At 41.6% G+C, this 57,671-nt stretch carries 47 protein-coding genes (1 of these 47 running past the window's edge); 25 read left to right on the top strand and 22 right to left on the bottom strand.

Annotated features, from left to right (window positions below):
- A protein-coding gene (locus FXV91_RS10245) for a hypothetical protein (protein ID WP_229390489.1) crosses the window boundary here: on the bottom strand, positions 1-160 show its 5' portion. The gene continues 23 nt to the left of window position 1, outside the view; 160 of the gene's 183 nt are visible here — the first part of the coding sequence; its start codon is at positions 158-160; its stop codon lies off the left edge, out of view.
- A 1,179-nt stretch (positions 161-1,339) separates the two neighbouring features.
- Here FXV91_RS10245 and FXV91_RS10240 point away from each other — a divergent pair.
- From FXV91_RS10240 to FXV91_RS10225, 4 genes are all read left to right on the top strand, one after another.
- A complete protein-coding gene (locus FXV91_RS10240) occupies positions 1,340-2,011 on the top strand; it encodes a hypothetical protein (RefSeq protein WP_229390488.1) in 672 nt (223 codons plus the stop codon).
- 164 nt (positions 2,012-2,175) lie between these two features.
- Positions 2,176-3,012 (top strand): hypothetical protein, encoded by an 837-nt coding sequence (locus FXV91_RS10235; RefSeq protein WP_229390487.1) that lies wholly within the window; start codon positions 2,176-2,178, stop codon positions 3,010-3,012.
- Positions 3,013-3,453: 441 nt separating this feature from the next.
- On the top strand, positions 3,454-4,341 hold the full coding sequence (locus FXV91_RS10230) for a hypothetical protein (RefSeq protein WP_229390486.1): 888 nt from the start codon (positions 3,454-3,456) through the stop codon (positions 4,339-4,341).
- A gap of 408 nt (positions 4,342-4,749) precedes the next feature.
- Entirely contained in the window at positions 4,750-5,349 is a 600-nt protein-coding gene (locus tag FXV91_RS10225; protein WP_229390485.1) for a hypothetical protein, read from the top strand.
- 896 nt (positions 5,350-6,245) lie between these two features.
- On the opposite strand, the gene FXV91_RS10220 is transcribed toward FXV91_RS10225, so the two are convergent.
- Positions 6,246-6,899, bottom strand: a complete 654-nt coding sequence (locus tag FXV91_RS10220; protein ID WP_229390484.1) for a hypothetical protein — start codon at positions 6,897-6,899, stop codon at positions 6,246-6,248.
- 487 nt (positions 6,900-7,386) lie between these two features.
- Here FXV91_RS10220 and FXV91_RS10215 point away from each other — a divergent pair, with 487 nt between their 5' ends.
- Positions 7,387-8,199, top strand: a complete 813-nt coding sequence (locus tag FXV91_RS10215) for a sulfite exporter TauE/SafE family protein (protein ID WP_229390483.1) — start codon at positions 7,387-7,389, stop codon at positions 8,197-8,199.
- An 81-nt stretch (positions 8,200-8,280) separates the two neighbouring features.
- Here the strand turns inward: FXV91_RS10215 and FXV91_RS10210 are convergent, their stop codons facing one another.
- Both FXV91_RS10210 and eno read right to left on the bottom strand, forming a co-directional pair.
- Positions 8,281-9,450, bottom strand: a complete 1,170-nt coding sequence (locus FXV91_RS10210; protein WP_229390482.1) for an ABC transporter permease — start codon at positions 9,448-9,450, stop codon at positions 8,281-8,283.
- Positions 9,451-10,812: 1,362 nt separating this feature from the next.
- Positions 10,813-12,099 (bottom strand): phosphopyruvate hydratase, encoded by a 1,287-nt coding sequence (gene eno / locus FXV91_RS10205; protein WP_229390493.1) that lies wholly within the window; start codon positions 12,097-12,099, stop codon positions 10,813-10,815.
- A 652-nt stretch (positions 12,100-12,751) separates the two neighbouring features.
- On the opposite strand from eno, the gene FXV91_RS10200 reads away from it, so the two are divergent.
- A complete protein-coding gene (locus FXV91_RS10200) occupies positions 12,752-13,141 on the top strand; it encodes a transcriptional regulator (protein WP_229390481.1) in 390 nt (129 codons plus the stop codon).
- A gap of 313 nt (positions 13,142-13,454) precedes the next feature.
- Here the strand turns inward: FXV91_RS10200 and FXV91_RS10195 are convergent, their stop codons facing one another.
- The 6 genes from FXV91_RS10195 to FXV91_RS10170 form a co-directional block, all read right to left on the bottom strand.
- The gene (locus FXV91_RS10195) at positions 13,455-13,907 is read right to left on the bottom strand and encodes a PPC domain-containing DNA-binding protein (RefSeq protein ID WP_229390480.1); all 453 of its coding nucleotides are present in this window, start codon (positions 13,905-13,907) and stop codon (positions 13,455-13,457) included.
- Positions 13,908-13,916: 9 nt separating this feature from the next.
- Positions 13,917-14,600: an ABC transporter ATP-binding protein gene (locus FXV91_RS10190; RefSeq protein ID WP_229390492.1), complete on the bottom strand. Its 684-nt coding sequence runs from the start codon at positions 14,598-14,600 to the stop codon at positions 13,917-13,919.
- 213 nt (positions 14,601-14,813) lie between these two features.
- Positions 14,814-15,731, bottom strand: a complete 918-nt coding sequence (locus FXV91_RS10185; protein ID WP_229390479.1) for an EamA family transporter — start codon at positions 15,729-15,731, stop codon at positions 14,814-14,816.
- A gap of 1,304 nt (positions 15,732-17,035) precedes the next feature.
- The gene (locus tag FXV91_RS10180; RefSeq protein WP_229390478.1) at positions 17,036-18,001 is read right to left on the bottom strand and encodes a DMT family transporter; all 966 of its coding nucleotides are present in this window, start codon (positions 17,999-18,001) and stop codon (positions 17,036-17,038) included.
- A gap of 158 nt (positions 18,002-18,159) precedes the next feature.
- Positions 18,160-19,830, bottom strand: coding sequence for an adenosylcobalamin-dependent ribonucleoside-diphosphate reductase (locus tag FXV91_RS10175; RefSeq protein WP_229390477.1), 1,671 nt, complete (start codon positions 19,828-19,830; stop codon positions 18,160-18,162).
- Positions 19,831-20,300: 470 nt separating this feature from the next.
- Entirely contained in the window at positions 20,301-20,768 is a 468-nt protein-coding gene (locus FXV91_RS10170; protein WP_229390476.1) for a peptidylprolyl isomerase, read from the bottom strand.
- Positions 20,769-21,648: 880 nt separating this feature from the next.
- On the opposite strand from FXV91_RS10170, the gene FXV91_RS10165 reads away from it, so the two are divergent.
- The 10 genes from FXV91_RS10165 (at position 21,649) to FXV91_RS10125 (ending at position 31,149) form a co-directional block, all read left to right on the top strand.
- Positions 21,649-22,218: a hypothetical protein gene (locus tag FXV91_RS10165; RefSeq protein ID WP_229390475.1), complete on the top strand. Its 570-nt coding sequence runs from the start codon at positions 21,649-21,651 to the stop codon at positions 22,216-22,218.
- Positions 22,219-22,878: 660 nt separating this feature from the next.
- Entirely contained in the window at positions 22,879-23,094 is a 216-nt protein-coding gene (locus FXV91_RS10160) for a M48 family metallopeptidase (RefSeq protein ID WP_255680143.1), read from the top strand.
- A gap of 487 nt (positions 23,095-23,581) precedes the next feature.
- Positions 23,582-24,388 (top strand): indole-3-glycerol-phosphate synthase, encoded by an 807-nt coding sequence (locus FXV91_RS10155; RefSeq protein WP_229390473.1) that lies wholly within the window; start codon positions 23,582-23,584, stop codon positions 24,386-24,388.
- A gap of 250 nt (positions 24,389-24,638) precedes the next feature.
- A complete protein-coding gene (gene trpB, locus FXV91_RS10150; RefSeq protein ID WP_229390472.1) occupies positions 24,639-25,850 on the top strand; it encodes a tryptophan synthase subunit beta in 1,212 nt (403 codons plus the stop codon).
- Between the two features lie 13 nt (positions 25,851-25,863).
- Entirely contained in the window at positions 25,864-26,691 is an 828-nt protein-coding gene (gene trpA, locus FXV91_RS10145; protein ID WP_229390491.1) for a tryptophan synthase subunit alpha, read from the top strand.
- A gap of 29 nt (positions 26,692-26,720) precedes the next feature.
- Positions 26,721-27,833, top strand: coding sequence for an anthranilate phosphoribosyltransferase (gene trpD / locus FXV91_RS10140; protein WP_229390471.1), 1,113 nt, complete (start codon positions 26,721-26,723; stop codon positions 27,831-27,833).
- Positions 27,830-28,534 (top strand): phosphoribosylanthranilate isomerase, encoded by a 705-nt coding sequence (locus FXV91_RS10135; RefSeq protein WP_229390470.1) that lies wholly within the window; start codon positions 27,830-27,832, stop codon positions 28,532-28,534. Before trpD ends, FXV91_RS10135 begins: the two co-directional genes overlap by 4 nt.
- Positions 28,521-30,296: an anthranilate synthase component I gene (gene trpE, locus FXV91_RS10130; protein ID WP_229390469.1), complete on the top strand. Its 1,776-nt coding sequence runs from the start codon at positions 28,521-28,523 to the stop codon at positions 30,294-30,296. The genes FXV91_RS10135 and trpE overlap by 14 nt, the downstream gene beginning before the upstream one ends.
- A 131-nt stretch (positions 30,297-30,427) precedes the next feature.
- Complete coding sequence (locus FXV91_RS19765; RefSeq protein ID WP_255680139.1) at positions 30,428-30,550, top strand: hypothetical protein; 123 nt, start codon at positions 30,428-30,430, stop codon at positions 30,548-30,550.
- Positions 30,547-31,149 carry an aminodeoxychorismate/anthranilate synthase component II gene (locus tag FXV91_RS10125; RefSeq protein ID WP_229390468.1) on the top strand — a complete coding sequence of 201 codons (603 nt, stop codon included), beginning with the start codon at positions 30,547-30,549 and terminating at the stop codon, positions 31,147-31,149. The genes FXV91_RS19765 and FXV91_RS10125 overlap by 4 nt, the downstream gene beginning before the upstream one ends.
- A 120-nt stretch (positions 31,150-31,269) precedes the next feature.
- Here the strand turns inward: FXV91_RS10125 and FXV91_RS10120 are convergent, their stop codons facing one another.
- A complete protein-coding gene (locus FXV91_RS10120) occupies positions 31,270-32,019 on the bottom strand; it encodes a hypothetical protein (protein ID WP_229390467.1) in 750 nt (249 codons plus the stop codon).
- A 1,042-nt stretch (positions 32,020-33,061) separates the two neighbouring features.
- Here FXV91_RS10120 and FXV91_RS10115 point away from each other — a divergent pair.
- The 8 genes from FXV91_RS10115 to FXV91_RS10080 all read left to right on the top strand — a co-directional run bounded on the left by FXV91_RS10115 (position 33,062) and on the right by FXV91_RS10080 (position 40,628).
- A complete protein-coding gene (locus FXV91_RS10115; protein ID WP_229390466.1) occupies positions 33,062-33,271 on the top strand; it encodes a hypothetical protein in 210 nt (69 codons plus the stop codon).
- A gap of 176 nt (positions 33,272-33,447) precedes the next feature.
- Positions 33,448-34,758: an amino acid permease gene (locus FXV91_RS10110; RefSeq protein WP_229390465.1), complete on the top strand. Its 1,311-nt coding sequence runs from the start codon at positions 33,448-33,450 to the stop codon at positions 34,756-34,758.
- Between the two features lie 250 nt (positions 34,759-35,008).
- Entirely contained in the window at positions 35,009-35,395 is a 387-nt protein-coding gene (locus FXV91_RS10105) for an SET domain-containing protein (protein ID WP_229390464.1), read from the top strand.
- A 410-nt stretch (positions 35,396-35,805) separates the two neighbouring features.
- On the top strand, positions 35,806-36,624 hold the full coding sequence (locus FXV91_RS10100; RefSeq protein ID WP_229390463.1) for a hypothetical protein: 819 nt from the start codon (positions 35,806-35,808) through the stop codon (positions 36,622-36,624).
- A 681-nt stretch (positions 36,625-37,305) separates the two neighbouring features.
- Entirely contained in the window at positions 37,306-37,602 is a 297-nt protein-coding gene (locus tag FXV91_RS10095; protein WP_229390462.1) for a hypothetical protein, read from the top strand.
- A 336-nt stretch (positions 37,603-37,938) separates the two neighbouring features.
- Positions 37,939-38,766, top strand: coding sequence for a hypothetical protein (locus FXV91_RS10090; protein WP_229390461.1), 828 nt, complete (start codon positions 37,939-37,941; stop codon positions 38,764-38,766).
- Between the two features lie 14 nt (positions 38,767-38,780).
- A complete protein-coding gene (locus FXV91_RS10085) occupies positions 38,781-39,461 on the top strand; it encodes a DNA polymerase domain-containing protein (protein WP_229390460.1) in 681 nt (226 codons plus the stop codon).
- Between the two features lie 15 nt (positions 39,462-39,476).
- Positions 39,477-40,628: a hypothetical protein gene (locus tag FXV91_RS10080; RefSeq protein ID WP_229390459.1), complete on the top strand. Its 1,152-nt coding sequence runs from the start codon at positions 39,477-39,479 to the stop codon at positions 40,626-40,628.
- A 277-nt stretch (positions 40,629-40,905) separates the two neighbouring features.
- Here FXV91_RS10080 and FXV91_RS10075 read toward each other — a convergent pair whose 3' ends face one another.
- From FXV91_RS10075 to FXV91_RS10050, 6 genes are all read right to left on the bottom strand, one after another.
- Positions 40,906-42,570 carry a hypothetical protein gene (locus tag FXV91_RS10075; protein ID WP_229390458.1) on the bottom strand — a complete coding sequence of 555 codons (1,665 nt, stop codon included), beginning with the start codon at positions 42,568-42,570 and terminating at the stop codon, positions 40,906-40,908.
- A gap of 841 nt (positions 42,571-43,411) precedes the next feature.
- Complete coding sequence (locus FXV91_RS10070) at positions 43,412-43,972, bottom strand: hypothetical protein (protein WP_229390457.1); 561 nt, start codon at positions 43,970-43,972, stop codon at positions 43,412-43,414.
- 20 nt (positions 43,973-43,992) lie between these two features.
- The gene (locus tag FXV91_RS10065) at positions 43,993-45,222 is read right to left on the bottom strand and encodes a hypothetical protein (protein WP_229390456.1); all 1,230 of its coding nucleotides are present in this window, start codon (positions 45,220-45,222) and stop codon (positions 43,993-43,995) included.
- 650 nt (positions 45,223-45,872) lie between these two features.
- Complete coding sequence (locus FXV91_RS10060; RefSeq protein ID WP_048041448.1) at positions 45,873-46,133, bottom strand: hypothetical protein; 261 nt, start codon at positions 46,131-46,133, stop codon at positions 45,873-45,875.
- 721 nt (positions 46,134-46,854) lie between these two features.
- Complete coding sequence (locus tag FXV91_RS10055; protein WP_229390455.1) at positions 46,855-49,212, bottom strand: right-handed parallel beta-helix repeat-containing protein; 2,358 nt, start codon at positions 49,210-49,212, stop codon at positions 46,855-46,857.
- Between the two features lie 1,180 nt (positions 49,213-50,392).
- Positions 50,393-50,857, bottom strand: coding sequence for a pyridoxamine 5'-phosphate oxidase family protein (locus FXV91_RS10050; RefSeq protein ID WP_229390454.1), 465 nt, complete (start codon positions 50,855-50,857; stop codon positions 50,393-50,395).
- A 506-nt stretch (positions 50,858-51,363) separates the two neighbouring features.
- Between FXV91_RS10050 and FXV91_RS10045 the strand changes: the two genes are divergently transcribed.
- Entirely contained in the window at positions 51,364-53,076 is a 1,713-nt protein-coding gene (locus tag FXV91_RS10045) for a thiamine pyrophosphate-binding protein (RefSeq protein WP_229390453.1), read from the top strand.
- A gap of 42 nt (positions 53,077-53,118) precedes the next feature.
- On the opposite strand, the gene FXV91_RS10040 is transcribed toward FXV91_RS10045, so the two are convergent.
- The 5 genes from FXV91_RS10040 to FXV91_RS10020 all read right to left on the bottom strand — a co-directional run.
- Positions 53,119-53,256, bottom strand: coding sequence for a hypothetical protein (locus FXV91_RS10040; protein WP_229390452.1), 138 nt, complete (start codon positions 53,254-53,256; stop codon positions 53,119-53,121).
- Positions 53,257-53,711: 455 nt separating this feature from the next.
- Positions 53,712-55,334: a VWA domain-containing protein gene (locus FXV91_RS10035; protein WP_229390451.1), complete on the bottom strand. Its 1,623-nt coding sequence runs from the start codon at positions 55,332-55,334 to the stop codon at positions 53,712-53,714.
- A 73-nt stretch (positions 55,335-55,407) separates the two neighbouring features.
- The gene (locus tag FXV91_RS10030) at positions 55,408-55,593 is read right to left on the bottom strand and encodes a hypothetical protein (RefSeq protein WP_229390450.1); all 186 of its coding nucleotides are present in this window, start codon (positions 55,591-55,593) and stop codon (positions 55,408-55,410) included.
- A gap of 58 nt (positions 55,594-55,651) precedes the next feature.
- Entirely contained in the window at positions 55,652-57,295 is a 1,644-nt protein-coding gene (locus FXV91_RS10025; protein WP_229390449.1) for an AAA family ATPase, read from the bottom strand.
- Positions 57,296-57,486: 191 nt separating this feature from the next.
- Positions 57,487-57,671, bottom strand: a 185-nt coding sequence (locus tag FXV91_RS10020; RefSeq protein ID WP_229390448.1) for a hypothetical protein, incomplete at its 5' end; no start/stop codon positions are given.

Raw genomic sequence — 57,671 nt, 5'->3', positions numbered from 1 at the left:
CATATGTTCTAATCTCCCTCATGTTTGCTACAGGACAGCCGGGCATATACATCTCTTTTCTTCGCTGCCCGAATTGCGATTCGGGATCACAGGAAATCAGAGATTTCCTGGGAGTTACATGCACTGTAAGTGCAACAGCCCGCGATCCTTTTCGCTCCAATTCATTTCGTTCAAGAGGACTAATTTACGGGTTAGAGCAGTGAGATTCACTTAGGAAAACTAATTTATGGACACTGTTCCCGAATTATGTTCAAAAAGGTCAATTTATAAGTTATAGTAGTGAGTTTCGCTCAAGTAGACAAAAATTACAAAAACCTGAAAAATATTTCCTTTCACGCTCTTTTTATTTCAGTCGAATACCCCGCTAGCTTGCTGCGGGGATGGAAAACTTCCCAGGTAACCGTTAATAATAATATGATTCATCAATTCCATTTTTTGGTGTTAACTTCTGCTCAGACTAAATGTTTAAGGCTATTGTTTCCTTTAACGGAATTTGGAGGGGGGCGCGAACATACTCCGTTGCTTTTAGCGGGGTGCACCAGCACAAATTTGTTTTTTCAATAGAGTTGTCAGACAAGTTGGGGGTTCATAGAATTCAGGTTGGAAAGCTGTTTTCAGGTTCCTGTCACATTCAATTCATCCAGGGCGGTTAGAGCAAACATACATTAATGTGACCATTTGATCCTGTCTGCAGTAATGGAAGATTTGTAAAGAGAAGGCAGAATCGAAAATTAGCGCAGTTGAAACTTCATATTGAAAGACAAGTATGAAAGGGATAGTTGCTCACGAGCCAACGTTAGGAACGGACAGGAAGAAGGGATGAAACCTATCCTTCTAGAGTAATCGTTTCGATTCTCGTGTGTGTGTGAAATGAGGCTTTGATTCACTCGTAAGCAACCGGTATCTTACTACCGTATTATTCTATTTATAAATTTCGGTAGTGACTTATTTGTTCATTTTTGATATACCTTATGATATATAAGAAGGTCAAACATTTTTTTTCCTTCAATAGGATAAATGAGTTAATAGAATAAGTGGGAGAATTCTTCAGATTACTTTTCCTATCGTTTTCATAACAAAGCTAATATCCTCACATATCCATACTTACTTAAGAGACAATCTGGGGGCATGAAAGATTCTACCGCTTGATGAAAATGAGGCGTTAGAGATAGGGTTATCTCTGGTAGATGAAAAGGACGAAGCCGGTATAATTGAGATCCTTAACTATCTATCAGAACTTGCAGCAAAATATGCAAGGGAAGGGCTGGAAAGTGATACTAAAAGATTAATCGAATATATAAAAGAGGTAGGAATAGCGTCAGCTCTTTCTGGATGCGAAATGGTTGTTACAAATACCATTCTTCTTTTTGCCCCTATTGCAAAAGAGGCTTGCAGGCGTGGTATGGAAAACATTGTTGTTAATATAGCGCTTGTTCTTGGCGAAATTGGAAAGGCGGCAGCAGGGCAGAAAATGGAGGTTCCAGCAAAGATTGCAGCATCCTGTCTGGGAGAGATGGGAAATACTGCAGCCTTTACGAGAACCCGAAAAGAGATAATAGCAGTCATTTACGCTCTTGGGGAGATTGGAAAAAGCGTAACAAAACAAAGTCTGGGGGATGCCGCAAATAGTACGGCAGCTTTACTCGGGGAAACAGGAAAAGTTGCAGCAGGCCAGAACTTTGAAGATGCGGCATTAAATGCCGAACTTCTATTACAGGAAATAGGCTCCGGGGCAATTGAGAAGAACCTGAAAGAAACTGCTGATACCAGTGTCCGTTTACTCGGGGATATTGGGAAAGCCGCCGACAGGCAGGGACTTGAAAGGGCGCTACTTCAGGCAGTTTATTCCCTTGAAACCATTAAGTTTGATGCAGAGGATCGCTATCTCGTGAGTGCATCCATTATAGCCGAAGTGGCTCTCATGCGTTTTGAGAGCCTGGATATCGAGAATCTGGAATCAAAACTAAACAAAAATTTTAGAGGAAAGAGAAAGTTTCCTGATATTGATTGAGGGGTTTTTCGAGTCCTGGAGAAGAACAGTCCGGGCAAGAATTCGTGTGAGTGTCTGAACTGCACAGCACCTGCTTCTGTAAAGAAGAGGTCTGAATACCGGCAAGGTTATTTCATATCGAGATTCCCTTCCCGGATCTAAGAAATTTTACTGGGGTGTTTCGAATGTCTATTTTAAATGAAGCCAGGGCAACAGACCTTGGCTTAAGCTCTGTCAAGGATAATGATGAACTGGGTGTATTGAGGTCCATAGATTTTTTAACAGAGCAGGGGACGAAATATATAAATCAAGGGCTTGAGCCCGACGCAAAAAGGGCTATAACCAGCATAAGAGACATTGGAAATGCCGCTGCCCTTCAAAAAATGGAACTCGGAGTTTTAATTTCCCTGATCTCTCTGGGAAGGATGGCTGAGGCTGCCAGAGAACAGAAAATGTCTAACACCGGTTTAAGTATTATTTACTCTCTCTGCGCAGTTGGAAAGTCTGCAGTTGGACAGGAAATGGAGGCAGCGGTGAGGATCGCAGTTGCATACCTCGGGGAGATCGCAAATTCTGCATCCCTTCATAACATGAAAAGAGAATCTCTCGTATCTTCTCTTGCGATAGGAGCTATAGGAAAAGAAACATCCAGGCAGCAGATCGTCAGGGTCCCGGAGAACGGAGGACTTTTTTCTCCCGGATCAAGCATTCTTCTATCTGTCTCTCAGGACATGGACGAGCCACTTTTTTCTGAAGAGTTCCAGAGTACGCTGACCCACCTTATGGAACACAGGGGAGAAATCCATTCTCACCAGCAAGTGCCTGTTTCTTCGGAACATCAGTTTCAAGAAACTGACTTCAGAAACTTTGAAAATATCATTATAAAGGCTGCTGATGCGCTTGGAACAATAATGCTTGAACCTAAAGAAAAATTTCTGGTAAGTTATATGCTTCTGACAAAACTTTCTCTTGAAACATTTAGTAGTTCCGAGTACATTCATGAAGCCGAATCTTTTGAATGAGTAAACCTGAGTTGAGTAAGTAAATCTGACTTAAATAAGTAAATTTACTTGAATGGGTCTTACTTAAAAGGCAAGTTTCCAACCCTTAATTTCAATTTACCCACTCTTTTAGCCATAAGCCTTTTTTCCTGGAACTTTGAAAGAAGTTTTTATTCTCCATGAAAGGTTGCTTTTCAGGTTTACCGACAGCCTCAAACCTAAGAAGTTTCATAATGGAGTACCTCTATTACAAAATAGCAACACTAATATCCCTTAATTTCATAGAGTAAGCCAGGCAGTATTACTCCGTATAATAGTTATATCCCGTTCAGTAGTTTTATGCTGTGAAACATTTTTAAACTGACATAATCGCATAAAAATTACGCTCAATTATTGTGTAAATATGCAGGAAAACAGGCTTGAAACTTGAATTATTATATACTGGTAAAAGGGGCAAAAAGAATGATCACATTAAATGAGGCAGAGGCAGTCGACATAGGTTTGTCCTCAGTTGAGGAAAGAAATGAGAGCAAAGTTTTCCAGGCGCTGGATTCCCTTACAGGGATCGCAGAAGGTTTCTTCTCTGAAAATGAAGAGGCAGATGCAGCAAGAGTTGTCCTTTCTATTTCGGATATTGCACAGGCAGCTGCGCAGGAAGGAATGGAACTTGTTACGATCAACTCAGCTCTTGCCTTCGGGAAACTGGCAAAATTAGCAGCAAAAAAAGGGTACGGATCCGTTCTGAACAGGACAATGATAGCAACTGGGAAGCTCGGAAGAACAGCAGCTTCAAGTTCGCTTGAAGCAGGCTCAAAAGTAGCTGCTACTACCATGATGGAAATCTGGAACCTTCCCTACCCTGAGAAAAAAGATCAGGAAGAAATTGTTGCCTTTTCCCTGCTCTTAAGAGATATCGGGTCTGCTGCCGCGATGCAGGGTATGGAAGAAGCTTTGCTTAACGCAATAACCTGCCTTGGAGAGGTCGGAAAAAAGGTAGCCTCAGAAAGCCTTGAGGCTGAAACTATCAGCACTCTTCTGCTGCTTGAGGAAATAGGCAAGCTTGCTGCAGAAAAATACTTCGACGAGGCGTTGAGTTCAGTAGCCCTTTCTATTGAAGATGCAGGAAAGCTTTCTTTGAAAAACAAACTTCGTGAAGCTGTACTCCAGAGCCAGTGGGCGCTTGAGACTCTAAAAGTACAGGCTGAAGAAAAAGCCCTGACCAATTCTCCTATTGTTACGGAAATGGCTCTTGACAGCTTTAAATTCCCGGGAGTCACGGAAACCGGTGAAAAAACCGAGAAACTTCAGGAGATAAAGGAGCTGCAGAAAAAGGTTTATTCAAGCCTGTGATCAGCAAGAGCCCCTTAAATGTCGCTTTTTAATTTATTTTAATTTATTTTAATTTATTTTAATTTATTAGATTTTACTAGATTTTACTAGATTTTACTAGATTTTACTAGATTTTACTAGATTTTATTCTGTTTTATTCGGTTTGATTCTATTTTATTTTTGATCTATTTTATCTCTTTATGGTATATATTACAAATCAAATCTTCCCTGGATCTTATTTATTATAAATAGATCATTATCTTTTAAGCAGATTAAATAGATTCTTTTCTATTTATACGAATTTTCTTCCAATTCAAACTTTTTCAGTCCGGCTTTTGAGATTAATAAAGAGATATCAGTAAAATACGAAAAAGTAATAACCTGAGGGCTCATAAATTGCAATAACGGCTGTGAAACTGGAGGCTAAATTTGCTTTTAACAGAAGAAATCCTTCTGCTTGAGCCCGGGCTTAAGGCAGTTAAGGCTCGAGAAGAGGCTCGGCTTCTCAGGATAATAGATGAACTGGGTGAGCTTGGAATAAAGTTTTTTTCCGGTCAGCTCCCGCGGGATGTAACAGGCGGGGCAATTGAGTGTATAAAATCCCTGGGGCTGGCTGCAGCTGACGAAGACATGAAATCCGGTGTCCTTAACGCGGCAGCTTCCCTCGGGTTGGTCGGGCAAGAAGCGGCAAGAAATGGAGCTACCGAAGCGGTAATGGAGACTGCTCTTGCTCTTAAGGCTCTGGGGGAAAAAACAGCTGATATGGAAACTCTTTTTTCTCTCAGGCTGATAGCTATCTCCCTGAAAGAAGTCGGGAAAGAGGCTATAAAACAGGGAATGGAAAAAGAAGCTATTATAAGCCAGTTATGCTTAAAGGAACTCCATATCTTTTGCAGGGGCTCGGAAGATGAATTTGAAGCCTTCAATGAAGACTTCTTTTCTTTAATCAGGGATATCGGAAGGTGCGCTGCAGATGCGGGCCTTGAGAAAGCCGCAATAAACGCAGCAGCCCTGATGGAAGATTTCTAATTACTAAAAAGATACTGCCAAAACACTGTAAAGAGCCCTTTATCTATTTTTGGATTACAACTAAACCCGGAGAACTCTCATTTTTTAATTCCTGCACAATTCATTCTTCTTTATATTCCGGTATTAAAAATAGTTTATTCTGGCAGGCGAAAGGTAAGGAGTTGAACCCTTTCGCCTGCCATGAAGGTTGTGTTGTTGGTATTCACACGGGTAAACATGCCAGAAATCCGCATGAATTTATGTTCATATAATATATATTATAAAGGAAATGTATTAACTCTTTTCCTTTAATGCCAATGTTAGGCTTTTTATAATTATTCCAGTACCTTTTCAGCTAAACGAGCATATAATGTACATAACAAATCCGTGACCACATAAAATCATTAATATAAAACATTAAGCAATTCTCTCACTTTTAAATTAATTAATAATCTGTTATTAACCGGTGAATATTGATCCAGGTATTTAAAAGACAAAACGCGAAAAAGAGCATTTTTAAGTTAACATCTGGTTCTGTTTTTATAGCATCTCCACAGATTTTTATATCACTTTTACTTACTGACTTTTATCTTTTGTCACCTTTGTTTTTCTTTTCTATCTTTAAAGCTGCTCTTCCTAGTCGAACGTGAAAAAACAGTTATGAAGAGCGAATAAGGAATACTGATAAAATATATTGTAATTTAGTCCTCCTGAATAAAGTTTACCACCATAACCCATAAATTAGTCCTCTTGAGCGAAACGGAGTGGAGCGAAAAGGACCGCGTACTCCCGAGTCGCAATTCGGGCGAGTCGCAATTCGGGCGAGACGCAATTCGGGCGAGGCAGAATTTAAAAAGAGAAGTCTGAGAAACAGGGGTTAAAACCCTGCGAGATGGCTTCTCTTTAACCGTTATATTTTAGTTTTTAGTTTCATCTTTTTCCACGCAGATGAGCTCTTCAGCATATGGTAGTTTCTCTTCCATCCATGTGCAGAAATCCTTCCACTCATCGAGCTTGTGGTGGCGGCGCTGGAAATAAATATTTCTAAGCTCGGCGTAGTTCGTTATGACTGTCCTTTTCTGCATGTAAGCGCTCGGGAGGTCCTGGACAAGTTCCCTGAAGACTGTTTTTCGGTATACATTGTCCTCTTCACTGTCCCCTTCACGGGATTTGTAGGCTTTGATAAGGTCGTTGAGGTGCCGGATCTGGGCGTTCCTGTATTCCGACATAGTATCAAAGGAAAAGTCGTGCGGAGCCAGATCCCTGCTGGTCAGCTTATGCATTGTTGAGGTTGAATTCTTTTCCGTAAATTTGTAAGTATCAAATTCTTTCCACCAGTATAGGGGAGCCGTGAGGTCAAAGCAGACTGTAATGAACCTGAGAAACTTGCCATGCTCGTTTCCTGCAAGGGTCAGACGCTTTGCCAGGTTAAGGTCCTTTTCTCCAAGTATGCAGTTCCCTGCCTGATCAGGCTCGCTGCTGTCCATAAGGTGCCATGAATTCATGGGATTCCTCATGCCTTTAATTGCGTAGTATATATTGTATGTGCCGTGTAACTCGATTTTGATCATGAAAGCGCCTCTTTAGCCCGGTTATGTAAATAAATTATAAACCCGGTCTGGTAAATACTTTCTAGTGATAGATACTGTAAACATGCTCTGGCTAATACTTATAACTCATTTTAAATATTTGTTGCGCAGAAAAAAGAGTTGGAAGATAAGGCAGAGACCCCATCCTTAAAAATACGTAGCACACTGGATATTCTGGATAATTCAGATAAAGAGAGAAATATGCAGATACTTTTGAGAAGAGAGATAGACTTTCCAGGGGTAAATTATTTAAGAAAACCGATCACCCTTTTGATCCATGATTTATCCTTTCAAGTACAACCTTTCTGCAAGTTCCGGATTTTTCCGTATTACCATCAGTGGCAACCCTGCATATTTTCAGTACGATACTGTTAACTTAAATAAACTCGCAGTTTCATGCAGAGAACAATTAGAAACATGTTTTTAAACAGGAAAAATCCGGAAACAAAAACAAAATACTGAAATGGAAATGACCCCTACAGACCCCTTATACATTGGAATCCTCTTTCTCACAGGCGCTTTTACAGGTGTGATCTCAGGCCTTCTGGGTGTGGGAGGGGGTTTTATTATGTTCCCTATCCAGTACTGGCTCTTGCAGGAAACGGGACTGCATCCTGACCTGGCTATAAGAATAGCTCTCGGGACAAGCCTTTTTGTAATCTTGCTCAATGCTATTAGTGTAACTTTAAAGTACCAGCGAAAGCAGGCAGTGCTCTGGAAGCAGGCAACTCTTATGGGAATTTTTGGGTCAGCTGCTAGTTTCGGGGGGGCAGCAGTTGCCTCTTACCTGTCGGCAGCCGTACTGAGCACAACTTTCGGGATCGTGGTCATACTGGGAGCGCTCAAAACGTACACAACGCCGGCTGTAAAGGAAAATGAAGAAATAAGCTCCAATAAACTCTCTTATGCCTTTGCAGGTATTCTGATAGGCTTTTTTTCTGGGCTTCTCGGGATAGGGGGAGGAGTAATCGGAATTCCAATAATGTTGATCTTTCTGCGTTTTGATATGCTGAAAGCCGTTGGAACCTCGGCTGCTGTAATAATTTTTACTTCTTTTGGAGGGTCACTCGGATATATTGTCAATGGCTGGGGACAGCCTGAGCTTCCTCCTTATTCCCTGGGATATATTAATTTGTTTAACTGGGTTTTGCTGGCAGTGCCTGGGTCTCTCGCGGCAAGAAGAGGAGCTGATATTGCCCATATAATAAATCCCGAATATCTGAAACACCTTTTTGTGCTCCTTATGGTCTATGTGGGGCTGGAAATGATAGGAATTATCTGAAACACATGCTTGATATGAATTATCTGATATACCTGCTGACAGGGCATTTCAAAAGTTATTGCGCTACTCATCCAATCCTGTTCAGGCGCTTTCAATAGCTGTTACAGGGTCAAGTTTTGCAGCTTTCCTTGCAAGGTAGATGCCCGAGATGATATTGATTATGAAAGCAAAAAAAGCAGCATATACAAAATTAAGCGGCTCTACCTCAAGGGGAAGAGTCTGAAGCCCGAAATACATCTCCTGAGGGACTTCAATTTCATAGCTCTTCAGGGCAACAGTCGCAACATAACCAAGAATTGTACCGAGGACCAGGCCTATGGCTCCGAGGACCATGGACTGGAAAATAAAGACAATCATTATGCTTTTTTGAGAAGCCCCCATAGCTTTCAGGATGCCTATTTCCCTTGTTCTCTGGGCAACAATGGTAATAAGAGTATTTGCGATCCCGAAACCCGCAATCCCGTAGATCAAGAGGTAAAAAATATTTACAAATATCATCTGGGTTTCCAGGAGACCGAGAATTTCAGCATTTGCTTCGCTCCAGCTTACGGCATCAAGCCCGGTATCTCTCTCAATCGAAGCTGCAATGGTATCTGCCTGGTAAGGGTCTGCAACCCTGACTCCTATAGTGCTCACAACTCCGGGTTCATTAAAAAAATTCTGCACAGAATCCAACCTTGCATAGGCTGTTACTTCATCTGCAGCAGTGCCGGTATGGATCAGGCCCACGACCTTAAAAGAAGTTGTTTGCGAGCCCGGAAAAACAGCGTCCACCCTGTCTCCTATATGAACTTCAAGGTTTTCTGCAAGTTGTTCCCCGAGCAGGATCCCGTACCTTGTATGGACAAGGCTCATGAGGTCCCCTTCTATAACGTCCTCACTCACCCTCATAACATTCTCTTCAGCTAGAGGGTCGACTCCCTGAATAGAAACCCCTTCGGCACTGTCCCGATATTCCAGCGCAGCCTGGCCCAGATATCTAGGGGATACAGCTAGAACTCCTTCTCTTTCAGCGATTCGGGCAGATGTATACCTGTAAAGGTGAATGAATTCTTCTTCCTCGTCTTGAGGACTGATAACAATATGAGGGTTATTTTCTATGCTTGCTGTCACAAGCTCGTCCTGAAACCCGGAAAGCATTGCCATCATCACCGTAATTACAGCAACCGCAAGGGCAACAGCAAGGATGGCAAAAAGGGTCTGCTTTTTTCGGGATAATACCTGCCTCAAAGCGATTTTCAGTTCATACATCTGAATAAACTCCTGGACCCGACCAGACTGTCAGAATTTTCAGGCAGCCTTAAACCTTCAAAGTGTCAGGGGATTCAACTTACTAAGCGTTTCAAATTTCGGAGAGATTCGGACTTAAAGGGATTCTGAGTTATTAGATTTTCAGATTTTCAAACTTTCAGATTTTTAGACTTATTTAACTTTCAAGGGATAAAACATACATGGATTTTTGAGCAATCCTGATACTTTAGACTTCTGTATTCATTTTTGGGAAGCTGATTATAAATCTGTTTCTAATACAGGGAAGAAAAAAGACAGAGCAAATGTAAAAGTGGAAGAAAGACCAAAAAAATATAAAAAAGTAGAAACAAACAATAAAAGGTGTTAAGATGGAATAAAAAAGCAAAAGCTGAGAGAAAATTAGATATGAATTGTATTGAAAGAGCAGGTTGCCCACATTCATGCGTGGTATTTTGAATAAACACAGCTCGTTCGAAATTTATAAGCCCGTACTCTAACCCTTACAACCATATCCGCTATTTCATGTAGTTTTTATCACGCCCGAGTTTCGCCACCCGAGTTTCGCTTCCTGAGTTTCGCTTCGGGATCACAGGAAATCGAGGATTTTCTGGGAGTTGCGATGTAATCGCAACAGTACGCGGTCCTTTTCGCTCCACTTCGTTTCGCTCAAGAGGACTAATTTATGAGTTACAATAGTGAGCTTGGCTCAAAAGTCCTAAAAAGAACTAGATTACAATTATTTCTAACCTGTACCACCTTATTCGCTATACCGAACCGTTTTTATCATGCTCGACGAAGGAGAGCGGCCTTTCCCAGGAAAAAGAAGAGAAAAAAGAAGAGAAAATACAAAAGGAAAAGCTGCTGAAAAGGCCAAAAAATGATGTACTCAAAGCCCTATCAGTGTGAAAATAAACAGAATTACCCTACTTAAAAAACGCCTCTTTTTAAATTTCTTTTTTATTCTCAATTTCCTTTCTTTTTTTGAAGGATCACCAGACAGGTTGGCGGAGGCGCTTATATTTTACCAGAATCCAAAAGCGATTTCGGAGTTAAGGAAGGTATTATCTCGAACAAGCAGAGTATTTTTCTTTTCCATTCATCAAAGAAGCAGGCTCCAACCTGGTTTCGGTGCGAGACGAAAGAGATGGATAATGCTATTCAGGCCGCATCGGATCAATATCAACCAGTTTCCCATCAATTAGCAGAAGTCAGAAACATAAGAAGTTAGAAACATAAAAAGACTCAAAAGTCAGGTGTCAATGAAAAAATGAGCTAAAAGACTAAGAACTAAGGAGCAAAAAACTAAGGAATAAAAGTTAAAAAAGTGAATAAAGTTAATTAAAAAAAAGTTGATTAAAAAAGTTAAAGCTGCACGTAGTGTGCAACTTCACCGAGATCTTCTTCTATTCTGAGAAGCTGGTTGTATTTTGCAGTCCTTTCGCCGCGTGCCGGAGCTCCGGTCTTGATCATTTCTGCTCCTATTGCAACCGCAAGATCTGCGATGGTGGTGTCTTCGGTTTCTGCAGAGCGATGGCTTACGATTACTGTGTAGCCGTTTCTGGAAGCCATGCTTGCGGCATCAAAGGCTTCTGAGATTGAGCCGATCTGGTTGACTTTAAGGAGAAGGGCATTTGCTGATCCCATGTCCACACCTTTTGAGAGCCTCTCGATGTTTGTGACAAAGAGATCGTCACCTACAATGATCGTGTCCCAGAGTTCATTGGTAAGGGCTTCAAAGTCATCGAAGGCTTCTTCATAGAAGGGATCTTCGATAGAAAGGATAGGATAGGAGTTCACAAGCTCCACATAGTAGTCAAGCAGTTCCGGGGCAGCCAGTTTCTTTCCGTCAATTGAATAGAATTCCTCTTCATAGAACTCTGTCGCTGCAGCATCAAGCCCGATTGTAACCTCGGTCTCGGTATAGCCTGCTTCTTCAATTGCATGTACGAGGGCGTCAAGGGCTTCTGTGGACTCGCTCATTTTGGGGGCATATCCACCTTCATAGCCCACATTGGTGGAAGAGCGCCCATATTTTTTCTCCAGTAACTTCCCCAGGGTCTGGTAGATTTCAGTCCCGATCTGAAGAGCTTCGTAGAAGGTTTCTGCGCCTTTGGGCTGGATCATAAATTCCTGAATTGCAAGCTCATTTCCTGCGTGTTTGCCTCCGTTCAGGACATTCATTGTGGGTACCGGAAGGGTAAAAGCATTAGAGCCGCCGAAATAGCGGTAAAGGGGCATATTAAGGGAATCAGCTGCAGCTTTTGCAACCGCCATGGATACACCAAGAATAGAGTTGGCTCCGAGGTTCGATTTGTTTTCGGTTTCATCGAGTTCGATCATAAGCTCATCGATTTCCCGCTGGTTTCGCACATCAAGTCCAAGCAATTCCTTCTGGATAATGGTATTTACGTTCTTGACTGCGGTCAGGACTCCCTTTCCACCGTACCTGTTGGGGTCTGCATCGCGCAGTTCAAGGGCTTCGTTCGTACCCGTGGAAGCTCCTGAAGGGACGCTTGCTCTGCCAAATCCCTTAGGTGTGAACACATCAACTTCAATAGTGGGATTTCCCCTTGAGTCCAGGATCTCCCGAGCATGTATCTTTTGGATCTTATATTCTCCAGAATCCTGCTGTAAACCGATATACGACATCATTTCACCCTTTCTAATCTCTGATCTATTTATACATATATTCTGTTATTTGAACTTGACTTTTACTTAACCTAACCGTTACATGTCCGAATCGTATTTAATTCTTTATCCGGTTAGAACGAATAAATTTACCTTAGTTTTGCCCGTGTTTCTCACAGAAGAGACTCCTATTTTCACGCTTCCGGCATCCTGTCTGCCTCGGGACAGCAGTACTTAAGGAGTCTCATTTTTGAGGATTGACTCTTTCTTCTTTGACTCTTTCCTCTTTTAGAATGGATCTTCCTCACTTGAAGAATTGAAGATATACATGCGCTCAAAACTTGTTATTCCATTTATCAGAAATGTTTATTTCCAACCTTTGGGAACTTCCATGCTTTATATGGCAAAATCTATCTTCATGTTTCTGAATAGTCTATTTTCTGCTTAAAGGATGTTTAATTCCTGCAAACACTTGCTTTAAAGGTTTTGGTTCGAACTACAAAGCCTATTTTTTTCTGGAGATTTGTTCCAGCGGTCTTTTATACAAAAACTCCTAAAAAAAAGCCTTACTTGGGTTAGATGCCTTTTTTACTTATTGACAATACTCAATTTATTAAGAAAAATAATTTTATCTACATAAAATATATAAACCTGAAAGTATTATTCACTCTCGATGACCGACGATTCTCCAGTTAATTTAACCGAAAAAGAGTATTCAGTTATTGATATGCTCCAGAGCCTGGGACTCCCGAGGACAGAGGCCACCGCAATCGTGTGTTTAAAGGACTGCAGGGAACTCAGATCCCTTCATATCGAACTTGTTTCCGGGCTCAGACAGCCGGAAGTGAGCGTAGCCATGCGCCCTCTTAGAGATAGAGGCTGGGTGGATGAAAGGTCCGAAAAGAAGAATAAGGGAAAAGGGAGACCCGTAAAATATTATCAGTTAACAGTGCCGTTCCCGCAGATAGTACATATTCTCGAAGAGGAGTTTTTAGAAGATAATAATGAGAAAATGATCGCACTCAAAAGACTAAGGGAACTGGAGATTATACTGCAAAATTAAATCTACTGCAAATTAAATTCACCGCAGTTAAGTTTAAAATAAGTCTACTAAAACAAGTATACTGGAATCAAGCCTGCTAAAAGCAATTATTACTAAAAAAGCAATTATTACTAAAAAAGCAATTATTACTAAAAAAGCAATTACTATTAAAAACAGGTTAATAAAAAATAAGTCCATTAAAATAAGTTACTAAGAGAAATTTATTAAAAAATAATTATAAGGAAATCTGCCAGATCTGATTTTCCATAACTCGCTTCAGGCTTCAATTACCCCCAATTCCGGTATAACTTTTACTCTATTAGAAATAGAAATATCACTTATCAGATGCCTGCATAAAGTTCACGGGAGCAAAGCCCTGCTCCATATCCATTACCCTTCTGGCAGAAATTCCTTCCAGCTCGAAAATGAATACCTCGACAACCATAAAAACTTCGCTCTCACCTCTCAGGCATCCAAGTTTAATGCTGTCTTCCCTGGCTGTTCCTGCATGAAGGTGAATTTTAGGCTTTCCGTCCTCCTGAAAAATGTCTCCTATCCCAAGAATCTCGTGGGCATCATTAAAGGCAGACCAGACAGGTTCCGGAGGTCTTCTATTTTCTTTCGGACCTGTAACAAGCTTTCCTTCTTTCAGCGCGCCAAGCAGCATAAACACAGCCGACTCAATCTTCTCCAGTTCTGCAAGTTTGATAAGTTCCAGGATGAGGTCATCCCCGTGGTCAACCCTCACGGTAAAGACCCTGCCTATCCTTCCTTTTGCGTATTCCATACTTCCCCCTCACTGATCCGTTATCTTTCCGTCTACAATTCTGATAACCCTATCGGCTTTTCCAGCCAGTTCTTCGTTATGGGTTACCACAATAAAAGTCTGATTATATTCTTTGTTCAGCTTGCGGAGCAATTCATAGATCAAGTCTCCCGCTTTAGTATCCAGGTTGCCTGTAGGTTCATCTCCAAGTACGATTGCCGGAGAACAGCTAAGAGCCCGGGCTACCGCAACCCTCTGGTTCTGGCCTCCGGAGAGCTCCCCTGGCCTGTGATCCATTCTATCTTCAAGCCCGACTTCTGTCAGAAGTTTTTCGGCAGCACTCTTTGCTTCTTCCCTGCTCTTTCCCGCAATCAGGAGCGGCATCATTACGTTTTCCAGAGCAGTAAAATCCGGGAGCAGGTGGTGGTACTGGAAAACAAAGCCCAGCATCCTGTTTCTCATTCCGGAACGCTCCTTGTCCGACATTTTTGTCACATCTTTGCCGTCTATAAGTAGAGTCCCTGAACTGGGCGTGTCGAGCAGACCTATGATATGCATGAGTGTGCTTTTGCCTGAACCCGAAGGCCCTACAATTGCAACAAATTCCCCTTTTGTAATAATCAGGTTTGCATTGTCGAGCGCGCGAAACTCCACTCCGTTTTTGTAAACTTTGGTCAGGTTCTTAAGCTCTATAATTGGGCTTCCATCTGTCATTCGGCTTCCGTCTGTCATGCTTTTCCTGCATTTCCAAAACTTTAATATTAAAAATAGAGGGGTTCTTAAGTAAAGAGCTTTTGGGCAGAGGGGCAGGCGACTCCATGAAAATTTCCAGATTATACTCCAGCAGCCACTATTTTCAGACCTGAAACCTTTGCCGTATCACTGATAATAGTACGTGTTATAAAACAGGACAGTATACATATATGGTTAAAGTACTGACTGGAGATCTGTCGACAGATTGCAGGCTTCGGTTTCTTTCCTGCTCACAAGATAGGCTGCTGTAAGGATGAGCACACAACCCAGAAAAGTCGAGATATAGAGAGGGCTTTTCAGGATTACAGTATCAAAGAAAATTCCTGAAACCGGTTCGAGCAAAGCAAGAATGCTGCCTGTCTGCGCCCTGATGCCTGAAATTCCTTTTAGATACAGAATAGCAGCGAATGTAATTGTCAAACCAAATAGAAACAGAGTATTGAAGTTTCTTAAGAAAACTGAGGTAGGGGTCAAAAACGCAGACGGCAACATAAACAGAAGACTTATTCCTGTCAGCCAGAAAGTCTGTGATATCCCCGTATAATCGTGCCTTAAATAACGAATTGTTACTATGGTGGTGCCGAAGGAGAGCCCTGAAAGTAAGCCGAAGAAGAGGCCTTTCATAAAATCGGATCCTGTGCTAAGACTCACCAGAACCTCTCCAGGGCGGGTAATGAGTATTACCCCTGCAACAGAAAGCAAAAGAGGTAGAAGGCTTTTGCTGCTACTTTTTTCTCCAAGGATTGAAGGAGCAAGCAGATTAACATATACGGGAGCCGTATAAAGGAGCAGTACAGCAATGGAAATTCCACTGTACCTTATAGCCGAGAAATAGCATATTCCTGTTACCGCATTCAGAAAACCCAGAAGCAGGAGATATTTTTTGTTCCTGCCTGGCATGAGCTGTTTAAGGCTTCCGCTCAATAGCAGGTAAAAGAAAATCATACATAAGCCGAAAAAAAGCCTGCAGAATAAAACGGATCCTACGGACATATCCTGGACCCTGTCCAGAAAAACTCCTATAGTGCCGTAAATAATGCTACCTGTTATAACCTCGGAGTACGGCTTGAAAGAGTTTCCCTGCACTGGCATATTTGGGAATTAAAAGACCGTAGATATATATTTTTTGTAGTTTACTGTGAAGTGGCTGATTTTCGGAGTAAAAATTAATGCTGTTTGATATCCAGAATATATCCTTAATCGCCCTAGTTTCGCCACCCGAGTTTCGCCACCCGAGTTTCGCTTCCCGAGTTTCGCTTCGGGATCACAGGAAATCGAAGATTTTCTGGGAGTTGCACTGCAAGTGCAACAGCACGAGGTCTGTTTCACTCGCTTCGCTCGCTCAAGCAGACTGATTTATCAAATCACAGATTTCACTTCCCGAGTTTCGCTTCGGGATTACAGGAAATCAGAGATTTTCTGGGAGTTGCGATATAATCGCAACAGTACGCGGTCCTTTTCGCTTCGCTTTGCTCCGCTCAAGAGGACTAATTTACGAGTTATAGTAGTGAGCTTAGCTCAAGAGGACTAAATTTGAGGATAAATCATAAATCCTGTCATGCTCTCCTGCGTCGAACGGTCTTTCCCAAAAAGAGAAGAAATATAAAAGCCAGTAGGTGAAAATTATTGGGCGAATATAGAAAAAAACTAGCAGAAGAATGGAGAAATCCAGGAGGTAAAAGTAACAGAAAAACGGTAGGAATGCGACCAAAAAAGTAAATTTTACTTGAAAAATACTCTCTCAGTCTCTTTGAAATCCTGTTTCTATTCCTTTCTTCCTTCTACTTCTTTTTGAAAGACCACCAGCCAGGTTGGATGGGCACCTATGTTTACCTGCATTGAAAGATAGTTTCCGAGGGAAAGGAAATGGTTATTTCAGGCCAGCGGACAATTCTTCAGGATATAATTCTCCTAATTGCGGTACCGTTTGCCGCTTATCTTTTCCTTACCTGACAGTCCGGTCTCGCCCAGCACAGGGAGAGAAAACTGAAAGATTCCCTGTCGGGACTCCGGGAATATATAAAACAATTAATCAGGGACTACTATTCTTTATGGAAGAGGAAAAATCTGGTAAAACCTGTAAGAAATCTATTTTTGTAGAAAACCACTTTCATAAACTATTTTAAATGCTTATTTCTGATACACAGTTTATCTGGAAGCTTAATTAAGAATCGGATTTATCAAGAACTGGATTTATCAAGAACTGGATTTATCAAGAACTGGATTTTTACTGAAAATATAGTAAAAGAGCCGATCCCAAAACTCAAAATTGTTTCTCTAAATCCTATATCTCGAACGATAAATCGAGTTTCTTATATGGAGAATAGTTCTGAGCAATTATTGATTTAAGAATAAAACTGGTTTTGGGATGAGCTTAAAAAGAGAAAAAAGGGTGATTATTTACCCTGTGGCCTTAAAAGTTCTTTTTTCCAGAAAGGTACCTTTTTGCTCAATACCGTCTTTTCCCCGAAAAGCAGCTTTCTCAGGAAAACTGAATTGTCCAGGCTTACTACGACTGCTGCTGCAAGGATAAAGAAGGAACCTATAAGCATCCCGCTATGGACCGGGTTTCCCAGAACCGTGTAATCAAAGAAGATACAGGAAACAGGCTCAAGAAGGGTGAGGATGCTGCCTGTAATGGCGGTTACTCCTGCAACACCTCTTATATAGAACACTGCACCTACACCGGTGATAAGGACTCCGAAAAGTACCAGGGTGTAAAGGTTTTCAACGAGCACATGCCCTGGCAGGGAGATTGCGAAAGGAGAAAGGAATGCCAGACTGATTACGCTCTGCCAGACAAGCTGAGTAAGGCCGTTGTACTCGTCTCTGAGGTAGCGGACAGATATTATGACACCACTGCTGAAAAGGCCTCCTACGAGCCCGAAGATTACACCTTTCAGATAGTTGCTTCCAAATGCAAGCTGTTCAAAGCCGCCTTCAGGCCTTGTTACGTAGAAAACGCCTGCCAGACCAAGGAAAAGGGCAAGAATCGTTTTTTCGGTATTTTTTTCTCCGAGGAGAACGGGTGCAAGGAAAGTCAGGTATATAGGATCAGTATACAGGAGAAGGACAGCAGAAGAAGCTCCCAGGTAGCGAATTGCAGAATAGTAGGAAAACATTTGCGAAACGTATAGAATTCCCAGAAGAAGCAGGTACTTTTTCTTCTTTTTCAAGGAGAGTTGACCGAGGTTTCCGGTAATTGCAAGGTAACACAATATGGCTGAAAGCCCGAAAAGGACTCTATAGAAAATAATAGAGCCTACAGACATATCCTTAAGCCATTCCATGAAAATTCCGACGGTACCATAAATAACACATGCCATGAGCAGTTCAAGATGGGGTTTAGAGGCAGCAGTCATATATATTCAGGGGGTATGAATGTATATATATTTTTAGTAAGATAATGGCAATTCCAGTGATATAATACTTAATAAAAAAATTTACAAATTTAACAAAAAGTTATTTTTATTCTGTATTGGCAAGCCAGTACTCCAGAATTGCCGTGTCAAGCAAAAGTTCAGTTTCCTGACTTTTTCAAGCTGAGAACTACATGCTGTCTGCTTCCGGTCCTGTAGATTGTAAGGCCTTTTAATCCCTGCTTCCAGGCATAAATAAGAGTTTCCTCAATATCTTCTTTTGTGGCATCTGCAGGCATATTGATAGTCTTTGAGATTCCTGCATGGCAGTGGCGTTGAAAGGCTGCTTGGATATCAATATGAGTCTTCCAGCCAATATCAAGGGCTGACCTGAAGAGCCTTTTTTCTTCTTCGTTCACTATTTCATGGTCTTTCATATCCTGCAGGGTGCCATGGGTGTAAACATGCTCAAGGAGCTCATAGTAATCAGATCCCGAAAGCTCTGGCTTAAAATATGCCTCAAAAAGGGGGTGGACAAGCATGAACTCTTTTCCTACTGTCTGTGTCCGCCTGTAGACCCAGCTGAAAACAGGCTCAATCCCTGCAGAGGAACCGGCAAGAATGCTGATGGTGCCGGTAGGGGCGATTGCGGTCAATGCAGCGTTTCTCATTGGAAGTTCCCAGGTGGAGCTTTCATGTTCCGGAAAAGGCCCTTTTTCTGCTGCAAGTTTCCTTGATTCCCGGACTGCAGCCCAGTTAATCTGCTCCATGAGCTTTTCTGCAAGCTCGAGAGCTTCTGTTGAGTCATAGGGCAGCCCCAGTTTCAAAAGCATATCATGAAATCCCATAACTCCAAGCCCAAGTTTCCTTGTCTTTCTGGTCGCCTTCTCAATTTCCTGGACAGGGTAGACATTTACATCGATTTCATTATCCAGTAAGCGGACAGCTTTTCCGGCTGTTTCCCTGAGTAAATCCCAGTTGATTTTTCCGTCTACAACAAAAAGAGAAAGGTTAATGCTGCCCAGATTGCAGGATTCGAAACGCAGGAGGGGCTCTTCACCACATGGGTTTGTGGCAGTGATATCACCAAGGGCAGGAGTGAAATTGTCCCGGTTTATTCGGTCGTAGAAAAGGACTCCCGGCTCCCCATTTCTCCAGATCCCATCAACGATTTCGGAAAAAATATCACCAACCTTTATGTCTGTTTCTGCATTCCAGATCTCATCTGTTCCGCCTTCGGCAGCCAGGTTCATAAAAGCATCAGGAACCATAACAGAGATGTTGAAATTGCTCAGTGCGCCTTCCGTACTTTTTGCCTTTATGAAAGGAATAATATCATTATGAGAAACATCGAGGATACCCATATTGGCGCCCCTTCTTCTCCCGAACTGTTTTACAACTTCGGTCGCCTCATTAAAGAGCCTCATTAAAGCTACAGGGCCGCTCGCATTAACGTCGCCTGAGGCCACAGGGGAACAACTACCTGGCCGTATCTTTGAGAAATCAAACCCTGTACCTCCCCCGGTCTTCTGTATAAGGGCAGCAGTTTTGACAGAGTCGAATATTTCTTCTATGCTGTCCTCCACAGGTATGACAAAACAGGCTGAAAGCTGCCCTGAGGCTGTTCCTGCATTCATAAGAGTAGGAGAACTTGGAAGGAAGGTTTTGCTGACCATAAGGTTAAAGAATTCAATATACTCTTCATGGGTTGTTGCAACTGCTTTTGCTACTCTCTCACAGATATCTTCCCAATCCTCCTCCCCCTCCCGAAGATATCTGGTTTTAAGAGTTTCCGCTGCCAGAACATCCCATCCCTCTCCGGTTTCTAACACAGAAATCACTTCACCCGAATATTCTGACTTTTTAACAGCAGGCCCTATTATAGGTCCTTTTATGGTCCCGTTATATGTCCCGCCATATGTTCTGCTATATGTCCTGTTATTTTACTAAAAACAATTTGTGTTCCCTATTAGGTGGGATTTTTTATCATCCTATCCGAAAATCCTTTTAGAAAATATGATCAGAAATAATAATCAGAAATAATAATCAGAAATAATAATCAGAAATAATAATCAGAAATAATAAGTTAGAAAGGTTGATTAAGGTTCAAAACTCGAAATGTAATTGTTGGCGTAAAAATAATTACTGGCATAATTGAACGAAAAGTAGTCAGAGGATTATCTCAAAACCTACAGGCAAAATAGGGAAAACAGGGAAAACAAAAAATGATTGATTGAAAAAATGATTGATTGAAAAAATTATTGATTGAAAAAATGAGAAGTTGATCCGGTTATGAAAAACTTCAGACCAGTTCAGCCTTCACAATTTTTACTTCGGTTTTCGGGCGGTCCTGGCGGTCGGTTTTTACCTTAGCCATAGCATCAACAACATCCATGCCTTCTACGACCTTTCCGAAAACAGGGTGATTTTTATCAAGGTGAGTGTTATTTACAAGGTTAATGAAGAACTGGCTACCGCCTGTGTTAGGGCCTGCATTTGCCATTGAAATCGTGCCCCTCTCGTTTTTGTTGCGCTTTGTGAACTCGTCCGGGATCTCATAGCCGGGCCCACCCATGCCCGTTCCTGTCGGGTCTCCGCCCTGGATCATAAATTTGTCGATGATCCTGTGGAAAATTACGCCATCGTAGAAACCTTTGTCCACAAGTTTAGCAAAGTTTCCTGCCGTAATTGGCATGTCCTCAAACAGTTCAAGAGTGATGTCACCCATAGTGGTGTGCAGAACCACTTTCTTTCCCTTCCATACGGCCATTTCTGTTCCTCTTTCGATCTTTTGATCTGATTTTTATGTGTGCCTGTCTTTTTGTCGGCTTTTTGTGCACTGTATGTTCGCCTTACATGTAAATGCTTCGCCAGCAGAGTTGCGGCTCTGCAGTGCGCTGTCCTTTTCGCTTCACTTCGTTTCGCTCAAGAGGACTAATTTATAAAATTTCATCTTTTCTTCCCTGATTGCGCTTCGGGATCAAAAAACTATGAATTTCCTTGTCTTACACTATGAATTCAGTAGCTTTCAGTTCTTTTTACTTCACTCAGGCAGGAGAGAGTTCGGACTTCGGGCATTTTCGGAGGCAAAATTCAGTGGTGTAAAGTGTCTTAATTCCTGATTATTGTTCAGGGTTTAAGATGCCCGAGTTCTCTATTGAGAGTGTATTTGAGGAAGGTGATTGAAAAGGAGATATGAAAACATGATAAAGATATTCATACTTCATTAAAATAATCCTAAAATTATAATTCAGTTGTTTGCAAATATATAAAGTTTTTGAGTGAGATATGAGGTTTTTCTTTTCTTATAGTGTAACTTGATACTTTATTTTCTAAACTTTCAGTATAACAGTTGGTTAGATTTTATCTAATATGAAAAAATCTGTACAAACTCCATGATATATTGTCCTCTTCTATATATTATACTTACTCGATTATTTTATACAAATCCCTACGTTTTTATAGGCAGCTTAGTTTATTTTTTAATAGGGAAGAAAATAGGTTAATTTCCGTTAATTTCTGTTAATTTCCGTTAATTTCTGTTAATTTCCGTTAAGTTCCGTTAAGTTCCTTCAGATTCTTAAGGTTCAATAGAAGTTTCGATAGACAGTTTCTGGAAGTTCCGATAAAAGATAGTGGGGGAAATTGCAATGAACAGATTACAGGTTTTTTGCCTGTGGATAGCCGCAGGACTCTTCATCATTCTGGCCGTCCTTCCGGCTTCAGCCGAAGCGGCTACAGGAGATGGAACAATTCTCGAAAATGAAACCGGAGAAATAAATCTAACAGAGTATTCAACGACTTCATATAATGAAACTGAAGTCATTGAGAATGAACTGGGGCTGGGCTTCCGATTTCTTGAATCAATGCTTCGCCTGCTTAACCTCAATCTGAACCTTATAAACGAAATCCTTAATGAACACTCTGAAGAATATCCGTTTCTGCAGTCCACAATAGAGGGAACGGCTACAGGCATAGACACTGTGGATTCAGCGATTGTTGTTGTGGAAGATCCAACGAACATAAGTAACGCAAAATCAGCTATGAATACCTTCGACGGCGCTATTTCAGACCTGAATGCAAGCCTCGTATACCCGCAGGATATGCTCGATGCTGCAAATGCGACCCTCGGGCAGCCTGAAGACACAACACCGATACTTGAAGATATGTACAAAATAACAAAGGCGATGGTCACGATTTATGACCACATTGAGAACTAACCGGGAAGGGAGGACCTGTGAGGTTTTACGGATTTTTGTGATCCCGAATTGCGCCTCGCCCGAATTGCGCCTCGGGAGTACGCGGTCCTTTTCGCTCCACTCCGTTTCGCTCAAGAGGACTAATTTATGGATAAGTGAGGTTTTACGGGTTTTTGTGATCAGGTTCCCTTTTATTCATTTTTACTTTTAAGCTTCCGGGAGGCCCGTTTAATTAGGAGGCACTATTCAGGGGGACCGGAATGGCGTCCTTCTGCTTTCCTTTTCAGCGATCCGGCGCGGCTTGAACCCGGCGGTTTTTAGCAAAAAAAATGAAAAATTTAATCATACTTTGTTAAAAAGAAATATAATATTCATACCAATTGTTTTAATGCCTGTAAGGATAGCTTTAAAGAAGAGCTTCAATCTTGAAAGGACGAAGCAGAATCACAATTTTTTTACTGGACCATTAATTAGACATTATCTTATTATTCGATTCTAACCCCTTCATTTCACATGCAGAATTTTAACATATAGTTTTATTCTCCTTGGAATATTACCTAAAAGCATGCCTCTGACACCAAATGAATAAAACAAAATTACAATTTTTACAGGATTATTGGAAATTACCATGTTATTTGATTTCAACACCTTAATTTCACATGCAGAACTTTAACGTACAGTTTGCACTCTTACCGAAGCATAAATCAATTGAGGTTCAACTGGCGGGTTGTTATGGCTAAAATGTCCATTATCGATTATGTAGTCGTCCACGAACTCTGCCATACAAAATATAAAGACCATTCAAAGGTTTTCTGGAATGAAGTACAGAAAATTCTGCCTGATTATGAAGAAAGAAAAGAATGGTTGAGAGTGCATGGGGATTTGTTGAAAATTTAAATATCGAGTCGATCTCCGTTCTAAATCTGGATTTTTCCCCATACAGCCGTAATTTGTCATATCGGGTCGTTTAGTCTCTTTAAAGTTTTGTACTTCCTTCAACTTCCGTCTTCTTTATTGAAGGGCCGCCAGACAAGCTGGCGGGAGTGCTCATATTTATCTGCTGATTAAAAACGGTCCTCGAGGTAAAAAAGTATTTCTCAGACTTGCTTGAACCTTCGAGCATAGTAATAATTTGCTTTTCTTAAACTGCAGGGCAGGGCCAGCCGCTCTGCACGGAAATTAATTGTCAGCAATTTATTTATTCAGCCCGGAGTCCGACAAAGTTGACAGACTGATTCGCAGCTCACCAGGATATCAGACTTAGAAGCTTTACTCAACACTTCAAATTGGTCCATTTTTTGAACTCTCAGCCTCATCCAAAACCTTTTTATATCAAGTACGGTATTAGACATTGTTGTACATAACTATACACCAGTGATAATTTATGCACGATTCAATCCTCCACATCCTCAACACAACAAAGACCCGGATTCAGGCTTTCGGGACCGATATCCATACAGAAGAACCGCAGCCGCAGTTCCAGAAAAGGAACTTCATCGCCGCTGTGGCAGCCGTAAGGGCAGATGGGCGGGTGCCTGTAATTGCTGAGGTCAAACCTGCATCCCCTGGAAAGAGTTTCAGGGAGATCCCGCCTGCAGTGGCTGCTGAACTTGCATGGGAGATGGAGGAAGCCGGAGCTGTTGCAATTTCTGTACTGACTGAGCCTGGAGTGTTTCGTGGTTCACTCGAAAACCTGAACGCAGTCAGGAAAACAGTATGCCTGCCTGTCCTCAGAAAGGATTTTATTATTGACAGGCTGCAGATCCAGGAAGAAGGAAGCGACCTCATCCTCTTGATTGCAGGTATCCTGGGAAAAGAGCTGAATGCTTTTGTTGATCTTGCTCTCGAAAAAGGATTTGAGCCTCTTGTTGAAGTTCACAATAGGGAAGAGCTTGAACTTGCCCTGGAAACCAACACAAAAATCATCGGGATCAATAACCGGGACTTTGAGACACTTAAAATCGACCTGGCCACAACGGAAGAGCTTGCACCACTCATTCGGGAATATGACCTTGACCACGGGACCAGCCATATCATTATAAGTGAGAGCGGAATGAACAGTCCCGGGGATGTCAGGCGTGTAATACAGGCAGGGGCAGACGCTGTGCTTATAGGATCTGCACTTATGGAAAGCGACTCAGTTTTTGAGAAAACTAAAGAATTCGTCCAGAGTCTTTGCTGGCGTGAATAATTGCTTTTCTTTGATTTTTCGGAGCTTTCAACCTGCGGAAATGGGGTTGAAAAATCCGCTTTCATTTCAAAACGAAATTCTGACTGAATTTTTTTTCATAATATCACAAAGAAAGGAATCAGGAATTAAAAAACTAAGGATCACGAATCAGAATCACGAATCAGAATCACGAGATAAGTAATCACGAGATAAGTAATCACGAAATCAGCGATTAAGACATCAGAACTCAAGAGACAAGGGAGTAATCGAATTGACAGGAACTACAATTTCAGAATTACAGGTGAAAGGAAAGTACGGGAAATTCGGAGGGCAGTACGTACCTGAAGTACTCATGCCGGCCTTAGAAGAGCTCGAAGAGGGGTACGAGCGGTACAAAAACGACCCCGAGTTCCTTGCAGAGCTTGACCACTACCTCAGGGACTTCGGGGGCAGGGAAACTCCTCTTTACTTTGCCCGGAACCTGAGCAAAAAATACGGGACTAAAATATATCTCAAGCGGGAAGACCTTGTGCACGGAGGAGCACACAAGCTCAACAACGCCATAGGGCAGGCACTGCTTGCAAAGTTTATGGGAAAGACCAGGCTGATTGCAGAAACAGGTGCAGGGCAGCATGGGACTGCAACTGCTATGGTGGGAGCCACCCTCGGGTTTGAAACGATTGTCTACATGGGGGCAAAAGACATCAAACGCCAGCAGATGAATGCATACAGAATGGAACTCATGGGGACAGAGGTAAAAGACGTAGAGACCGGCTCAAAAACCCTCAAGGACGCAATCAACGAGGCTTTCAGGGACTGGGTCACAAATATCGGAAACACACACTACCTGATCGGGTCGGTGGTCGGCCCCCATCCTTACCCGATGATTGTAAGGGACTTCCAGAGCGTGATAGGGCGTGAGGTAAAGGAGCAGGCAATAGAAAAAGAAGGCAGACTGCCTGATTCTATCATCGCCTGTGCAGGCGGAGGGAGCAATGCCATGGGGATTTTCCATCCTTTTGTCGAAGACAGGGAGGTCAGGTTGATTGCTGTAGAAGCCGGGGGAAAAGCCCTGAAGTGTACGGAAAAAGCAGCCCTTCATTCAGCCTGCCTCTGCGCCGGAGAAGAAGGAATCCTGCACGGAGCAAGGACAAAGGTGCTGCAGGACAAAAACGGGCAGATCCTTGAGTCCGAATCCGTATCTGCAGGGCTTGACTACTCAGGGGTAGGACCTGAGCTGGCATGCCTTGCTGAGAGCGGCAGGGTTACGGCCCGTTATGTCACGGATGACGAAGCGATTGAAGCTTTTAATGAACTGAGCCGGCTTGAAGGAATCATTCCTGCCCTTGAATCCTCTCATGCCCTTGCCTACCTGAAAAAAGCCGCTGAATCAGGGGAACTCGGAGAGTTTGTGGTAGTAAACCTCTCAGGAAGGGGAGATAAAGACCTGGAAACCGTCCTGAGCCTGAAGAGAGGGATCTGAAATGAGAACCGAAATGAAAACCGAAACAAGAGCCGAATTAAGAGCCGAAATTAGAAGGCAAAAAATCTCGGAAAAATTCAGCGAACTCAGGGAGAAGAAAGAAGGAGCCCTTATCAGCTACGTAATGGCAGGAGACCCTTCAGCAGAGGCAACCTGCGGGATTGTAAGAGCCCTGGCAAACGGGGGAGCAGATATAATCGAACTTGGTTTCCCGTTCTCCGATCCTGTGGCTGACGGGCCAACTATCCAGGCAGCAGGACAGAGAGCGCTTGCAGCAGGCATGGATACTGAACGTTACTTCGAACTTGTCAGGGACCTTGAGGTTGAAGTCCCTCTTATTTGCATGACTTATTACAACCCTGTATTCAGGTATGGAGTGGAAAAATTCGTAGAACATGCCGCAGAAGCCGGAATCAGCGGACTGATCATACCCGATATCCCGGTGGAAGAAGCAGCTGACCTGAAACACAGCTGTGAGAAACACGGGCTTGACCTGATCTTTCTGGTCGCACCTACAACAACCGATGCAAGGATCAGGAAGATCCTTCAGAGGGGATCGGGCTTCATCTACCTGGTATCAAGGCTCGGGGTTACGGGGGCTAGAGATAATGTTGCAGGTTCCACAAAAGAACTGCTTTCCAGGGTAGAAACTGAAATTCCGAAAGCTGTAGGCTTTGGAATTTCAACAGGAAGACAGGCTGCAGAGGTTAGGAAGGCTGGTGCAGACGCTGTGATTGTCGGCTCGGCTTTTGTAAAGATCATTGAAGAAGGAAAAGACGTAAAAGAAAGGCTGGAAGCCCTTTCAAGGGAACTCAAATCCGGCATACTTGAAGCAAATTGAACCAGGGAATTGCAAAGGAGGCAGAAAAGATGCAGGAAATGAAGGCATATATCAAAAAACTGGAAAAAGGTCATGACCTGAGTTCAGAAGAAGCCGAAACCGCAGTAGGAAAGCTCCTGAGCACGGCCGGAGATGAGGAAATAGGGGCTTTTTTACTTGCCCTGAAGGCAAAAGGGGAAAAGCCCGAAGAAATTGCAGGTTTCGTACGCGGTATGAAGAAAGTTGCCAATATTATCAGGCCAGGGACGCCTTTCAGGCTTGTAGATACCTGTGGGACAGGAGGAGACGGGCTTAACACCATCAATGTCTCAACAGCAGCTGCAATTGTGACTGCAGCAGCCGGAGTCCCGGTAGCCAAACACGGAAACAGAGCAGCTACCTCAATGTCAGGAAGTTCTGACGTGCTTGAAGCTCTCGGGATTAAAGTGGACCTCCCCCCGGAACAGGTTAGAAAGACAATAGAAAAGATAGGTATAGGTTTCATGTTTGCCCCGGTCTTCCACCCTGCAATGAAGCGGGTTGCCGGGGTCAGGAAAAAGCTCGGGGTAAGGACAGTCTTTAATATCCTTGGACCCCTGACAAACCCTGCAGGAGCAAAAGGGCAGGTTGTTGGAGTTTTTGATAAAAGTCTCTGTGAGCCTATAGCTTATGCCCTTGCCGAACTGGGGACAGAGCATGCCCTGGTAGTGCATGGGGACGGGATGGATGAGATCACAAATACGGGTGAAACCTATGTTGCGGAATTAAAGAATGGGAAAGTTTCGACCTACACGTTGACCCCTGAGTCCCTTGGCATGCTGCGGGCAAATCCGGAGGACATCAAAGGAGGTACTCCGAAAGAAAATGCACGAGACCTTCTGTGCATCTTCAAAGGCCAGAAAGGACCTAAAAGGGACCTCATAATCCTGAATGCAGCTGCAGCCCTTTACGTAAGCGGGATAGTGAGCTCAATCCGACAGGCTATCCCCATTGCCGAAGACGCTATTGACAGCGGAAAAGTCATGGTCAAGTTTAACCAGTTCCGGACTTTTACCAGAGAACTTTACGAAAAGGATAAACAACAGGGCTCTTTTCCTGGAAAAACAACTTTATCTCCGTCCCGAATTTCCATGTTAAGCCCGGCTTCCGGGGAGAGGGCATGAAAACAGGATTAAAAACCAGGATCAAAATCTGCGGGATCTGCAGCCCTGAAGATATTGAACTTGCAGCTCTCTATGGAGCCGACGCGCTAGGATTTATAACCGAAGTCCCTGTGGAGAGCCCGAGAAAGCTTGATTCGGACATCGCATCAGCCCTTGTTTCAAAAGTCCCGAAATACCTTGATTCAGTAATGGTCATAATGCCTGAAAACTCCACCTGTGCCCTGGAACTTATCGATAAAGTAAGACCGGACATAGTGCAGATCCACTCCGACCTGCCCCTTCTAGAACTTGAAATCATAAGGGAAAAAGCAGACATACCTGTAATAAAAACCCTTTCTGTGCCTGCCGGGCGAGGAGCTTCCAAACTCCAGAACCTTGTAAAAAGGCTTCTTGAGGAGGTCCGCGAGATGGAAGAAAGCGGAGCTGTTGACAGCATACTCCTGGACTCAGGGGTTGCCGGAAAAATAGGCGGTACAGGCTGTGTACACGACTGGGACCTGAGCCGGAAAATTGCAGAAGAGACCAGCCTTCCCCTTATCCTTGCCGGCGGGCTCAGACCCGAAAACGTGCAGGAAGCTATCAGGGTTGTTTCTCCCTATGCTGTGGATACGGCTTCAGGGGTAGAGACCTGCGGAAACAAAGACGCTGTGAAAATCAGGAATTTTATTGAAGAAGTGAGGTGTGCCAATGCTTTCCTTTGACCTTGGAAAAGAAGAGTTTAAGGAGCTTGTCTCAGGGCTCAAAAAACCCGGGCTCGTCCAGCTCCTTGCAAAAGTTGATTTTGGGTGCTATCCCGTCTGCTCTCCTCTCGAGCTTTACCGGGCTTTAAGAGGCTCAGGAACTGCAGGTTACTCCTACCTGCTTGAATCCGTGGAAAAACAGGCAAATAAGGCAAGGTATTCTTTTGTTGGAAACGAACCTGATGCCCTGCTGACGATAAGTAACAGAAAACTCTCCCTTGAGCTCCTGAACCCGAAAGCCTGTGCTTTCTTCAAAGAAATTGTCGCAAAAGCAGAGGAAGTCTGCGGAGCTGAAACTGAAGAGAAAACCGGAGAAAAAAACGTAGAGAAAAACGGAGATGAAACCGGAGAGATAGAACGCAGAGGAAAGCAAAAAGAAACGCAGCCTCCTGGAAAGTTCACGGTTGCAATTCCACGCGGAAAAGATTCTTTTGACGCCCTTCGCCTGGCTTTTCCTCCGACAAACGGGATTGAATTCCTCAATACAAAGCGCTTTGAAAGGCAGACCTTCCTGGGAGGGGCTATTGGTTACACAGCTTATGATGCGATCTACGACAGCTGGCTCGGGGCTGAAAAGGGCTTTGAGTCCGGGATTCCCGAACTCCAGTACATCCTTGTCTCGAAAAGTTTTATTTTCGATCACCTGACTGAAGAAGTGTATATAGTGATCACTCCTTTCGTAAGCCCGTGCTCGGATGCAGAAAGAGTATATGAAGAGACTCTTTCAGAGGCAGATAAGCTTTATTCCGCAATTAAGGAAGTTTCCCTGCCTGAAGACGCAGCAAAGGGAGTTGAAGTAAAAGGAGTTGAAGCAAAAGGAGTGATAAGGGAGACAGTCGCAAGGGAAACAGCCGCTTCAAATGCAGTAGTTTCGAGCCCGTTAATAGCGCCATCTTCACCTGTACAGGTCTGCAGCGCTGACAGGTCGGAATTTGAAGCTTCCGTGCTCCAGGCGAAAGAACATATTTTCGCAGGGGATATTTTCCAGGCTGTCCTTTCCAGGAAATGCGAATTCAATTTGAAACAGTCCCCTTTCGAGCTTTATATGCAGCTCCGGGAAATAAACCCGAGCCCTTACATGTATATCTTCGAGTTTGGAGACCTTGCAATTGTAGGGGCAAGCCCTGAAACACTTCTAACAGTACATAAACGCACTGTCATAATAAATCCCATCGCAGGCACCTGTCCGAGGGGGAAGTCCGAAGCTGAAGACGAAGCCCTGGCTTCACACATGCTTAATGACGAAAAGGAAAGGGCAGAACATGTAATGCTTGTTGACCTTGGGCGAAACGATGTCCGCATGGTTTCCGAAAGCGGCTCGGTAAAGGTCTCCGGGTTTATGAAAGTCCTGAAATATTCTCATGTCCAGCACATAGAAAGCACGGTTTCGGGAAACCTCAGGCCCGAGTGCGACCAGTTCGATGCCTTCAGGGCAGTTTTTCCTGCTGGAACCCTATCAGGGGCTCCTAAAATCCGGGCAATGGAAATTATTTCCGAACTTGAAACAGCTCCAAGAGGGATCTACGGCGGCGGGGTAGGGTATTACAGCTGGAACGGGGATGCTGATTTTGCAATCGTGATAAGGACTCTGCTTATACAGGGAAAAAAGGCTTCGGTACAGGCAGGGGCAGGGATTGTTGCGGACTCCGATCCTGCGTATGAGTTCAGGGAAACGGAAAGGAAAATGGCAGCAATGCTTGCGGCTATTGGCGGAGAACTCTGAGCTGAAACTCCGGTTAAGACCGGGTTAGACAGGGTTAGACAGGGTTAAGAAATACAGTTGAGGAGTCGAGAAACGGGAATCAGGCGCAGGAATGGAAGGAAAGAATAGAAAAAGTTACCGGGATGAGACTTATGGAAAGAGATTTAAATACAAATAATTCAGGAAAAATGGCTCTGGAGAAGAGAATTCTATTCGAAAAAATGAGTAAAGGGGGACGTCCGGAAGAAAAGGCTTTTGGAGGGTTTTTCAGGTGAAAATCGTTTTCATAAACAACAAGGATTCTTTCGTATGGAACCTCGTGGATTATATCTCATATTTTGAAAAAGATACCCTGGTCCTTCCCAACACGGTTACCCTGGAAGAGTTAAGGGAAATAAAGCCTGATGCGCTGGTAATCTCCCCGGGACCCGGAAACCCCTCTGACCCGAAGGATATAGGAAACTGTCTGGAGATCATCAGGGAAATGGGCAGGGAAATTCCTCTTCTGGGAGTCTGCCTCGGGCACCAGGCAATCAACGTAGCTTTCGGCGGGCCTGTAAGGAGAAGTAAAGTGGGACCCGTACATGGGAAAAGTTCAAGGATCTTGCACACGGAATCAGTACTCTTTACAACACTTAGAGAACAGTTTGAGGCAGGCCGCTACCACTCACTTGAGATTGGAGAACCGGCTCCCGGAATAAAGGTTACTGCCCGGGCAGAAGATGGAACCATTATGGCAGTCGAACACGCAGAATATCCTATCTATGGCTTGCAATTCCACCCTGAGTCCGTGCTTACTCCCGAAGGGCTAAAAATAATAGAACGATTCCTGGAAATTTCAAGAAACTTTAAAAAAAGACAGTCGGCTGTTTAAAGCAGCCATGAATTTTTTTTTCTGCTTTCAGGCGAAAAGGCTTATCGAAAAGGTTTATCTTTTCAGGCAAAGATTCAGTTTTTCCTTTAAGCCAATTGCCCTCTGATGCGCATGCAATTATTATTTTTCTTTTCCCGAATCCCCGGTTTCAGGCTCTTCTTCCTCGACCTCTCCTTCGAAGAATTCTTCTTCCGTAAATTCCTCATTGGGCCTGCTGCCCTCATAGCCGGCAGGCTGAAGATTCTGCATGTCCGAAAATTCGCTTACTGTTTGGGAGATCAGTTGAGGATATCTTACAATCTGCTCCCTGGGAATGAACCCATTATCTTCGGATGCGATTATAATTCCCTCTCTTGCGGTTTTTGCTGCGTTACTCAGATCTTCAAGTTGTTTTTTGCCTGCGAGGTAGCCAATTTCTTCAAGTGCCATGGTTGTCCAGAGGGTTACAACCTCCATCTTTTTTGCAACAGCACCTCTGCCTATTATTTCGAGGGCTTTAACAGCAATTTCTGCAGTTTCAAGCATCTCCATCTGTGCAGCTCCTTTTCCGATTTCCTGCACAGCCTTTGAGAAAGACCAGAGGGCATTAGAGAAGTCTTTTTCGACGGAAGGTTCTGCAAGAGCATCAATAGCCTCTACTGTATTGGATGCTACACTTTCACTCCTTTTCTGAACAGCTTTATTGCCAATATTCCGGAGTGAAATCGCAACCCTCTTTAAATCGGTCTCAAAATCTGCGTTGAGCAGTTCTTCCCCGAGTTCCCTGAGGTACACAATATACTGGAGTGCGTCGTACTCGTTTTGTTCCCTTACTGCTTTTTCTCCAGATTCTCCAAGTTCAATAGCTTTTTGTTCATTCAATGAGAACATATTTAAACCCCTTTCCAGTCAAATCCTGTAATAAATGCCGGTTTTAAGAATTAAACTATTTATATAGGAATACTCTGATATTAGTCTTCCTATATTTTTGTAAATTTATAGAGAGTTTCAAGCTTATGTTTAAGAATTTCAAGCTTTTATTTTTAAAAGAGATATATACACTCATGAAGTTAAGTAAAAGGCTTTTTAAGTAATTAATTAATTAGTCGCCCGCAATCACCTGGCTGATGTTTTTGAGTAAAAAGAAAACAGTGCCCGACTATAAACTTTAAAATCCCGAATCTCCCGAATTGCGCCTCGCCCGAGTTTCGCTTCGGGAGCACGAGGTCTGTTTCACTCGCTTCGCTCGCTCAAGCAGACTAATTTATAAAACTATAGCTTTTACTTCCCGAGTTTCGCTTCGGGATCACAGGAAATCGGAGATTTTCTGGGAGTTGCACTGCAAGTGCAACAGCACGAGGTTCTTTTCGCTACGCTCAAGAGGACTAATTTAGGGGTTATAGTAGTGAGATTTACTTAAAGTGATAGAATTAAATTATTTCCGACCCGTGTAACGTTATTCTTTGTATTATGCCGTTTTTTTCAAGTTAGAAGAAGAAAAGCGGCCTTTCTCGCGAAAAAGGGAAAAAAGAAATTCTAGAAAGTAAAAATGGCTAAGGAGAATGAATATAAACCAGAAAGTAAAGGCAAAATGAAATAGTAAGAATTAGGACAAAAAATCATCTACTTGGAGATCGCTTTTCCAATCTTTTTCAAGTCTTTTTATTTCTACTACTTCATTTTTTACGGGAAGGGCCGCCAGAAGAGCTGGTAGAGGCGCTCCTAGAATTATTAATTGAAATTCATTTTGAAGTTGAAATCTTCAGGTCTATTCGACATATCTTCTTTTTTCAGGCTTCGAATAGAATACTTGCAGTATAAAAAACGCAAAGGTTATAGGGCTAAAAGTTTTTTTCTAACTTTTTACCTTTACTCTTATCTGTTGATGGCTCTTGATCTGTTGAAATTAAATGGATAAAAACTATGACCGAGCTTGAAAAACAGTTACTCCCGGGCGTGGAATTGTTCTGGCTATCCTTATGGTTATAGGCTCAGGACTGCTGGGCTTGCCCGGGATGGTAGCGGATGCAGGAACGGTGCAGGAACGGTGCAGGAAGTGGTTTTCGGCTGGCTTCTGATCATTCTGGCTGCAATGCCACTTATTCAGACCTATAAACCCGAATCTTTAAATCATAATCTGTAAATTTAGACTTGCTTAAGACTTTTAGCCTTATCCTTTAGCCTTTAGTCTTATTCTTTAGACTTATTCTTTAGACTTATTTTTTACTGGCAAATTTATAAATGGTGCAAAATATATTTACGGATGAATTTAGTGGAGCTATCCATAGAGGAATTTAGTGGAGTTATCCTAGAGGAAAAATGAGAAAATTAGAAAAAACAATTACCCTGCGGACAGGTTTGGGACTTGCAATCTGTATGCTTGTAGGAACAGGGATTCTGGCGCTGCCGGGCCTGGCACTTGATGTCGGAAGCGTTCATGAGGCAGTTCTTGGCTGGTTCCTCATCGCTCTTATCGCAATTCCTCTTATCCAGATCTGCGCCCGTCTGGGCCTGAAATTCCCTTCAACTGCAGGGCTTGCAGGTTATGCTGAAGAGGCCGTAGGTCCCTGGGGAGGGTATGCAGTCTCATATCTTGTAGGCGGTTCTTTCTTTTTTGGGCTTCCTGCAGTTGCTCTTATTGGAAGCGAATACATGAGGCAGCTTTTCAGTCTGTCCGAATTAGGTGCAGCTTTTTTTGCAGCCCTTCTTGTAACCTTAATGCTTATCTCAAACCTTGCAGGAATGAGAGCTATTTCCATGATTAACTATGCAGCTCTGACTGTTCTCTTTCTGCTTACAGGACTGCTTATCGCCTTCAACCTTGATTTCTTCGGGTCAGGGCTAGAGGTTGCCGGTGAAGCTCTTAGCGGCAGTGGAAACGTAGACCTGAACAATGTCTGGAAAGTCGCAGCCCTTCTTTTCTGGGCGTTTCTGGGCTGGGAGAACCTGTCTTTTTCCCTCGGAGAAATTAAAGAACCTGAGAAAAACGTGCCTTTGCTTTACTGGCTGAGTTTTGCCCTGGTAACATCTATCTATATCCTCCTTGCCCTTATTACCACAGGAGCGAGTGCAGCAGGTGTCCCTCTTCAAGGAGCTGCCGGACTTTCCGGCCTTGTCCTTTTTACGCCCGGGGGAAGTCTCCTTATATGGCTCATGATAATAGTTATTGCGGCAAACGCCTGCTCGTGGAACTTTACTGCAAGCCGCCTGCTTTTTGCCGGAGGCAGGACAGGTGCTTTCCCTGGTGTTTTTGGAAAGCTTTCAAAGAGGAATATCCCTGTCTCCAGCCTGGTAGGGCTATACATCCTGTCAATTTTCCTTATTCTCGGAAGTTACTTTTTCGAAATCCCGGTATCATCCATGATCCTGCTCGTAAACCAGAACTTTGTTTTCCTCTATGCCTTCATCATTCTCGCCTACTGGAAAACAGAAACTGGCTGGCAGAAATGGGTTTTCTCAGCTCTTGCGCTCCTGTCTCTGAGCTTTCTGGTTTCAGGCTTTACCTGGAAAATCGTTTATCCTGTCTTTCTCATAGGGTTTGGGTATTACAGATTTCTCGGGAGAAAGAGTGCAGATAAAAGTATCGCGTCCAGAAAGAAGGAACTTAAGGTTCGTGAAGACGCACAGTAGCTTTCCTGCCTTACCAGAAATCGAGGAACAGCATTCAGAGTCTCTTTTCAGTCTTCGGGGCAAAATTTTCCTGGACACCTGAAGAATCTGTGAAATTTTTGGAATCTCCTTAAAAATTCCATAAATTCCTCTTAAAAATTCAATAGACTTCCCAATAAAAGTTTTTGGACAGAAACTTTTAAATTACTTGCCTTCTCAAAATAATGCAATAGTTAACAGGCAATTTATAAAAATACAGGAGCCTGATCAAATGTCATTGGTAAGTGTTAAAGACGCACCTGGCAAAGGTAGAGGCGTATTTGCACAGAGAAATCTTAAAAAAGATGAAGTAATAGAAACCTGCCCCGTTATCGTTCTTCCTCCTGAAGAAGTAAATACTCTTGAGCTTACCCAGCTTTATAATTACTATTTCGCATGGGGAACTGATTCAAGAGAAGCCGCGATTGCTCTGGGCTATGGGTCTCTTTATAACCACTCGTATGCCCCAAATGCAAAATACCAGAAAGACTTCAACAACAACCTTTTGAAATATGTCTGTATAAAAGATATCCGAAAAAATGAGGAAATCACCATAAACTATAACTGTGACCCTGAAGACAAAACCCCTGTCTGGTTTGATGTTACAAGCCAGAACTGATTTTCGGGTTTAAATAAAGTATATAAGTTTTCACTTTGTTCGTTAAGCTTAATTTTTTCTTTTTAATTTTCTTTTTTAACTGCATCAAAAGAGGATATTTAACTACTCTCCCTTATTGTTCTCCCGCATTTCAATGAAAATCAATGGGTAAAAGATGATTAAAGTTATACATCATAAATTATCTAATGATTTCTTCTTTAACCAATGCACTTTACTAAATTATATGAGTTTTTAGATTGTTGTCCTGCTAAACCCAATCTTTCACATTTTCCACTTACCTTGATTACCAAATCTAGGGAAGAAATCCATGAAATAACCTTGTAAGTAAAGCTTATAATTGTAGAGACTGTTCAGATATGAAAGGCTAAAAAGACTGTGAATTCTAAATTTTTTGTTTTAGGGGTTAAAAAATGGAAGATATACTTCTCAATATTTTTCGATTAAGCCTGTTCGAAACCCTCTGCGTCACAGGTTCTATAATTCTTATAGGCATGATACTGGGCATTATTGAGAAACGATCCAACTTTTACATCCAGAGTGTTTTCGGCAGGAAAGGAATTATGTTTACAGCCTGGATAGGCACCCCAATCCATGAACTTGGCCACCTGCTGATGTGCTACCTTTTCAGGCACAGAATAAATGAGTTCAAGCTCTTTGACCTGAGAGCCCGGGACGGAGTCCTTGGGTATGTCAACCACAGCTGGAATCCAAAAAGCCTCTACCAGAACATAGGGAACTTTTTCATAGGCATGGGTCCCATATTCAGCGGAACAGCAGCCTTGGTCCTTGGGATGTACCTTTTTCTGCCTGATTCCTTTGCCACCTTTGGAAATTATCTGACCCTTGGCTCCGGTCAGCCTGAACCCTACATGTTAATGAAAATCTTCGCACTCACAGCCCAGCTTTTTGAAAGCATTTTTTCAGCAGAAAGCCTGGCTTCTCCCAATTTCTGGATCTATTTTGCTCTTGCAATCGGCATTTCCTCTCATATAGCCCTGAGTAGAGAAGATCTTAAAGGAGCAGGGAGAGGTCTAGTGACAATATTCACTTTCATTTTACTGGTAAATGTGATTGCCCTGATTCTCAATGTCGATTTCTCAGGCTTTTTCACGGGTATTCTGGCTTTGAATGTCTACCTGCTGGCGTTTTCAATGATTTCGGTTGTTTTTTCTTCGATCAGGTTGATTTTAAGTGCTTTTGCTTATACTCTTGTGTCCAGAATCATCTGATTTACAGCAATTTCCTTCCCACAGTCAGGCGTAAGTTGGAATTTCACCCCTCGCACTCTTAATGGGGGATATATATAACAACAAAAAAGTATACGCCGTTTTGTGAGATTTCTGCACAACCGTTTTTTAGAAAGGTGCCTCAACTAAAATAAAAGATCGTTTCATGGCATCGATTTAATAAAAGAATTGGATCTTTTATACACTGATTTGTATAATGAAAATAATATGAGACTATTTTTTTCTTATTTTTCTTACTCTGATTCTCTTAAGTACGTCCTTTCTTTCAGACTTATTCTCAAAACTCAAAGAGATAAGAATGTGAATAATAGTTATTATTGAATAAAATGGGAATTACTAATTGCTACGTTTTGAAGCGAAATTATATAGAAAGATAAATATTTATAACTACGGAAATTGCTGTGAAATTAGAAAATGTCAAAGACAAAGAATTGGAAAATTTAGCAAGAAAGAGTATAGTTCAAAAGTACCTTATAATAGTAACTTTATTAATATATCCAAAACTAAATTCAATAATAACAAATTTTCTCATTAAATCTGCTTTGCAAGAAAAAAAATCATAATTCATCATGGAATGAAAAAGATATAACAGAAATATTTCGAAAAGTTATATTCTTTCGAAATGTGCTTAATTTATATTGAAATAAGTTAAACACGTAGAAAATGAATAGCTCACTATGGTCAGAAAATATTCTTAATTTAGCTACTTTTTTAACATCAGTTGTATCTTTCTTCACATTAAATGAACTAAAAAAACAAAGAAATTTGGCAAACTCACCCAAACTTCATATTACATCAAAAAATGCTACTATTTTAGCCACAAACACATGGATAGACGAATTAGGGACATCACTTCCAATTTTATGGGAGGGCGAGTTTTTAAAAGAAACAAAACCCCATTTTCCTCCTATGTACTCAATTCCACTAAATTTAATCAACATTGGATCAACTCCCGCTTGACTTACTTGCAAAGTTGAAAGAACAAGCGAAGTTTGCTAATCTAGTACAAAATGGAATATGTGAGTGTTGTGGAGAAACAAACCCTTATGCTCTTCGGATTTTTGAAGATCATCATATTTCAACTGTAGGTTTTTCATCAGAAACCTGTGTACTTTGCCTTAATTGTCATGCTGTTATAACTCAATTACAGAACAGGATACCACCTAAATTTAGGTCAAAACAACTAGATTTGAAATCTCGTATTCCTTACATTTGGCTTACACATTCAGCTCTGAGAAGTAGAATGGCAGAAAAGGAACTGGTATTACTCAATCAGTTCTATTGGGGGGAAAACAGATGGAACACATAGCTCTGAGGGGATTTCCACGCAGAAAGGGCTCGATTATTAAGCCAACAAATAGCAAAATATTTGAGAATCTCTATTTCCCCAGAGTTATTACACTTGATACAGAAACCACAGCGGATGAGTTTCTTAATTTGAAATTTGGCTCTTTCGCCGTACATGAGAATGATATTTTCCTTTATGGAGGTTTATTCTGGGATCATAGGCACGTTACGGAAAAAGAGTATGAAATTCTAAAAAAGTATGCAGAAGAACATAACATACGCTTATTCTCTCTTGAAGAGTTCATCCAAATTTTTTATCTGGATGTCTATGAAAGAAAAACACTCTGTATTGGTTACAATATCAACTTCGATCTGTCAAGGATTATTCTTGACTACGGTCATGGCAGATATTCACGTAAGGATGGTTTTTCCTTTAAACTTACTGAGGATACAACCTATCCGCGTTTACGTATAAAGCATCTAAATGGGAGATCATACAATGTTGAGTTTACCAGAGCAAAGGGCAAATACAGAAAGGAGAGAACCTTTAAGGGCAATTTCCTGGATTTAAGTAATCTTGCCTGTACTTTAACTGACAATAAATCTCTTACACTTGAAAAAGCCTGTGAGATCTTTGATACTCCAATAAAGAAGAAATCAACAGAGAAGCATGGAGTAATAACTCCAGGATATATTGGTTATAATCTTACAGATGTAAAAGCCACTTATGAACTATTCAAAAAAGTAAGACAGGAGTATGAAAGGTATCAGTTAGGCATACCAATGACTGGTATTATTCAGCCGCCAGTCTTGGAAAACAGGCACTTAGTCAGTTAAACATTAAGCCTTTTATGCAACAGAACCCTGATTTCCCTCCTACAATTCTCGGTAGACTCATGAGTGAATACTATGGAGGAAGATGTGAATGCAGAATCAGAAAAACGCCTGTTAAAGTTACAGTTTTAGACTTTTTCAGCATGTACCCAACAGTAACACTTCTTCTTGGTCCCTGGGAATTCACCATTGTAGATAAGATTCAGTACATTGATGACACGGAGAATACTCAACGGTTGATCGAGGAATTCACTTTCGAAGATGCACTCAACCATGATTTTTGGAAACAATTGAATGTCCTGGTTGAAATCGAGCCTGATGAGGACATACTCCCAGTCAGAACGAAATATGCAGATGATGATGGAACATTCAACATCGGAATTAATTATATAACGTTCAATGGATCATTGTATTACTTTCTCTCAGACATTTTAGCCTCAAAGCTGCTTACAGGCAAGCTTCCTAAGATCAAGAAGGCTATCAAGTTCATTCCTGAAGAAATACAGGAAGGGCTTAAAGATTCAGAAATCTATGGAGTCCACGTAAATCCTAAAGAAGACAATCTTATCAAAGTCCTTGTTGAACGCAGGCAGAAAATAAAGGACGAAATGAAGGAAATGTCTAAGGATTCTCATGAATACGATGTTCTGGATTCACAGCAGAAAGCCTTAAAGATTCTCAATAATTCCACCACATAAGGAATCTATATCGAGATGCATCCAAAGAATAAGGAAAAGTTGGATGTGTTTAGTACCATTCAATTCGAGTCTGAAGGCAAATATGAAGAACTTGGTAAATATTTCAATCCTATTATTGGAGCTAGTATTACAGCAGGAGCTAGGTTTTTACTTGCGATTGCAGAGAAGTTTATGATGGACAAAGGAGAAGTACATGCTTACATGGATACAGATTCAATATTTGTTCCTCCATATCTCGCTTATGAATTAAGCCATCTCTTTGATTCTCTGAATCCTTATGATTTCAATAAGCCGATTCTAGAAATAGAAGATGGAATGGAAGATATCTGGTTTTATGGAATCAGTTCTAAAAGATATTGTCTGTTCCAAAGAGATGGAAATAAAATCACAATTCCTGAAGGTAAGAAGCTTTTCTACAAGCTACATGGATTGGGACATATCACAAATCCATTTAGCAGAGAATTAAAGGAAGGGGATAAATGGCATAAGCAGTTCTGGGAAGACATTCTCCAGGTTCATTTTCATCCTGAAGAGTTACCTGATGTATTAGAGAAGTATGAGAATTATGCAGTTATCTCTAAGCTCGCGGTATCGACAGGAATTATCCTGATAAGATTCAAGAAAATGAATAAGGGAAAACCATTTAATGAACAAATTAAACCTTTTAATTTCTTTCTTGTAGGTAATGGTGCAAAAGCTGGCACAGACGTAGAGAAGATTAAGCCTGTTGCTCCTTTCAATACAAATCCACAGATTGTAGTTGAGAAAGAATTCATTGATTACAATACAGGAGATACACTTCAGGGAAGGGAATACTGGAAGCCATTAAGTGATATATTTCTTGATTACATAGACCATCCTGAAGCCAAGTTTGAAGGAGATATTGGAGTCTTACAAAGGAGACATCTGAAGCCTAAAGGATGTGTGTATATCGGAAAAGAAGCAAACAAGATAGAGATGCAGGAGCTTGAGAGCAATAATGTTGAAACGTACCCAGACATTGAAAAGATCAGGGAATTTGTTCTGAATTTAACTCCTGCTAAAGCCAGGGAGATTGGCATAAAATATAGAAAGGCGTTGAGTGATTTGAAAAAAAGAGTGAAGGAAAGGGATTTTAATCTGAATACTCTAGAGATGAGGAAGGTGATGGATTATTTGAGTTATTGATTTATATTCCTTTTTATAAATTTCATATTGAGCTCATCCCAAAGCCTGTTTTATTCTCAATTGTTAGAAATACTCAGAATTGGCTTCATAGCCAAAATTTCGATTAGTTGTTTAAAATACAGATACAAAGAAGCAAATTAAGAGTTTTGGGATAGGCTCAATTAGTAAATACCTTTAGAACAGATGTAGTTTGTGTTTTCATACACTATGACAGCCCACATGCTCCATTTGCTTAAAAATGGCACATGTGAGCTGTCCTTGTGAGACAATCGCGGAATTATTTTTCCGACACAGTTGCTGCATTGATAAATAATTGAGTGGAGGCATCTCTTTCCAGTGAGATAATAATTTCGTTATCTCCTGCTTTCAGCAAGCTTTCATTAATCGTGAACTCCACCGGATGGAAATCACACTTATTATCTCTGGAGCCTTTAACAATAAAATTGCCATTAACTTTAATTGAGAACGGGCAATCTGCCTTGCCGTCTACAAGAGCAGCACACAGCCCCATGGTTAAAGTAACTGGAATCGGAACTGGAATATTCAAGTTTAACTTCATAAATCCGTCATTTTCCAGCAAAGACCATGTATGGAAGTCTTCACGGTATCCTGCTCCTTGATGAGACGTCATTGAGAGCTGCGCAGTTGGTTTCGGGTCTTGTATGGAAAAGTCTATTGTCTGCTCCAGCAACTCACCTATATGTATATTGATGTTGTAAAGACCATCAGAGGCACCACTCAAAGCATCTAAGGCAAAACTAACTGGAATCTTCGAGGAAGTGATTTTAAAGCCTAATGGTTGTTCGTTCCAATGGCATGTATCCCGATAAATTTTTGGGTCTTTTATTCCATTCTCGGCTGCTTGTTGGTTGCTAGAGAAACGGGGACAGTCAAATGCCCACATGAACCCTTCGTTTTTATTTTTCTCTATTGGTATAGCCATTGAACAGCCTTGCGCGAAGGTGTTGTCATTCTCCCAGATGATTACCCCATAATAGCACACAGAATCAAGAGCCTCTACTGGATCAAATCCAGGAGGCGTAACCACATCACCTGGTTTTACCATTTTAGGTAAAGTAAAATTTAACACCTTATTATCACCGTTACCACCACAGATCGTGGCATTCGAGAGATATTGCCCATTGACACTCCAATCATTCGTGTAGTCCCAATTAAAAACCTGCAACCGAATGGTGTATTTTCGGTTCAACCAGTTCCATAAATACGCCAAGCCAATAAACACAACGGCAAATACCAAACAAGATGCCACAGTGGACACCAAAGCGACGGGGATAGCGAATGAGAATGATTCAAAACCGGCTGCAGCAGCAGCTTGAGCCAGAAGTAAAGAGAAACTAGCAATTGCAAAGCCAAGGCCTTCAGCGATGATGCCGGAAACCGCTCTAGCCACAATTAAGGCAATTAATGACTCAGCAACTACAGTAGGCAAGGTCAAATTGTACGATTGGAGACCGAGAACTGAAGTTGATTTAGAGTAAGTGCCAATTTGAACCAAAGCTTGCTGGGTTACGTCGTCAGAGGTGCTTGTACTTACTGTATAAGCCCACATAGATCCTTTATCCGACCAGCTCATATAGAATTCTTTACCATCTTTTTTGACTTTCGTCCAAGCTTTTTCGCCGTTTTTTGAAACATTATCGTATACAGCTTGAAGGTCCTCCTGAGATTGTGTTTCAAATTTTTTGATCGCTGCAAAGTCGTTACGCTGATAAGCCTCCCTCACTTCTTTGGGCACTAACAGCATAGGACTTTTATCTGCACGGACTTCACAATTAGTGGGTTTGGATGAGATATCCAATTTAGAATATTTTGCGCGATATTTTTGTAACTCAAGGTGTGCGGGACCAATAACTTGGACATCACGGAAGAAACTAGGTAAGGATTCAGGGCTAGTAATTAAGATACTTTCCAACTCACTCATAAAAATACCTCCTTGAAATATTTTACACGGGTGCCTCAATTGTGAAGTTTCTCAACGATTTTGTAAATGTTCATTTTTTATTCAATGGACCCGTATTATGACTAATAACTGTCATAGATTATAATACTTTTTAATTATAACTTTTTTAAAAAGGTTGTAATATAGTAACAAAATAATGATACTTAATGAAATAGAAAAATAAAATGGATTATTAAATCTTTTACTACATCATGAAGATAAATTTTGGCGATTAGTTAATTATAAATCTTATTCTACCTAAAATCTAAATTTCTTGTTTCTTATTTGTCTAATATGATCATTACATTTCAACTTTGAATGTTTTCACTCTTTTTATAAGAATTACACTTCATTCATTTTACGTAAAAATTGCAGAAATTTATTTTTTGTTAAGACGACTTCTCTAAATTAACTGTTGTGCATAATATCTGCAAAGAGTACACTATTTTTTAAGCTTTAATTTATAAAAATGAATTAATTTTAGACAGGAAGACTTTTGAAAAACGGTTGTGCGTAAATCTCACAAAACGGCGTATACTTTTTTGTTGTTATATATATCCCCGCACTCTTAATGGGGGATATAGGTAACTCTAAAAAACGCAACGCAAGTGTGAAGAATATGCACAACCGCATTTTTTAGAAAATCGCCCTAACAAAAGGAGTACTCTTCTTTTTACAATTTACCTGAAAAAAGAAGTCAACTTTTCGTATGCTACTATAAGATATTTCTACAGTATTTTTGAGAGTAATTTTAATAAAAACTGTATTGTATTATATATTTTTTCTAATAAGTATCTTTATAAGGATATTTTAAAAAGTATTATTAATCATTATTGGTTTTATCGCTAATATATGATTCTAAACGCATATTTTCATATATCGTTTTTACCATTAACAGAAAAGCTACTTCGAAATTTTTATTTTTGATATAGTTGCACATCGTACAACAAGCTCTTACATTGCCTGGAATATATCCTTGTGAATTATCAATTCTATCTATCCCGTTATAAATCATAACGCCATTTGAGTAGTTGTTTGTTGATTGTAATGGTTTTTTCCCACAATAATGGCAACCAGATAGTACTAATTCTTTAAATTCCTCATCTGTTAATAAAAATTCGCGGTTTGTTTTTTTAGCATTTCTTTTATACGCGCCAAGTAAACTGCCAAACGTTCTCTTACTAACTGAATTAACAATTTTTCCCTTTAAACACCCGCAACTGCTTATATGACCGGCACGTAATTCTGAACGACCCACTATTGTTTCATTTCCGCAATCACATCGGCATTCCCACATAGCGTAGCCGTGTTTATTATTTTCAACACGCTTAATTACAGTTAGCGCCCCAAATCTCTCTCTTGTTAAATCAACAAATTTCGGCATTTATTAGCACCTACTCATATTTACTCATCTATGATTTTAGTTAGTTCACATTCCACATCAAAAGTTCTCGATTTCAGATTTAGATGTTCATATATCGCCTTTATACTCAATAAAAATTCTTTTTCAGAGGCGTTCAACTTTGCGACATTACACCATTTGCAACAAGGTCTTACATTATCTAACGTGTATCCCTTCGAGTTGTCAATTCTATCAATACCAGTGTATTGAATTGCAGTATGTCTGTGACGAGCTACCTGCGACGGCAATCTGCCACAATAATAACAGTTAGATGATATCAATTCTCTAAACTCCTCTTTAGTTAACAGGAATTCGCGTTCTGCTTCTTTAGCGTGTTTTACATACTGAGCAAGTATTCTGTTAAATGTCGTTTCCTTTTTATTTTCTTTCGACGTTCTAGCGTCCTCGCCTTTCTGTAAACAACCACAGCTTCTTACGTGACCACTGCGTAAAGCGTGCACGTATACTACTGTTTCATTACCACATTCGCAGCGACATATCCATTGAGCAGAGTCAGGTTTGCCATTATCATCACGTTTTAATACAGTTAACTTGCCAAATTTTTGCTCTTTCAAATCACCAAATCTTGTACAACCGCAACTCTTTATTGGACTTTTCAATAAGTATTCACGAGATACTATTGCTTCATTCCCACAATCACATCGACATAGAAAACGAGGTTTACCATATTTATTATTTTCAACACGCTTTATTATAATTAAATTACCAAATCTCTCTCCTGTTAAATCTTCCAATTTTTTTGAACAACCACATGTCTGTATGTGACCTGTCTGTAAGTTTGAACCACTTACTATTGTTTCATTTCCACAATCACATCGACAACGCCACATAGTGTTACCAGGTGTATTCTCTTCACGTTCTAGCACAGTTAACTGACCAAATTGTTGACCTATTAAATCAACTGCCTGTATACAGCCACAACTTTTTGTACCACCGCTCCTTAGGCTTCCGCCGCTTGTTATTTTTTCATTCCCACAATCACACTGACATAACCACATAGCTACGCCACTTTTGTTATTTTCAGTGCGTTTAATTACAAGGAGTTTGCCGAATCGCTGTCCTGTCAGATCCACAAATATATTATTATGTGCCATAGTAAGTTTACCGCTCGTTATATTGAATAAGAATCTTGCAACGATATGTGCAAAAGTTACTATAAAATTATGTAAAACTAGCCACGTATTGAAATCTAATAGTTTTATTATTAACATCCTATGCTAATAAAATAAGTAGAAAGTATATATTAATAATATTCTCTTTTTAATCGCCACTAAGCCTTAACCTGACCCTGAAACCAAGTTTTTCCAAGCCTTAACTCTCTCCAATTCTGAACCATTTCACCGAATTTTGCTAAAACCTGTAAAATTAATTTCCAGTTTACAAACCTTTTACAGCTACTCCCTAAGCTGTTTTTACTATTTTACCTGTAAAATTTACACTTTTACATTTTACAGTAAAAGTATACACATTTTACTTTTGACTTGAAACCAACGCTTCCCATTTATTTACCCTTTCCAGAATATGAGCATTAAGGGCAAATAGCTTATCACTCTTGGCATTCTGCTTCATACAGTGCAGTGTTCCTTTAGAAAACCCTGATTTCTTCCAATCAACGTAAGTTTGTATGCGTACCCTGCACGCTAAGGACTGTCCACTACTGCTCGAAAAGAGGAATTGAAATCTTTCCGATTATGCAATTCAAAAGGAATGTTTCTTCCAAAGAAGCAGGGTGATATCTGATAAACAGATTTTGTTTATTAATAGAAATGCATTTTTTAAAACTCTGTTGGAAACATTTCCTTTGCCTGGGAAAATTGGATAAGCTTTTTCAATATATGTTAGGTTTATAATCTCATTTAGATTATTTCAACCCTGGAGATTTTAGGGAAATTCGGAATTCCCAATTTAATTTATTTTTATTTACAGGTAAGAAATTACATCTGACCATCGCTTCTTTAAACTGCTTATTTGTGATAAAGAAACCATCTGGCGTTTGTTCAAAAAGAATTTTAAGTGCATAACTAGTGTAATTTTTATTTGGTGTTTTTTGTGGGAGTATATTTAACATTATCCAATTATCCAGGGCTTTTTTTTCAATGTCGGTTAATTCGTAATCACTCATTTTACTCACTCCTATATTTCATAATTTGTCAATAAAGTACCACTGAGCTGTGCCTTGATTTCCTTTACTTGTGACCCATACATTTGTTAAAAGACCTGAACTAATTCCTAAAATGATACCACCAATAAAAACAATAAGATCTCCATCTGAAAGATCTATTTGAGACACACTTACACCAAATGTGCTTTTAGTTTTTCTTCATGAAATAGGTTTAGGTTTCTTGCCGGCATTACACTTTTGTACATTTAAATTACCTTCCTTTATTATGGGGTTCAGGTCGTTGAGTTTACACAGAGATCACAGATAAAGCCAACCTGGGAGCACATAGGTACGAGCCAATTATAGCCTGATGGTACAAGAACAGGGGGAGAATAGGGTTGGAATCTACCCTCAAATATTGTCTCATTCCACAGGTATCAATGCAATATATTCCTCACCCTTCCCATAATTTCCCTGATACTATTTACAGCTCTTATTTTTGCGAGTTCATTCGAAATATCAAATTTAATTTCAGGATACCTTTGGCTCAGGAAATCAAGAACAGCCTTAGGCTTATGAAATTTTTCTTATCTTCTGGATTAAGTTCAATGAACGCCCCATAACTAAGAGTATTTACAAGGATCTTGATAGCCTGAGCTCTGCTTGATGGATGCTGGAATTCAGGATCATTTTTATCTGATAATCTCACTGTAAGAGGTGCTTTTCCGGATACGGCGGATACTTAGAAAGCAGAGGCAGATGGGTAGCTAATATTACCCATATATATATCAGGGTTATACTGTACATTTCGGTAATCCTGCCACACTATTCTGTCACCAAAGATTGCGGGAAATTCCTGCTCTGATATATTTGTGGTAATCTGAATTTCGCTGGAAGCGGTGATATTATACATATATATATCATCGTTGCCGTTCCGGAAATCATACCATACAATCCTGTCACCATAGATTGCAGAATTATGTGCTCTTCCGCTGGTTGAGATCTGAGTTACCCTGTGAGTGGAGAGATCATATTTAAAAATATCCGAACTTGAGAGATCATACTCATCTGCAAGGCGATAATCCTCCCACACGATCCTATCATCATAGATAGCAGGATTACAGGCTTTTCCGTTTTTAGTGATTTGAGTTACCTTATGAGTGGAAATAGCGTACATGCAGATATCATGGTTTCCTCCATCATGCCTTTCCCATACTATCCGGTCACCGTAGATAGCAGGGTGAATATTATCTGATTTGCCGTTTGTGATCCGGATTTCTTTGCGGGCGGAAATACTGTACATGTAGATATCATGGTTTCCTGCATCGAGCCTTTCTTCCCATACGATTTTGTCACCATAGATAGCAGGGTGAGTGTTATCCGACTCATCGTTTGTAATCCGGGTTTCTGTGCTGGTGGAAATATTGTACATATAGATATCCTGGTTCCCATTGCGCCCGTCTTCCCATACTATTTTATCGCCAAAAATCTCAGGATTTTCCTGCCACGATTCATTAGTAGTGATCCGAGTTTCCTTCGAAGTGGCTATATCGTACATATAAATGTCCCAGCTTGCATTTCCCAGGTCTCCATTTCGATAATCCTGCCACACTATCTTATCACCGTAGATAGAAGGAAATTCCTTGTATGATACGTTGGTGGTGATTTGAGTTTCATTTACGACAGGTGAAACGCTTTGAGCAGGAGCAATGCAAGCGACAATGTTATTGAGTTTTATCGCAATATCCTTTCCAGCATCAACCCATTTTATTCCATCCCAGCGGCCTGTAACCGACAGCAGCTGATAATCATGATTTTTCTGGTCTGCAAGAGAATTAACGTATATATCTGTTGTCGATGTGCAGTTTTTATAATCTCCACGCACATTATTGTAAAGGCTGTTATTTTGCAGCACTAAATCGTATATTTGGGGGAAATTATTTATTGCTGCATATCCTGTCCCGTTCGGATCTATTGTACCCTCTTGAGTGTTTACGATTGTGTTATTGCGCACAATAATCTTGAATAATCCACCTGCCGGAATATACTCCGGAGGGGACGTGAGGTAGATAGCAGCACCATAGCATCTGTCAAATAAGTTATTTTCGATAAGGGTCCCATTGAATCCACTCGCTACAATGCCCCCGATTGAGGTAATACTGGGATTAGTGCCAGTGCTGTAGAAGATATTGTGATGAATATGGACACTTTTTCCCTGATCACCGACGCTAGTGGATTCATCATAATCTGGCATCCAGATCCCAGGTCCAAAACTGTTACAGATAGTATTGTTATACACCTCTACATAGTTGACGATCGCTGTCTGATTTGAGGAATCAGGTCCTTTTTCAATCTGTATTCCCGGACCTCCTGCACTCCAATGGTGGAAGGAGTCGATGACGTTATCGTGGAATTTTACGTGGTTTGAGTTCCATACTCTGAGAGCGCTATTGGTCCTGCAGGTTATTCGGTTGTTCCATGCCTCCACATTTTCACTCCGGAGTACAAACAGACCGTCGTGTCCCAGCTTGTATATGGTGTTGTTGTAAAACTGAATGTTTTTACCCTTGTTTACCCTCAATCCGTCCCCATGCCCATTGTGCATATACATGTCGTATACTTTTACATTATTACAGTAAGTAAAGTACATTACATTGTAGTATCCTCTACCCAACAGAATTTCACGATTGCCCTCATAGTTTCCATCGACCTCAAAGCCCCTTACTGTAATGTTATTTCCTTTGCCGCTCATCTGCTGGATAAGAGGCTTCATCGAAGGCCAGCCTGCGTGGTTAGCAAGTTTTATCACAGCAGTGGAGTCTCCCTCAAGAATTGTATTGTCGCCAATCAGGATACTATCATCAATAACGTAAGTAAAAGGTCCTTTAAGATGGACAGTTGTATATTCACTGTTATTTGCTACAAATTGCAGCGCCTGGTTTATCTGTACCTGATCGCTCTTTCCAGCGCAGTTATAATCTCCGCTGCCGTCCCCTGCAACATAAATTGTTTGCGGAGAACTCATACATAAAGCAGAAGGAACGCATACAAAGATAAAAGAAAATACAAGAAAAGAAGCTACTAATTCTCGTCTGAACATAACGATCACCCGGGCAGGTAATAATAACATTTATTAATAAGTTCTCTATGAAATATTCAGTATTTTTTAGTTTATATTCCAGAAAATATTACATACTATCAGCCACAATAGACTTCAAATCGAATGAATTCATTATCTTGTGTTTCGAATAAACTCCGCTAATTTCCAGAGACTCCTCCACCAACACAAAACTCCTATGTTTGAGCAAAACAAAACTTGAATCATCTGTAACAGTTATTTAGAGTATTATATCATAGCACTCTATGATATTATAAAATTCTTCGCAAATTACTTTTTATCAAGAATTATCCTTGTATCGTGAATTACCGACATGTCTGGCAAAAAAGGCTTCTGCTTCTTTAACATATCTCTAATCTTAATAATTTAGTTTTTAAAGATCCAATAGGTTGTGATCTAATATTCTCAGTTTTAGTAATAATATTTGCAGTTTTAGTATTAATAACGCCGAATGTTTAATTTGAAGTTTCTGATCCGATTATTCTATTCTGATCCGATTATTCTATTCTGATCTGATTATTCTATTTTGAGCTTGTAGGGCTTGTAAAGAGGGGCTTGCGGTCGTGAGGTTGTAAGTGGTTTGTTCAAGCGGACTAATTAAAAATATTCTTACCCGTATAACCATATTCATCATCTTGGGTCGTTCTTGCCACGCTCGACGCAGGAGAGCGGCTTTCAAAGTAAAAAGAAAAGAAAGAATCAAGGCCAAAAAGTGAAAAAGCCAAATACCCTGTCAGGATGCAAATAGGATTAAAACTTCCTAAAAAACATTTCTTTTCCAGCTTCTTCTTTAGTCTCAATTTTCTTTCTTTTTGGGAAGAGCCGCCAGGCAAGCTGGCGGAGGCGCTTGTATTTACCTGGGAATTAAAAAGCGGCTTCCAAGCTTAAGGAAAGTATTTTTTTTAGCCCGTAGACATTTCTTCAGCTTATTGTCTCTCTTTGTTGAGTTGTCGTTTTGTCGGTTGTTTTTTATCTGGCTGGAAAGCCGGCTCAGGCCCAGCGCGGTGCAGGGAGAGAAAACTGAGATATTCTCGATCTAGCCCCGAAGAGGTATGCCAATAATCATATAAGGCAACAAAAGGTTTATTGTTAAATTTTCACGTTTACAGTACTTTACAGTGAACTCCTCATTGAAGACTTTAACAATTAAGAGGAAAGCAAATTAAAATCCACTTTCTTTCCCGGTCATCTTCTCAATCTCAATCCTGATCACACACAGCCTGTTAACCTTCCATGCTTCAAACTCAAACGGCCCCTTTTCTCCGTAATGCTCGGAAAGCACGGTAAGCCCCTCGACTTTCTGATCGTAATCTTCAACAAAATGTGCCTGCCCGTGTCCGATAACACTCCTGTAACGGACATTGTATTTGCAGGGGTCATCAGCGGTGATCACTTCGGTTTCGATGTCGGCTTCGAAGCAGACCCTGGGGTTCTTCCTGATGATGTCGATTTTCTTGCCTGTGGACGAGCCGTGGAGGTAGATTACGTTGTCCTTATAGCCAAAGGACAGGGGAACAAGGTAAGGGCTGCTGGTTTCGGGGTCTGAGAGGGCGAGGCGGATGAACTTTGCGTTTGCGAGGATGGCTTCGATTTGCCGGGGGTTCTGGATCAGTTTCTTGCTTCCCATGCTATTCACCTGAAAGAGATAGTTTGTGAATAATTCTATAACATTTACTAAAATTCTATAACATTTACTAAAATTCTGTAACATTTACTAAACTGATAACTTTTCATTTATATTTAAACATTACATGTAAAACAATGTCAGATAAGATGATACTTGAAAAAAGATCAAACTTGAAAAAAGGCACTTTCAGCTTGTATGGGCATGTTTATTAATAGTTCTTCTGCAACCGGTTTTCAATGACTTACACCCTACGATCCGATGCTGAACAGACAGAAAAACCCATGGCAACCCTTAAGTATAATATTCTCCCTTTACTTTTATAATGTTAAGTTCTACCACAAACTACACGGAATCTAATTTACCTGTATCCGTAGCAGTTGTATTAGTGGTAGTACTATTCGCTTGAGCAAGAAAAAGAAACTATTCTGGCTCAAGTGTGCTGTTTTTGGTTATTATACTGAATAGTGCGTCCTGTGCCAGTTTTGTTTCTTTCCGGGAGTTTTAAGATGAAAGAAATGAATGGAGCAGAAGTCCTGATTAAGTGTCTGGAGGATCTTGGTGTCAAACACATCTTTGGCTATACGGGAGCAGCAATACTTCCGGTATTCCATGCCCTCAGACACAGTGATATTGAGATTATAGTTAATTCCAACGAGCAATCGGCAGCATTCAGCGCAGCAGGTTATTCACGGTCAAGCAACCAGGTAGGTGTAGCCATAGTCACATCCGGACCTGCTATAACTAATACGCTCACCAGCGTTGCCGATGCTTATGGGGACAGCATTCCCCTGCTTGTATTTGCGGGGCAGGTCCCTGAGCATAAGATAGGCACCGATTCCTTCCAGCATATTAACGTCAAAGGTATCTTCAGGGATGCAGCCAAAAAGGTCATACAGCTCTCCAATGATGATGACATAGAAACCATAGTCAAGGATGCCTATTACTTTGCAAAGTCAGGAAAACCCGGACCTATAGTCATAGATTTTCCCCTTGACAAACAGATGAAAAACCATGAGTATCATGGTATGAACATCACAAGGTTCGAGGGAAGTTATCACGATGATAGACATCTGTCTGAAGAACAATGCAATGATTTTTTTAGACTGCTGCTCAACTCCAGAAGACCCCTGCTCTATCTTGGAGGCGGTCTGAACTCGGAGCCCGGAAGCCAGGCTGTCAGGGAATTCAATGAGCTTTTCGGAATACCTTCTGTCAATACGCTCATGGCAAAGGGCGTCGTTGACGAAAGGGATGACCTGAACCTGGGAATGCTGGGAATGTTCGGTACACCTTATGCGAACATGCTCATACAGGAGAACGACTTCTTCTTCGCTATTGGGGTAAGGTGGGATGACCGGGTTGCGGAAAAGGTTGGGTTTGCAATAGGTACTGACATAGCTTACATCGACATCAATCCCGAGAAAATGCATCAGATAAAAATCGAGCGCAGTCCGAAATTCACATTCATAGGGGATGCTGCCACAGCGCTCCGCGACCTGTTGAACTATGCCAGGAAGCATGACATCTGTCTGGATATTCGGGAATGGCAGATGCGTGCAAGAGACCTGAAAAGGTCGTGGCCTCTGGATTACAACAGGACATCCGAATACATACAGGCTGCCGGGGTCATTTCAATGCTTGCAAACTACGTTGACGGAAGCACAAAGATAACCACCGGTGTAGGCAACCATCAGATGCTCGCAGCACAGTACCTGCCAATGCAATGCCCAAAATCTTTCATGACTTCCGGCTCCTTCGGCACAATGGGCTTTTCCATGCCCACAGCAATCGGTGTCCATTATGCGAACCCGCATTCAGGAGTCATAGCAATCGATGGTGACGGCAGTCTGAGGATGAATCTGGGAGAACTGCATACCATCGTATCGCTGGACCTTCCAATCAAGATACTCATGCTGAACAACAGAAGCGATGGTATGGTCCAGAACCTTCAGGATATATCTTATGAAGGAACACGCACAGGAACACAAAGGCCAAAAGATGTGAATTTTGCAGAGATTGCAAGGTCGTTTGGCTTCAGTTATGCGGAGAGGGTAAGCAGCAGAAATGATTTGAAAGAGAAAATGGAAGCATTTATGGATGCAGACGGACCTTGCTTCCTGGAAGCTTGCACGGACAGGGAAGAGATCCTGTATCCGAAGGTCCCGGCAGGGGGATCTTATAAAGATATGGTCCTGGGACCGTACATTAAATCAACCTGACTATCTCAAGAACTATGTTATGGAACATTGAACATATTTATCTTAGCTTGCGGGACCTTCGGCGGTGATAATTTCGGTTTCGATGGTGGCTTCGAAACAGACCCCGGGGTTCTTTTTGAGGACCTCATTTTTCTGCCTTCCCGGGAGATGTGAAGGAATAGCATTGTTCCCTGTAGCCAAAAGCTATGGGGAGGATGTACGGAGTATTGGCATCGGAAAGGACAAGGCGAAGGAACTTTGCTTTTTAAAGGATGTCTTCGATTTGCTAGTCCTGGATAAGTTTCTGGCTTACCATTATTTTCACTTTGAGAAGATTGATTAATTGATTCACCGACTGACTGACGAAGAATACTATAAAAATGGTAATGATAATTATAAATTGATAAAGGACGTTAACCTATTGATAGCTTTTAATTTATTTTAATAACCATATACAAAATGTTCGAGATTAAATGAAACGGTTTTTATAGTTAACAGCTATTAAAGCTAAACTGGAGCAGTAGAATGAGCCCAAAACAACTTATAAGTGCAATTCTGTCCATCGTTATTGTTTTATTGATCGTAATAGGCATATTCATGTATTTGCCTAACCCCTTCATGTAAGCTGCTTTAGCTATCCTCAAAATTCGTTAGTTTTACTGTTTTCCAGTCTCACAATTTACCAGTTTCACTCTTCCACCAGTGCCTTCAGAACCCTGCTCCATCTCCACTATATATGTATAATCCGAAATCTGTGAAAGCCCGCCTGCTCCGCTGCCTCCAATGATAAGCGAGTAGACCTGTGCGTTATACTTCTTTTTTGCCTCTTCCCAGCGAGCCAGAACAAGTTCATCAGAGATTTCTGACTTTCCGTCAGTGATAAAAAGCAGGTCCGCACCCTGAAAGTCCTTTTCCTTAAGGGATTTAAGGCCTGAAGCAAGCGCAGTATTGAAATCCGTCCCGCCGCCAAAAGTATACAGCAAGAAGTTCAGGAACTTTTCTGACATCCTCTTTTTGCTGCTGAGTTCTATTTCCAGATGCTGGCTTGTAGAAGCAAAGAGGATGACCTTCATGTCCCGCTGCTGGGAGAGCATCAGCTTTGCCATGGCAAGCACTGCAGCCTTGGCAAGAGTCTGGGGGGTCCCGTGCATGGAGCCAGAAGTGTCAACGAGCGCAATCATAGGTCCCCTGGGCTTTATACGGGGGGGGCCTGTGTAGTGTTTGCCAAGCAGCTGGTAGCTCAGGAGTTTTCCTTCAAGCATGTCAGCATAGAACTTACGCTTCAGAGCCGGGTTAAGGAGCTTTGCGGCTTCCATGGGCAGCAGGTTATTTATTGAGTCTGAAAAACGCACATTCTGGATCCTGTTTTTTCCAAAAGGAGAGTAGCGTATGCGGGCAGCCGGAGGGTCAAATTCCCGCCTGCCTATAAAATTTACTATTTTCCTGAGGTCAGGATTTTTTTCAAAAAAAGCCGAATAATTTTTCAGCATCTTGAGCTGGACATAAAAAGGCTCTTTTTTAAGCTCTTTTACGGAATAACTCCAGCTCCTGCCAGGGAAAAGAAGTGCAAGGGTATCAAAAAGGTCCAGGTTTTCTTCCATTTCAGAGATAAACTCCTGCATCCTGCAGTACAGCCCTTCCATTATCCCGTCAAGAAAACACTGGCATCCATCCTTCTCCATGAAACTGAAGATAGCTTCATAAAGGTCAGGCTGTCCGGAAATAGGGTTAGAGCCCTGAAAACCCTGTGCAGAAAAATCGTCGGAACTGCTCTCCCGGAGAAGGAAAGTTTGTTTGAGGATTTTTTCGAATTCCCTGAGGATGGCTTCTGTTTCGGCATCAAGTCTTTTCAGTAAACCTGTTTCCAAACCCCTCTCCCGGGCTGCTGAAAAACGTTCCATAAGGTCATAGACTAGAGGAAGAAGAAGCTTCAGGCACGCAATTCCTGCTCCTCTGCTTCTTTTTGCAATCTTCTGAAGTCCGGGCCACGGTCTTGAATTTCTCAGGGTAAGTAAGATCGGGTAAAATGCTCCGAAAAATCTTATGAACCTCTCAGTATCTTTTATTTCGTATGGCTGCCCAAAGAGAATTTCAAGGGCAATCACTTCAGCTATTTTCTCACGCAGATGGCGAGGAATCGTCCGGGGATAAGCAATAGTGCTTCTAAGCTCTCCCTCAAGCAGGAAAGCTGCCTGTCTCTGGACAGAAAGAGAATCATGCCAGAGCCTGTTTCTGGAGAAAAAAGAGTAAGACCCGGGGGCGCTATCCAGACTGTTCAAAAACCCGGCTGAATCTTTCGTATCAACACCTTACCTGTATCAGCACCTGATTCCTACAAATATCCTGTTATTATCAATACCCTATTCTTATCAATCCTATTTTTATCAATCCTATTTTTATCAATCCTATTYTTATCAATCCTATTCTTATCAATCCTATTCTTATCAATCCTATTCTTATCAATCCTATTCTTATCAATCCTATTCTTATCAATCCTGTTATTATCAATCCTATTCTTACCGATCCTATTCTTATCAATACCCGAATCTCACATTTCCAGGCCTGTGTTTACTCATTTGCATCCACTGTGTTTTACTCATCTGAGCTTAAACCTGGACCCGAGTCCTTTCATGAAACAACTGGTGTTGTTGCCAGAATCAGGCGCCTGGACCTTTGCTTCCAGTTTTGCGGCATGAGGACCGGAAGATGATGGTTTTACGGATCTGGGTTCTATAGACCTGTCTTCTCTGTTCTGCAAGCCAAGGAGGTCCCGAATTACGGTTATAAGTTCTTCAGTTCCTGACAGCTGTGTTCTTCCCGCATCATGCAGGAGCAGGGCTTCATTTCTGTCAGCAGTTGAAAGCCAGATATTTGCATCCATAAGGTTTCTGAGCAGCTCTTTTTCTTCCTCAAGCCGCTGTTTTACTCTGTTTACTCTATCAGCCAGGGCTTCAAATTCCTTTTCAAAAACCTCTCTCTGGATTTGAGACAGGGTATTCTTCTTTCCCAAACTCTCATGGAGAGAATCAATTTCCCTTATTAGGTTATCATAAGGATAAATCCTCGAATTTCCTTCCTGCCTGAGAGTATAGCTATGGTTCGGGCAGGCCGTATGGTGGACCTCCAGATTTTCCCTCAACTGAAATTCTTCCCCGCAGCTGTCGCAGACGATTCTAACGGGGAGTTCGTTTTTCAGGGCAATATCAAGGGCTGTTTTCAGGTCCTCAGCGTCCAGGCGAAGTTTTTCTGTATTTGTGCCGCCGGAAACAACGAGCTTAAAAACAGTTTTTCTGATGGTTTCTCGCTCTTCGGGCAGGTTCCAGAGCATGTGCTGGAGCAAAAGAGCCATTGTCCTGTCAACAGTCAGACACCCGCTACTGCAGGCTGCAACCTTCAGGACCTGGACAATCCTTTTCCAGCGCCTGTCCGAGATTTCGATTTCCTGGATCTGAAGGTTCTTTCTGAGTTCCGTGATTATTACTTCGACATCAGGGTCAACGGGCAGGGAATTTGCGCTTTTGCGGAGGCTCTCGATTTGTGAGGCCGGAAGGATTGTAGTGGGTCTGAAGTCCTCAGTTTCTCTGAAAAGGAGGTTTTTAAAGTTCTCATCGTCCTGGATATAGGAGAGCCTGTACCTGAACAGAAAACGGTCATAAAGGGCTTCCAGGCTTTCGTCTTCTTCGGGAAGTTCATTTGAAGCCCCGAAGACCGAGAGAAGCGGCACATCCACAATTTCCCTTCCATTATGATATTTTCTTTCGTTCAGAATAGTAAGGAGGCTGTTGAGGATAGCGCTGCTTGCCTTAAAAATTTCGTCCAGCAAAGCAATATGGGCTGTCGGGAGGCAGCCTTCGATATTTCTCCTGAACTCATCTTCTTCAAGGGCTTTTAGGGAAAGCGGCCCAAAAATCTCTTCAGGGGTAGAAAAGCTTGTCAGGAGGTAATTATAAAAGTTCCCCCCTTCAATCGTCTGGCAGATGCTTCTGGCAAGCTGGGTCTTGGCTGTGCCGGGGGGTCCCAGAAAGAGCAAGTTTTCGCCTGAAAGGACAGCGAGAAGAGAGCCGTTGACCTCACCTTCGCGTTCTTTGAAGTAGTCGGTAAATTCTGATTTGATCTCAAGAAGGGTTTCTTTCAGGTTTGAGCCTCCCGGTTTTTTAACTATAAGGCGGGAAGTCCCCTTCCTCGACACTTCCGGTTTACCGGAAGTGGCAGGTGGGGGATGAAAGCCGTCAACTTCCACACCTTCTGTTTTTATTGAATCTGACGAATTTCTTCTTCCTTGAAACCATATAGTTCTTGTTGCATTGTCACCTCAATCTGAAGCGAGAACCAAGCTAGGAAGTGGGCAAACAGGATGTGACAACTCCCGAAGGGATCGGGAACAAGGCGGGGAAAGCCGCAAGCCGTTGTGCATCTCAAGCATCATCACACTCATATCTTCCACTTTGATTTTTCTTCACCTGCGGAACGCAGGGTAGAGCCTCTGGACTCGCTCTCATTAGAGAGGGGGATGAAGGAAGAGGATCGCTCAGATATTGTTTTTAGGCTGAGTAGTCTCAAGGAAGCCCCTCCCTCAGACGATCCGGTTTGCCGGATTGGACAGGGAGGAGTAGTTC

The sequence above is a fragment of the Methanosarcina sp. DH2 genome, assembly GCF_020804225.1.
Classification (GTDB): Archaea; Halobacteriota; Methanosarcinia; order Methanosarcinales; family Methanosarcinaceae; genus Methanosarcina.
Note: the sequence above shows the minus strand (reverse complement) of the source record. Positions and strands in the feature narration are given on the sequence as shown.

Excerpts from the sequence above, each read along its gene's own strand:
- FXV91_RS10180 (WP_229390478.1), bottom strand. The coding sequence starts at position 18,001 with ATGACTGCTGCCTCTAAACCCCATCTTGAACTGCTCATGGCATGTGTT.
- FXV91_RS10070 (WP_229390457.1), bottom strand. The coding sequence starts at position 43,972 with ATGCCGAAATTTGTTGATTTAACAAGAGAGAGATTTGGGGCGCTAACT.
- FXV91_RS10065 (WP_229390456.1), bottom strand. The coding sequence starts at position 45,222 with ATGTTAATAATAAAACTATTAGATTTCAATACGTGGCTAGTTTTACAT.
- FXV91_RS10155 (WP_229390473.1), top strand. The coding sequence starts at position 23,582 with ATGCACGATTCAATCCTCCACATCCTCAACACAACAAAGACCCGGATT.
- FXV91_RS10210 (WP_229390482.1), bottom strand. The coding sequence starts at position 9,450 with ATGTATGAACTGAAAATCGCTTTGAGGCAGGTATTATCCCGAAAAAAG.
- FXV91_RS10135 (WP_229390470.1), top strand. The coding sequence starts at position 27,830 with ATGAAAACAGGATTAAAAACCAGGATCAAAATCTGCGGGATCTGCAGC.
- trpA (WP_229390491.1), top strand. The coding sequence starts at position 25,864 with ATGAAAACCGAAACAAGAGCCGAATTAAGAGCCGAAATTAGAAGGCAA.
- FXV91_RS10075 (WP_229390458.1), bottom strand. The coding sequence starts at position 42,570 with ATGAGTGAGTTGGAAAGTATCTTAATTACTAGCCCTGAATCCTTACCT.
- FXV91_RS10060 (WP_048041448.1), bottom strand. The coding sequence starts at position 46,133 with ATGAGTGATTACGAATTAACCGACATTGAAAAAAAAGCCCTGGATAAT.
- FXV91_RS10185 (WP_229390479.1), bottom strand. The coding sequence starts at position 15,731 with ATGCCAGTGCAGGGAAACTCTTTCAAGCCGTACTCCGAGGTTATAACA.
- FXV91_RS10055 (WP_229390455.1), bottom strand. The coding sequence starts at position 49,212 with ATGTTCAGACGAGAATTAGTAGCTTCTTTTCTTGTATTTTCTTTTATC.
- FXV91_RS10230 (WP_229390486.1), top strand. The coding sequence starts at position 3,454 with ATGATCACATTAAATGAGGCAGAGGCAGTCGACATAGGTTTGTCCTCA.
- FXV91_RS10095 (WP_229390462.1), top strand. The coding sequence starts at position 37,306 with ATGAATAGCTCACTATGGTCAGAAAATATTCTTAATTTAGCTACTTTT.
- FXV91_RS10110 (WP_229390465.1), top strand. The coding sequence starts at position 33,448 with ATGAGAAAATTAGAAAAAACAATTACCCTGCGGACAGGTTTGGGACTT.
- FXV91_RS10105 (WP_229390464.1), top strand. The coding sequence starts at position 35,009 with ATGTCATTGGTAAGTGTTAAAGACGCACCTGGCAAAGGTAGAGGCGTA.
- FXV91_RS10240 (WP_229390488.1), top strand. The coding sequence starts at position 1,340 with ATGGTTGTTACAAATACCATTCTTCTTTTTGCCCCTATTGCAAAAGAG.
- FXV91_RS10220 (WP_229390484.1), bottom strand. The coding sequence starts at position 6,899 with ATGATCAAAATCGAGTTACACGGCACATACAATATATACTACGCAATT.
- FXV91_RS19765 (WP_255680139.1), top strand. The coding sequence starts at position 30,428 with ATGGAAAGAGATTTAAATACAAATAATTCAGGAAAAATGGCTCTGGAG.
- FXV91_RS10080 (WP_229390459.1), top strand. The coding sequence starts at position 39,477 with ATGCATCCAAAGAATAAGGAAAAGTTGGATGTGTTTAGTACCATTCAA.
- FXV91_RS10090 (WP_229390461.1), top strand. The coding sequence starts at position 37,939 with ATGGAACACATAGCTCTGAGGGGATTTCCACGCAGAAAGGGCTCGATT.
- FXV91_RS10165 (WP_229390475.1), top strand. The coding sequence starts at position 21,649 with ATGAACAGATTACAGGTTTTTTGCCTGTGGATAGCCGCAGGACTCTTC.
- FXV91_RS10235 (WP_229390487.1), top strand. The coding sequence starts at position 2,176 with ATGTCTATTTTAAATGAAGCCAGGGCAACAGACCTTGGCTTAAGCTCT.
- FXV91_RS10215 (WP_229390483.1), top strand. The coding sequence starts at position 7,387 with ATGACCCCTACAGACCCCTTATACATTGGAATCCTCTTTCTCACAGGC.
- eno (WP_229390493.1), bottom strand. The coding sequence starts at position 12,099 with ATGTCGTATATCGGTTTACAGCAGGATTCTGGAGAATATAAGATCCAA.
- FXV91_RS10045 (WP_229390453.1), top strand. The coding sequence starts at position 51,364 with ATGAAAGAAATGAATGGAGCAGAAGTCCTGATTAAGTGTCTGGAGGAT.
- FXV91_RS10170 (WP_229390476.1), bottom strand. The coding sequence starts at position 20,768 with ATGGCCGTATGGAAGGGAAAGAAAGTGGTTCTGCACACCACTATGGGT.
- FXV91_RS10050 (WP_229390454.1), bottom strand. The coding sequence starts at position 50,857 with ATGGGAAGCAAGAAACTGATCCAGAACCCCCGGCAAATCGAAGCCATC.
- FXV91_RS10190 (WP_229390492.1), bottom strand. The coding sequence starts at position 14,600 with ATGACAGATGGAAGCCCAATTATAGAGCTTAAGAACCTGACCAAAGTT.
- FXV91_RS10195 (WP_229390480.1), bottom strand. The coding sequence starts at position 13,907 with ATGGAATACGCAAAAGGAAGGATAGGCAGGGTCTTTACCGTGAGGGTT.
- trpD (WP_229390471.1), top strand. The coding sequence starts at position 26,721 with ATGCAGGAAATGAAGGCATATATCAAAAAACTGGAAAAAGGTCATGAC.
- FXV91_RS10100 (WP_229390463.1), top strand. The coding sequence starts at position 35,806 with ATGGAAGATATACTTCTCAATATTTTTCGATTAAGCCTGTTCGAAACC.
- FXV91_RS10120 (WP_229390467.1), bottom strand. The coding sequence starts at position 32,019 with ATGTTCTCATTGAATGAACAAAAAGCTATTGAACTTGGAGAATCTGGA.
- FXV91_RS10200 (WP_229390481.1), top strand. The coding sequence starts at position 12,752 with ATGACCGACGATTCTCCAGTTAATTTAACCGAAAAAGAGTATTCAGTT.
- FXV91_RS10085 (WP_229390460.1), top strand. The coding sequence starts at position 38,781 with ATGCAACAGAACCCTGATTTCCCTCCTACAATTCTCGGTAGACTCATG.
- trpE (WP_229390469.1), top strand. The coding sequence starts at position 28,521 with ATGCTTTCCTTTGACCTTGGAAAAGAAGAGTTTAAGGAGCTTGTCTCA.